We start from the raw sequence: 57,671 nt of genomic DNA on the forward strand, positions 1-57,671 counted from the left end.
GTCCTTTAATCCGGTGTATAAATCCCGGCTGATTAGTTCATATTCATCGGAAAACACCGGAGATAGTTCAGCCGCTGCCCTTGCTTCCAATTGCCCGATGCTGTACCATTTCATTTCAATGTTGCCGCTGCCTTTATGCCTGAACGTGTAACGAATCTTGATAATGTTCATTCTCCTACCTCCCATCATCCTTAATCCATTGCTGAATCTGTTTTTCTCTGTATCCGGCCAGCAATAAGATCTCAAATACAGCTTTTATTAGCTCAAACACCGAATATCCCACCTTCTCTTTCCCTGATATGCCCCAATTCCGCACGATCATAGAGTAAGAGAAAAACTTCTTTCACTGGCCGTTTAACGATCTTTGCGATTTTTTCAATGGGTAAACCGCCCTGCCAGTAAGATTCAACTTCTTTCACTTCCTCGGGCTTCCAATCAAAATTGCAGTGATCAAGCATGATATACACACCCATTAGGCGCTCTCCTTTATCGCTTTTTCCATTTCTCGCATTTTCTCTTCTAGCATTTTAATAACTGGTGTCAGGTCTTTACCTTTCCCTAGCTTCCTTGGCGACAATTCGTATACTCCTGGCATCAATGGAATGATGTGATAGTTTTTCATTTTCAATCTCCTAATCTATGATTTAATTTCATCCGGTCACCCTTGATGATCACTGTATAATCTCGGCACATTTGATGGATTCGTGAGCCGAGAGCCTCGTCAATATCAAGCAGCTCGTCCGTTGTAAGTTCTGAAGAGATCAATAAGGGTAGATGGTTTAAGTACCGATAATTCACGACGGATTGAATTTGTTCAATTTGCCATTCGGTTGCTCTTGGCTGTCCCTTAGCCGGCTTGAATAAATCATCGATAAAGAGCACAGCGACTTTTCGCATGGTGTCAAGTTTTGTTTCAAGCTGGTCAAAATCAGTTTTTAGGGCTCCCATACCTTCAACGTATGGGAAGTACAGGCAGTGAATGGATTTCTTCTTGATGAGGTTGTTCATGATGGCTGTTAAAAGGTGTGTCTTACCGCTGCCAGGTTGACCAAGTAAGGCAATACTGTTTGAACGTTTTCCGCGGATGTTTTCAAAGTCCTTGAAATACTCTATTGCGCAATCATAGGCCTCCTTGATCATGTCGGGTTTACCCTCCGTTTTAAAATTTCCAAAGACTAGTTTTTCAAATTCTTCTGTGATGCCGCTTGCTGCCATGAGACGGGCTGTTTTCTTTTGTCTCACACACTCACATTGTTTGGAATAGGTGTCTTTCCATTCCCTCGCTTTGTCAGGCGTACAAACCTTACCGGTCAGGAAATCATCTTCTGGAACCATTTCCTCTGGAACTAAAAGATTTAGCTTTTCGTCTAAATTCCATTCGGTGTCTTTATGCACTCGATAAACGATAATGCCACGGTCTTTACAGGTTGCACATTCATAATCAGCCTCTTCTTCGGAGACGACCTGTGCCGAATATTGAGCTGACTTTTTGCGGAGGTTTTGCATCATGTTTTGAAATGCCTTGTTTATACTGACCGTTTTTTTCGTCTGCTTTATATGCTGGATAGCCATTTCCCCACTCCTTACTTTTCATTTCATTTGATTGTAGGATTCGCTGAACATAAGCCAGATTTCGGGCATTTCGTATGACAGCCTCTTTCATTGCATCTAGCACCTTTTCTTCACCATAATCGTCTATTAAACTATTAAGCTTTTCAGACATGAAAGATGATAGGTAGCCAAACCCTTCTTCCTCGAAAAACATAAATGGATTACTCAATTTCGTTTCTCCCTTCTGTCTGCTGTTTTCGGACTGATTACTTGGATCAGGATCTTTTTTCTTGTTGTAATTTCCTAGTTGTATGTATTCCGAATAATTTACTATCGTTACGACAAAGCCACGTTTTTGTGGCAGCCTATCCAGCTGCAAATATTTCTGTTTAACCATACGATCTAGTGAGTATTTGATCTGATCAGGCGACCAATTAAAGCGTCTTGCCAGCTCTACAACTTTAATGACCGTCTGACCAGGATCTAATTTGCCATCAAGCCTATACTCCGCTTTTTTAAATAAATAATCGTATATAGTCTCATCACGCCCATTATTAAAGGGTAGACGAGGAAGGATGACATACCCCAACCCTTCCATATCCAAGCTGCTCACCTACTTCCTATCACTGAGCTTTTAACTGACTAACTCCGAAAAGTGAATGATGCTATCCAGTTGATTTGTCGCGCGGCAATACTTGCATTTTCCGCAACGTCTTGGCTTTTCTCCACCGTATTTCACCTGAATAATCCGCTCCATATGCTTTTCAACGTCCTCAAGTTCAATTTCCATTCGAGCTTCATCTATATTGGTTACAGCTTTATCAGGCGGATCTTCTTTTGAAACTCCAACGATCAACGGTTCAAGCCATTCTGAACGGCCTGTCATCCGTTTTTCCAATTCTGCGTATAGTGCCATTTGAGTTAAATAACCGTTCGCCTCTACAAAAGAGCAATAACCTATTTCTGAGTCCCATACTTTTTCACGTAAGGATCGGGCCGTTTTTAAGTCCGCGAAACGTCCGCCAGCAGAATTATAAACGTCAATCTTGCCTTTCCAAGGAACACCGAACAACTCTGCTGTAATCATCACTTCTTTTTCTCCTGAAAGAACGAACATACAAAGGTCGTCATTGTGAATAGATTCAATCATCAAATCCGCCAATTGATACTGCTTGTATAGTTGGCCTTTTTGAGTGAATAAAGAAGGCGTGTTTTTCTTGAATTCATCGAAAGCCTGTTCTCCTTCCAACCAAGCATGAACGTACTGGCCGAAGAGAAGGGCCTCCGAAGTTGGAGGGTTCCATTCTCCGTTAATCTCAGCCATAGTTGCAGCCTCGCACTTTAGAAAGCTTTTATATTGCGAATTGGACATGTAATATTGATCAATCTCGTTAGAGTAATAATTCTCCTTGGTCAGCATCGGAATCGTCCGCATTAGCAGGATCACCCGCCTTTTGATCTCCTGTTTTCTCTTTCTGCTTTTTGAATTCTTCCTCTACCTTAGATTTGGTTGCACCTGTTGCTTTTGTGTTAAAGTAATCTTCTTTTTTAGCCATACCATCACGTAGGGCAGTGTAGATGCGACCTATTTTCAAAAAGTCTTGTTCTGTAAATGCATCTAAGTTGCTACCGATGTACTCTTGAATCATTTCTTTTGTCACACCAAACTCTTTTTTAAAGAGCGTCATAGCATTTCGCAGCCGGTCTTCCAAAGGTTCTTTATGTCCACTAATTAAGGTTTTTTGACACATATCGACCGCAGCGTCCACTATATCCCCTGGGATAACACCAAGGATGCAGGCACGAACACGGCGCGCTCCTTGGTTTGCTACCATTTCATAAATATCCCGTGGATCATCAAGTTTTGTAATTTTCCCCCGTGCTTTCCGTTCGTGTTTAACAGTGAAAATCTTTGTTTGTCGAGTGTTTGTTTCAAGGTCCCAAGCGTAAGCCATTACAGAGGATTCCCCGGCCTTTTGTTCTAATTCCATGATGCCATAATCAATGTTTCCCCAGTTCTGTGCCAAAGCCTCAGCCAGTCGAATAGAAGGACCAGATACTTTTGAACCCCCTCGCGGATATTCATAGACTGCATTTTCTGCTAACAATCTTCTTTCACAGGCTTTCTTAATGCGTTCAAAAGCTGCATAAACATCACGAGGAAACTTTTTTGCAATAACCATAGCTGCCTGTACTTCTTGCGCCTGACGGCTTACTATTGCTTCTGTAGTGACGCTTGTGGTCTGCTCGCTTTCCGGAACATAGTCTGAATAATCAACCATAGATAATCCATTCATTTTGCTGCTTCCACCTTTCTTTTATAGGCTTCTGTGCCTAGCTTTTGCCATTCTCGATAAGCATCCATAGAGGGAAAACGAAATAGAACCTTTCCTCTCTTATCGATAAAGATAGAACCACCAACCTGTGAAAGCCGATCTTGATCACCAGATCTTTCGCTAAATGGTGCTGTGATTGCTTTTGCCATATTAAAAACCTCCTTGATTATTTAAAAATTATTTGATAGACTACTATCATCGTTATTTTTATTTTTTTGATTTTTGGCCCACCATCCCTTGTGGGCTCTTTTTTTATTGCCCCGCAAAAAATTCAAACCCAAGTTGCTCCTTTAAGTATCTTTCCAAGTTCTCTATCAAAATCACTTCTCCACAATCAATGACATAATCATCCGTTGGCATCACTTCATCACCAAAGAAATCCTTTTTTGATTCCGACTCTGTGAGTTTGTCATGCCAGTTGTTTAAAACCATTGGATTTTCAATCATCATTTGAAAGCTCCTTTCTGTAATTGGCTGCTCGTTCGTCCCATAAAATATGTAGTTCTGGATAGTTTCGTATTCTTGCACACCATGCTCGAACTTCTAACGCTTTGACTGGTTTATGAATAAAGTGAACCATCAATTGACATACCTCCGGATGACTGCAAGGTTGACTCCTCTTTGTTGCATCTTCATAGCTGTTTGATATAATTTCCCTTTGTTTGCTAGACGGCTGATATCCTCAGTTAACACTTTGATGCTTCCGGCTAAACTTATCGCCTCTTCATAGTCACTATCTCTTAATGCTTCTGAAAGCATGGTTGATAACTCCTCAGCTGATTCTATTTTCCGTTTCGCCCGTGGGATATCTTCTTTAAAAAAATCGTTTGTATTCATGCCAACACTGCCTCCTTTTTTCTCATCGCCACTTGATCCACCAATGCTTTCTTAGTCCATTTATCAGCTAACTTTTGCATGTTGAGACCATGGCTTCTAGATAACGAGTAGATCAATGTTTTATTGGCTGGGATCAAGTCAAAAATCTGTTTGATCTCATTCATCGGCAACTCCTCAGTACGTCCCGGTCGATCCTTTGCCACCCATTGGGCTAAATGCTTGGTTGCTTGCAAGGCTTCTTCTAACTGATGAACCATATTGATGACTGCGGTACTTACGCTCTCATTTAAAGCCGGATCTATTGGAGCCGCTGCCACAGGATGAAGCTTGAAAAGATAATGTACAAGATCAATATGTTCATAGGCTTCACATGCTTTAAACCACTTAATACAAAGATCAGGCGTTAATGTAATCAGACCATTTTCAACGTTTGAGACATACGATTGATCCTTGTTTCCAAGCAACCTCCCCATTTGAAATTGGGTTAAACAAGCTTTCTTTCTCTCCATATGGAGAATCTTGTATAAATTCGCTAGATTATATGGATTGTTCGACATTTGTTCGCCTCCTGAATTATTGGATTTTCATTGGTAATATTTATTAATAGGGGGACTCACAAAGGTTTTAAGAAACCTTACGAGGAACCCAACTTTCAATATATTTGATCGCGGTGAACAGCTCCATACGCTTCAAATCTTTATAGCTAGCAACCCCAAACCGGTCTTTGATTTCACGATACAATTCCTTAAAAAGCCTGGCCGCTTGTGTTTTGTCATCCGTGAAAGAATAGACTCGGCGTGCAACGCCTTTTTGAAGCCTACGCTGTTCTCCGTGGTCAAGTGTGATTTGTTCATCCACTTTTGTGTTCAGCTCAATCAGCTTATTTTCATGATTGTCCAAGGCTTTTTGCATCTCGTCTTGACGCTGTGATGTTTCAAGTAAGAGTTTAAGAGATTCGATTCGCTGTTCTCTTTCAGATAAAATTCTCGGGCCGCCATATTGGCCTGTTTTTCTTATGGTTGGGATGACTTCAATCGCTAGCCAATCTTGAAATTGTTCTGCCACTTCATTTTTTGCTTTGAATGCTAGCTTATAGACTAGTGGTTCGGGGATGAAATCGCCTTTCCCCACTTGTGGGGAATTTTCGGCACAAGTGCCGAAAGGTTTAATGTACTGATTAACCCTTCTCCACATCACGTATGTCTTGCCGTTTTTCATCTCTGTAATCCCTAACGATTTTGCGACTTGTTCAACATCGAATAAAATCTGATCGGTTTCAATTTTGGCAGCAACTTCAAATATTTCATTTTTGAATGTTTGGATTTGATTCATGCTATAACCTCCTGAGGGCTTGTCCCATAAAAAAAGGGAAAGCAAAAAAATGATTTAAACTTTGAGTTTTAATTCTTTATCTGTCGTGAAGTAAGGCTCAAATGCTTTTCTGAAACACTCCTCTCGATCCATCGTGCCGTATACTTCTTTTCCAACTTTGAGGTTTGTTTTCTTTTTCTTTTTTTCTTTTGCCATTAAGATCACCTCACTTCAATGTATTCACGTTGGACAGTTGGACTGACCATAGGAGTATGGTATAATCACACATCAACACTAAACGTGAAGTTGATCTTCAAAAAAAAGTTCTTGTACAGTCGTTTTATAATAATTAGCTATACGAATTTTTATTTCGTCACGGGGTGTGCGGTGACCAGATTCATACATAGCCAAAGTACTTTCACTTATTTCAAGGTCATTTGCAACGAATGAACGCGGTTTATCTCCTCTGAGCTTTAACAACTTTGCACCATTAATTCTTTTATCCATTCTCAATCCCCCTTTACATTTCGTGTTGTTCCTCAGTTACAATATTAAACCGCACGAAATGTAAAGTCAATACATTTTGTGAAGTTTTTTTATAAAATTCACGTTTCGTGATACTATTTATAAAGGTGATGAATATGAAATTTGGAGATCGTCTTAAAGAACTGAGAAAAAAGAGGACAGACCTTTCTCAAAAAAAATTTGGTGAGTATTTAGGGCTTGCTGAAAGCACTATTAGCATGTACGAACAAAATAGAAGAGAACCGGATTATGAGACTCTTATAAAAATTGCCGATTTTTTCGGCGTTACTGTCGACTTCCTGCTTAGAGGTGAAAGTAAAGAAACTCAAGAAAAAGTATATACCGAAGAAGCAAAGAAGATTTTGAATGACCCAAAATTCTTCATCGCTGCCCGTGATGGTAAAGTCACTGATGAAATTGTTGATGCTGCTCTTGAAATTATTGTTGAACAATTAAAGGAAGGCCGCAAAAAAAAAATCTGATTAAGCAAAGGTATTGCAATTGCATATATATCTTTGTTTATTCTGTTTAAATTCTGTTTACTAATAAGATTTGGATTCTCATCCGGATTGGATCAGTATCATCTTCGGGAAAGTTAAATTTTACAAGCCGATAAATCCTTTAATATCAATGGTTTGAGCCTTTACTTTCATCTGGATTCTCATTGGGATTGGATCTGGATTCTCTTTCGGAAAAAATGAGGTTTGAAACCGTTTATCACTGTTCACTAAATACTGGTGGTTCTGAGTCCAAAAACAAGACAGAAGAGTATTACCTATTGAGAACCTTTATCATCTGACATATTAAAGTTCAAATATTAACAATTTTGTAATATCCTGTTGAAACATAGTGATTTTTGTCCTATTATTAAAGACGAAATCATTATGAACAGGGGGCGCTTTAATTGAAGAAGTTTTTTGTTTTATTCTTATCTCTTGGTCTTGCTCTGGTCTTAGCTGCCTGCGGATCAACAGATGATGTATCAACAGGGGCAGATAATTCCAAAGACAAGAAGACAGAAGAAAAGAACGATGACAACTCTAAGAAAATTGATGCGAGCAGCCAGAAGACTGAAGCGTTAGGCATGAAGGTAAACCTAGGCGATATTAAAATTATGAAGGATAAAGTGAATGTCGGTATCAACCTCGAAAATACGACTAAAAAAGTATTAAACTTTTATCCTGATCAAGGTAAAGCCGTTGTAGGAGATATGCAATTAGAAGCCAACATGTTTTTGACTGATGGCGAAGTCGGTGGAGAAGTTCAAGGCGGCGTGAAACAGGATGGTGTACTTGAATTTGCCGTACCAGAAGGAAAAGAAATTGATATTGATAAAGTCAAAAAAATTAAGTTGAACTTTGGTGATGTAACAACAGAAGACTTTATGAAAAATAAAACTGTTACATTTACTGTTAATGTGAAGTAATGATTTACAAATAAATCCCTCTAAAAAAGGGATTTTTCTTTTGCGCTAAAATAGAACATACGCGTTCATCAACTAGGAAATTTTTCTCTTTTCTCACTGTTAAATAAGGGTATTTTTACTTATAATTAAATAGAGGGAAATATTTTCCGAATTTTAGTTATTGTTATTTGAGGGGGTAGTCAGTTTGGTGTATACTAATAGTCACTTAGAAGATTGGATTGAAAACCTGTACAAAAAAATTAACATCACTCAACCCGAGCAAATCAGCTTAGATCGTATTGCTGAGGCATTGAATATTAAAGTTGTACTCAAGTCTGCTCCTAGCTTTTCTTTTAAATACAATGAAATGTATACGATTTCATTAGATGACAGAAAAAATAATCATGAACAATGGGATGATTTTTCTCATGAATTGTGCCATCTCTTCAGACATGAAGGTGATGAAAAAACAATGCCTAGATTTTGGACAGACTATCTTGAATACCAAGCAAATTATTTCTCATATCACTTTTGTATTCCCACTTTCATGCTCCGAAAAATGAAAATTCCCCATAATCTATATAACGCTGCTCATGTCATTGCCAAGACATTTAAAGTATCTGAACCATTTGCCAAAATCCGTTTAGATATGTACTTCAACAAAGTTCGCCTCATCATCTAACAAAAAAGAGCCTATAAAGGCTCTGATCCGGTTTGCCACAGTCATGCATAGCATTGGAAATGTGATTACGAACAGTTTTTTCACTTATAAAGAGTTCGCTTGCGATTTCCTTTGTTGTTTTGTCTTGAACGAGCAATTCGAACACTTCTCTTTCTCTCTTTGTTAGCAGCGGCTTTGATTGAAACTCTTTCTCCTTCAAGTATTGTAACCCTCCTTGCTAAGGTGAGAGCTGATCTGAAACGAATGGGTTTCGATATAGTCGTGATATCATATGAAATATTCATAAGGTCGGTGACGCTTCTGAAGGAGAAAAGCAAAAACGCAGACACCTATTTTTCTCTTTTACTGCCTTAACTTAAGGAAGGCATTTTAAAATCCAAGCGATTAGCCGCCATCTTTTCGTAACATATACATGTGCTTTCTTTTTTTGAACAGCCCTAATGATTTGCTCTGCCGCCTTCTCAGGAGAAGCGGACCAAAACAGCTTATCTCCTTTTGCCATTGCTGTATCGACAAAACCAGGCTGGATTTCAGTAATCACGATATCTCTTTTAAACCTCCTCACTTTTTGTCTCAGACCTTGTAAATAGTTTGAGACAAAAGCTTTTGAAGCGTTATAGGTGGCGGCGTGGCCGTTTCCTCTTAGGGCGGCAATCGACGATATGCCAATGAGATGACCATGCCCATTTTGAATAAAGTGATTTAAAAACAGGTTTGAACATGCTACAAATCCAGTCACATTTACATCAATCGTTTCTTTTTCTTTTTTCCAATTCAGTTCATGTTCTAAATATCCGACACCAGAACAAATAAAAACTGCATCCACTTTTCCTATTTTATTCATCAAATCTGTTAGTTGTTTATTGACCTGTTCACTGTCAGCCACATCTACTTTCTTTATAGATGAAGAATTGGGTAGTTCTTGTTGTAATTTTATTAACAATTCTTCTCGTCTTGCCACAAGCCCTAATTGAACTCCTTTTGCTGACAGGTTTCGAGCGAGAGCTTTACCAATTCCGGAACTGGCGCCTACCACCACCGCTGTCTTCATTCTTCCCCTCCTCAATTATTTCTCAGGAAATGTCTAAACTAGATAATTTTTGTTTTTCTTCATCTGTCCAGCTTGCAGGGGTTCCTTTATCTTTTGCGATTTTTACAATGACAGTATTACCTGTAAAACAAGGGATTCCCTCTTCATTTTTTGCTAAGTAATGAAGCATAACTGAAGTTGTACCGACAGATGCTGTTTTAACACCAATTTTTAATGTCTCATGAAGCATGATTTGTCTGAAATAATCACATTGCTGGCTGGCAACCACTACGATTGCACCGGTGTGTCTCCCATCCATTTCGATCCCTAATTGTTTAAGGTAAGCAATTCTTGCTTCCTCAAAATAGATAAATGGAGTCACATTGTTCATATGTCCAAACATATCTGTTTCCGAAAAACGAACATTTACTTCATCAAAAAAGCGAAATGATTCACACCATTCTTCAAGTGGCTCCTCTATATAGCCTGGTAGTCTCAATGTTTTCCACCCCCTTTTTAAAAATGAAAACACCTCTTCAAAACAGAAGAGGTGCGTTCTTTACTCTGTGTGGTCGCTTCCAAAGAAGTTTTTAAATGCTTGAACGGTCGTATCTCTGTTTAATGCTGCGATTGATGTTGTGAGAGGAATTCCTTTCGGACATGCCTGAACACAATTTTGTGAGTTTCCACAATTGGCCAAGCCGCCGTCTCCCATAATGGCCTCCAACCGTTCAGACTTATTCATCGCCCCTGTTGGATGGGTGTTGAACAAACGAACTTGTGAAAGTGGGGCAGGCCCAATAAAGTTTGATTTATCATTAACATTTGGACACGCTTCAAGACAAACCCCGCAAGTCATACATTTTGATAGTTCATAAGCCCATTGCCGTTTTTTTTCAGGCATTCTTGGTCCAGGCCCTAAATCATATGTGCCATCAATCGGAACCCATGCTTTTACTTTTTTTAACGAATCAAACATCCGGCTCCGGTCTACTTGAAGATCGCGGACAACTGGGAAGGTTTTCATCGGCTCTAGGCGAATCGGCTGTTCAAGTTTGTCAATCAATGCTGTACAAGACTGCCTTGGTTTTCCATTAATGACCATTGAACAAGCTCCACACACTTCTTCCAGACAGTTCATGTCCCAAGCTATTGGTGTGGTTTTTTCTCCTTTTGCATTTACAGGTTTTCTTCTAATTTCCATTAGAGCAGAAATGACGTTCATATTCGGCCGATAATCAATTTCAAACTCTTCCTGATAAGGAGTGGAGTCTGCAGTTTCCTGACGAGTGATCATAAATTTGATGGTCTTTTTTTCACTCATGATTTCGCCACCTTCTTCTTCGAATAATCCCGTTTACGTGGTGCGATTAATGAAACATCAACATCTTCATAATAAAAATTCGGTGCTTCAAACTCCCCTTTATGTTGAGCCATTGTTGTTTTTAACCATTCCTCATCATTACGTTCAGGAAAATCTGGTTTATAATGGGCACCACGACTTTCATTTCGATTGTATGCACCAATCGTGACTACCCTTGCTAGTTGCAACATATTGCGAAGCTGACGTGTAAATACAGCACCTTGGTTACTCCATTTTGCTGTATCATTAATATTGATATTTTCGTAACGTTCTATGATTTCTTGAATTTTTTCATCTGTTTTTAATAGTTTGTCATTATGTCGAACAACCGTCACATTATCAGTCATCCATTCGCCAAGCTCTTTATGAAGTACATAGGCATTTTCATCGCCATCCATCTTCATAATGTCTGTCCATTTTTCTTCTTCTTGTTTAATATAACGATCATAAAGTGAAGAAGAAAAATCTTCAGCAGATGTTTCTAATCCCTGAACATATTTTACAGCGTTTGGTCCCGCTACCATTCCTCCATAAATTGCAGATAAGAGCGAGTTTGCCCCCAAACGATTTCCACCGTGCATGGAATAGTCACATTCTCCTGCGGCAAATAGTCCCGGGATATTTGTCATTTGGTCATAATCGACCCACAATCCACCCATAGAGTAATGGACAGCCGGAAAGATTTTCATTGGCAGCTTACGTGGATCGTCTCCCATAAATTTTTCATAGATTTCAATAATACCACCCAGTTTGATATCAAGCTCTTTCGGATCTTTATGGGAAAGGTCGAGATATACCATGTTCTCGCCATTAATTCCTAGTTTTTGTCTAACACAAACATCAAAGATTTCACGGGTCGCAATATCACGCGGTACCAGATTTCCATAAGCTGGATATTTATCCTCAAGAAAATACCAAGGTTTTCCGTCTTTATAAGTCCAGACCCGTCCACCTTCTCCACGGGCTGATTCACTCATCAGTCTCAGTTTGTCATCCCCCGGAATTGCAGTTGGATGAATTTGAATAAATTCACCATTTGCATAATATGCACCTTGCTGATAGACGATTGAAGCTGCAGAACCTGTATTGATCATTGAGTTTGTTGATTTTCCAAAGATAATTCCCGGTCCACCAGTTGCCATAATAACAGCATCCGAACGGAAAGAGTCAATCTGCATTGTTGTTAAATTTTGTGCGACGATACCGCGACATGTTCTGTCATCGTCAAGCACAGCACCGAGGAATTCCCAGCCTTCATATTTTGTCACAAGTCCCTCAACTTCAAAGCGACGGACCTGTTCATCAAGTGCATAAAGAAGCTGCTGTCCTGTTGTTGCTCCAGCAAATGCCGTCCGATGGTGCTGAGTTCCTCCAAATCGTCGAAAATCGAGGAGACCTTCAGGTGTTCTATTAAACATTACGCCCATGCGGTCAAGCAAGTGAATAATCGATGGAGCGGCTTCACACATCGCCTTAACTGGCGGCTGATTAGCCAAAAAGTCGCCTCCATAAACCGTATCATCAAAATGCTCCCAAGGAGAGTCACCTTCCCCTTTTGTATTAACCGCACCATTAATTCCACCTTGCGCACATACTGAATGTGAGCGTTTTACTGGAACAATGGAAAATAGTTTTACACTTGTTCCTTTTTCCGCTGCTTTAATAGTCGCCATCAGACCTGCAAGTCCTCCGCCGACAACGATGATGCTTGAATTACTCATGCCAAGCCCACTCCCTCTAGTAATCTAGTTCTTTTACACAAATGCCAAAATCGCTCTCAGTCCTACATAGGACAGCACAACAAAGACTCCCATTGTCACAAACGTGGATATTCGCTGTGATCGCGGAGAAACGGTAATTCCCCAAGTGACAGCAAACGACCATAAACCGTTTGAGAAGTGGAAGATTGTTGAAAGGACACCTACAATGTAAAAGCCGAGCATCATTGGGGAGCTTAAAATATGAGCCATCATGTCAAAATTTACTTCCGCCCCCATTTGGGCAGCAATCCGTGTTTCCCAGACATGCCAGCTGACAAATATTAAAGTTATAATTCCTGTAAACCGCTGTAGAACGAACATCCAGTTTCTCATATAACCAAACTTATTCGTGTTCACTTTTGCTGTAAATGCTATATATATGCCATAAACAGCATGATAGACAAGCGGAAGAAAAATAACAAATATTTCTAAAGCATACCTAAAAGGCAGACTTTCCATAAAATGAGCGGCACGATTAAATGCTTCCTCTCCCCTTGCCGCAAAATGGTTGACAACTAAATGTTGAATCAAAAAAATGCCAACCGGTATGACCCCAAGCAAAGAATGTAGTCTCCGATACGCAAACTCTCTGTTCCCGGCCATTGCTTTACCCCCTAGTTGATAAGTGCATCCGTATTGAAAGGCCTCCTATCCCCATTTGTCTTCAATAGCACTTTGTTAAGTTTTTATGACAATTTCATTTTACTCCTATGAGAAAAACGCGTCAAGAAAACGCGTTCATAAATTGTAATTTTCTAAAACTTAAAGATATTTTGGAAAATTTTATTTTATTAGAAAACAAATATATCAAATTTTTCTTTTCAAAAGTTCATCTTTTCTGTAATCTTTTACCCCATTTAAGCTATAATAAACGAAGGAAAGAGGGGAGTCATTAGATATGAAGAAATATGAAGAAAACTTAGGAAAATTAAAAGAACTGGAAGTCTCCGCATATGCTTACGAACTAATCAGAGAAATCGTGCTACCAGACATGCTGGGACAAGACCATACTGATATGATGTATTGGGCAGGCAAACACCTAGCCCGAAAATTCCCACTCGACTCATGGAATGATATCCCTGCGTTTTTTCATGATGCAGGCTGGGGCACTCTCACAATGGTCTATTCAAAAAAACAGGAGCTGGAATTTGAACTTGAAGGCCCGCTAGTCTCAAATCGGCTTAAGTTTCAAAAAGAACCTTGCTTTCAGCTCGAAGCCGGATTTATCGCCGAACAAATTCAGCTGATGAATGAACACATTACAGAATCATATGAACAAGTTAAAAAAAGAGCGGAAAAAGTTGTTTTAACAGTGAAATGGGATTTACAAGATCCAAGCTAAGGTCATGATAAAGAGGCTTCTCCAGCCTCTTTATCTGTTTTGCTGTAGTTGACAAAGCGATCGACAGTTGATTTCATGCAAATCCACCATAATCTCCAAACGTGTCCCAGTATCTCTTCTTGGACGATTTACTTACTTTCTACAGTGATTTTTGATAACTCAAATGCATCATGCAAAGCTTCAACAGCTTTTACCATATCGTTCTCAGGAATGACAGTCGATACTTTAATCTCTGAGGTGCTCACCATTTTAACCTGAATATTGTTGTCTGCAAGAACCGCAAACATCTTCGCAGCTACACCAGGGTTAGAAATCATGCCGGAGCCAACAATCGATACTTTAGCAAGACTCTTTTCAGTTTCAATCTGCTTATAATTCAATACATCTTTGTATTTTTCAAGGACTTGAACTGTTCTGGAACAACATTCTGTTTTGACGGAAAATGAGATTGATGTTTCACTTGTATTTGTGACAGATTGAATAATAATGTCCACATTGATATTTTCGTTAGCAAGCGTTGTAAAAATAGTAGACAATGTCGTTAATCCGCTCGAAAGCCCACATACCGTGACACGTGTCATTTGATCTTCAAACGCAATTCCTCTTACGATTAAGTTCTGCTCCATTGGTGATTCCTCCTCAATTAGTGTGCCTGCTGTTAATTCTGTACTTGACCGAACTTCCAGAGTGACCTCATAGTTCTTTGCAAATTCAACAGCTCTTGGATGTAGGACACCAGCTCCAAGATTAGCAAGTTCAAGCATTTCGTCGTAGGAAATTCCGTCAAGCTTCCTAGCTGTCTTCACATAACGTGGATCTGTTGTAAAAACTCCTGGCACATCTGTATAAATATCACATTTGTTCGCTTTTAGGGCAGCAGCTAGTGCAACAGCTGTAGTATCAGAACCACCTCTGCCAAGCGTTGTGATTTCTCCTTCGGCAGTGATCCCTTGAAATCCTGCGACAACAACGATTTTTCCCTCTTTTAAATGGTTTTTCAGCTTCGTTGTTTCAATATGGGTAATTCTCGCATTTCCATAAATACTTTCTGTTTGGATACCGGCCTGCCACCCTGTAAATGAAACAGCATGGTACCCCTTTTCTTGTAATGCCATTGTCAATAAAGAAATGGTTACTTGTTCTCCGGTTGTCAAAAGCATGTCCATTTCTCGTTGGCTTGGCTGCTTAGCCATTTCTCTAGCAAGTGCGACGAGTGAATCTGTTGATTTTCCCATAGCTGAAACAACGACGACAACATCATTGCCCCTTTGTTTTTCTTCAATGACACGGTTGGACACATTTAAAATTTTTTCCACCGATCCTACTGAAGTTCCACCAAATTTTTGAACGATAAGCCCCATCTCATACCACCCTTTTTAATTTCGTTCGTGCATATTTGTATGGAGAAAGCTTTTACAGTTTTTGCAAACAAAAAAACAATGAGAGAAGTCCCCCATTGCTTTAATCAACAAAAATGCCGATGTTATACACAACGAGATAGCCCTCCAAGAAAGAGACTTTCTTGACAGCCTTTCATTTATTCAATAAAAAGCCAGCAAATACAACAGATGGATGTTTATTCGCTTCGGCGACGCTCCCCTTTCAACTTTCTTCCTCGAAATCCACCTTTCTCAGAAAGCCTACTCTTGAAGTTCGCACCTCTATCTTCACCATATTACACGATCTTCATTATGAAATTATTAAAGATTTTACCAGATCCCTTTTAAAAATTCAATACTATTTTTTTAAAGCTTCAATAATCAGGTGTGCTGTCTTTTGCGGAATTCCGGCTTTTTGTATATCCTCAACACTTGCTTCCTTCATTTTTTTTACAGATCCGAAGTGTTTTAACAATAATTTTTTCCGTTGTTCACCAACACCGGGAATGCCATCTAACACAGATTGAAAGGCGCTTTTTCCCCGCAGCTGTCTATGAAAGCTGATTGCAAATCGGTGTACTTCATCTTGAATGCGCTGAAGTAAATAAAACTCCTGACTATTCCGTTCAAGCTGTACGATCTCAAGTGGATCACCAATGACAAGATTTGCTGTTCGGTGTTTATCATCCTTGACCAAACCTGCTACAGGAACATTAAGGTTGAGTTCGTTTTCAAGGACATCAATGGCGGCTGAAACTTGCCCTTTTCCCCCATCAATTAAAATCAAGTCTGGGAGTGGCAAATTTTCTTTTAAAACCCGTGTATATCTTCTTCTAACTACTTCACGCATTGAACCGTAATCATCAGGTCCTTCAACCGTTTTAATTTTATATTTTCGATATTCTTTTTTATGCGGCTTACCATCAAGAAAAACAATCATCGCTGACACGGGATCAGTTCCTTGGATATTTGAATTATCGAATGCTTCAATTCTGAATGGTGTGTAAATGTTAAGCGCTTTGCCCAGTTTTTCGATTGCGCCGATTGTCCGTTCTTCATCTCGTTCGATAAGTGAAAATTTTTCTTTCAAAGCAAGTTTTGCATTTTTATGGGCTAGTAGAAGCAGATCTTTTTTCGCTCCTCTTTTTGGTTGACGGACATTTGCTTCCAAAAGTGCTTCAATCATTTCTTTATCAACGCTGTCAGGTACCAAAATCTCTTTCGGGATAAAATGGTTATTTTTCGAATAGAACTGTCCAATAAATGTTAGAAACTCTTCTTCTGCCTCTCTGTATAAGGGAAACATACTGACATCTCTTTCAATCAACTTTCCCTGTCTGACAAAAAAAACTTGAACACACATCCATCCTTTATCATATGAATATGCAAAGACATCGCGGTCTACTAAATCATTCATTGTCATCTTTTGCTTTTCCATGATTGACTCAATATGAGCGATCTGATCGCGGTATTCTTTTGCTCGTTCAAACTGAAGCTGTTCAGCTGCCTCCATCATTTTTGTTTCGAGTTCTTTTTTGACTTCACTATAACCACCTTTCAAAAAGCGGCTAATGTCCTCGGTCAATTGTCTGTTAGTATCTTCTGATACATCATAAACACATGGAGCCAGGCACTGCCCTAGGTGATAATACAAACAGACACGGTCTGGCAGCTTTGCACATTTTCTGAGCGGATAGAGACGATCGAGTAGTTTTTTCGCTTCCCTTGCGGCCTGTACATTTGGATATGGACCAAAGTAGCGCCCTTTATCTTTTTTAACATTTCGGGTCACAATGAGTTTTGGATGCCGTTCATTGGTGATTTTGATGAAAGGATAGCTTTTATCATCCTTTAGCATCACATTATATTTAGGATCATATTTTTTAATTAAATTCATTTCGAGGATCAGTGCTTCGATATTCGATGAGGTGACAATATATTCAAAATCTTCTATTTCACTGACGAGCCGCTGTGTCTTCGCATCATGAGAACCGCTAAAGTAGGAACGAACTCTATTTTTCAATATTTTCGCTTTCCCAACATAGATGACGGTCTGCTGCCTATCTTTCATCAAGTAACAGCCCGGCTGATCAGGAAGAATCGCAAGTTTTTCTTTAATTATTTTATTCATCAAAACCCATCCTTGTTTCGATTTACTTGCTTATAGTTTACCATGACAAATCATATGTTCTCCACAACTGGGGGTTTTATATCGTATAAAAAAAGCGATCCCAACGGAATCGCCCTTACTCCCTTATATTATAAATGTTTGTTGACCAGTTCTTCCAATGCTTCTTTTGGCTTAAATCCGACAGATGTTTCAACTACTTCACCGTCTTTTAGTACAAGTAAAGTCGGAATACTCATCACACCGTATTTGCCTGCTGTTTCCTGGTTTTCATCAACATCAATTTTTACAATTTTGAATTTGTCTCCCATTTCCTGATCCAGTTCCTCAAGTACAGGGGCAATCATTTTGCAAGGTCCACACCAAGGCGCCCAAAAGTCTACAAGAACGACACCTTCATTTGTTTCATTTGAAAATGTTTGATCTGTTGCTTTTACGATAGCCATTCTTTCATTCCTCCAATTGTGAAATTATGCTTTTTAGTATAGCATCTCCCTTTATTTCACGCTAACATATTGCTTCTTGAATATACGTTTCCCCATTTGTAACGTTTTACACCTATCATTTTTAGGCTGATAAAAAAAAGCCGACCAGCTGGCCGGGCTTTTTTTAAGTGTTGACACTCAGCTTTTTAAACTCTTCTGTCAAAAGCGGCACGATTTCAAATAAATCTCCAACAATGCCATAATCTGCAATGTTGAAAATATCTGCTTCAGGATCTTTATTGATGGCTACAATAATTTTACTGTTAGACATCCCGGCCAGATGCTGAATCGCTCCTGAAATACCGCAAGCGATATATAGATCAGGTGTCACAACCTTGCCAGTTTGACCAATCTGCAACGAATAGTCACAATAATCTGCGTCACATGCACCGCGTGAAGCACCTACTGCACCTCCAAGCACCTCTGCCAGCTCTTGTAAAGGTATAAAGCCGTCTGCACTTTTGACACCACGTCCACCGGCAACAATAATTTTCGCCTCAGATAAGTCGACACCTTCGGATGTCTTTTTAACCACTTCTTTAATCACAGTTCTAATGTCTTTCAAGTTTACGGAAATGCTATCAACCGTTCCTGTTCGATTCTCATCTTTTTCAAACGGTTCAATGTTATTCGGTCTAATTGTTGCCAAAATCGGTTGATCTGTCGAAACTATTTTTTCAAATGCTTTACCAGAGTAAATTGGTCTAGTAAAAATAATATTCCCACCAGTTACGCTCACATTAATCGCATCTGAGACTAGCCCAGCATCCATGCGGGCTGCAAGTTTCGGAGATAAGTCTTTGCCCATTGCTGTATGTCCAAAAACCACTGCATCTGGTTTTTCTTGTTCAAACACAGCCAGAAATGCTTGAGAAAAACCATCTGCCGTGTAAGTTTTTAAAGCTGGATCTTCAGCAATTAGAACTTTATCAGCACCATAATGAATCATTTCATTTGTATAATCTGAAACAGATTCGCCAATTAAAACCCCGATGACCTCTCCGTCTTCTGCAATCGTTTTTCCAGCAGCTAACGCTTCAAAGGTAACATTTCTTAATGAGCCGTCACGGCATTCTCCCAACACAATCACTTTTTTGCTCATGTCTATTTCCCCCTGTTTTTTAAATAACCGTTCATATCCCGTTAACTTTAAATGACCTTTGCTTCGCTTCTCAGTAATGAAACAAGATCTGTTGCCTGTTGTTCTGGATCACCTTCAAGAATTTTACCTGCTTCTTTTTCTGGCGGCAAAAATCTTTCAATCGTCTTCGTTTTCGGAGCAACATCTTCTTCATCTAGATCAAGATCATCCAATTCCAGTTCTTCAAGAGGTTTTTTCTTTGCCTTCATAATTCCCGGTAGTGAAGGATAACGAGGTTCATTTAATCCCTGCTGAGCAGTGACAATTAGGGGCAGGGACGTTGCGATGATTTCAAGATCACCCTCTGCATCACGTTCTGCTTCAACTTCATTGCCATTTACGGTCAGTTTTGTAATCGTTGTAATACATGGTATCCCAAGCAATTCAGCCAAACGTGGTGCAACTTGTCCCGAACCACCATCAATAGCCACATTTCCACCAAGAATGATGTCAAATTCACGGTCTTTTAAATAGTGATAGAGGATCGATGAAACCGTATATTGATCAGATTCCTCTAAGTCATCCTCAACATTGATCAGAACAGCTTTATCACACCCCATTGCTAAAGCTGTTCTAAGCTCTTTTTCAGATTCTTCTTCACCAACAGTGACGACTGTAATCTCACCACCATGTTCCTCTTTTAGTTGAAGTGCCTCTTCAATTGCGTATTCATCATAAGGATTGATAATAAATTCCGCACCATCTTCGTTGATTTGTCCTTGATCAATCTGAATTTTCTCCTCTGTGTCAAACGTGCGTTTCATTAAGACATAAATGTTCATCTTTTCATCCCCCATGTTTTCTTGTTATTCTCCCTTAAAATGCGGTTTCCGTTTCTCTAGGAAAGCTTGTATCCCTTCTTGTGCATCTTTAGATCCAAATAATTCGCTAAAACGCTTTCCTTCGAGCTTTAGGCCTTCTTCATAAGAATGACTTTTCCCTGCATAAAGCAATTCGATCACATATGCCAGTGTCTGTGGACTTTTTTCTGCGAATTTAGTTGCGAGTTCTTTGCCCTTTAGAAGAACTTCAGCTTCATTTTTTGCTAAAATGGTCACCAGTCCATATGAAAATGCTTCTTTTCCAGAGATCGGTTCAGATGTTCCGATCATTTCAAGCGCTCTTGCGGTTCCAACATATTTCGGGAGACGCTGTGTTCCTCCATAACCTGGAATAATTCCGAGGTTTAATTCTGGAAGTCCAAGCTTCGCGTTTTCCTCTGCTATTCTAATATGGCAAGCCATTGCAAGCTCAAGTCCGCCCCCAAGAGCAGCTCCATGAATAGCTGCAATAATCGGTTTTGGAAAGGATTCAATTTTTTCAAAAACTTGATGGCCATTATTGGCGAGATTTGTATCAGCTTGTTCCATTAATGAAGTAAATTCTTTAATATCAGCACCTGCTGAGAAAAATCTTCCCTCCCCATGAATGACGATACTTCTTACATTTCGATCCTCTTTAAGCTGATCGAGACAGTCAGAAAGATCTGTTAACACCTTTGTAGACAGCGCATTTGCAGGCGGATGCTGAATGGTGATCACCGCAATATGGCCTTCTGTTGACAGCGATAAAGTCTTCATCTAGATTCCCCCTTTTTCACCACTGCTGAAACCATGAATTAACAGTTCATGAATACTGTCTGCCAGTTGTGGCAGATCGTATTTTTGATCATTCATCACCCAAGTTGTCACCGTTTCATCAATTGTTCCGAAAATCATCTGTTTTGCTAAACGAACATCAAGTGTACGTCTAAATTCTTCAGTTTCTTTTCCTTCGGTGATGATATCCTCTAAAATCATTAAGTAACTCTTCAGAATTTCATTAATTTTTAAACGCAGATCCAAATTGGACTGTCGAAGTTCTAATTGGGTCACAATCGCCAAATGTCGGTCTCCACTCAGCAGTTGAAAATGCTTTTTGATAAACAAGGAAAGCTTCTCTGTTGCTGAATTTTTCACTTTCATTTCTTCATTCATTTGTTCGATAAACTGACCCATCTTTTCTTTAAATAAAGAAATAAGAATATCTTCTTTATTTTTAAAATAAAGATAAATGGTACCGTCAGCCACCCCAGCCTGCTTAGCAATTTTCGAAACTTGAGCCTGGTGATAGCCTTTTTCTGCAATCACAATTACAGCTGCGTCAATAATCTGCATATACTTCGGTCTCTTTTGTTTCAATTGGCTTCGTTCCTTTCTATCTAATGAATGAACACTCATTCATGACTCAATCGTAAATAAAATTACCGATTTTGTCAAGGATGAAAAGAATATTTCCCTTCATTCATCTTTTAAAAGCCTGCCGTTTTGTATGCAGCAGGCTTCACTTTATACCTTAGCCTTTTCTTCATCTACTAGCGCTCTTCTTAATATCTTACCGACTGCTGTTTTTGGTAGTTCATCTCTAAATTCATATATTTTCGGGACTTTGTAAGGCGCTAAACGTGATCCAGCATATTCATCTAATTCCTTCTCAGTTATTGTAACATGATCTTTTAAAACAACAAACGCTTTCACAGTTTCTCCCCTGTATTCATCAGGTACTCCAATCACAACAGCCTCCTGAATAGCTTCATGCTCATATAATATTTCTTCAATTTCACGCGGATAAATATTATATCCCCCTGCAATGATCATGTCTTTCTTTCGATCGACAATATAGAAAAAACCATCTTTATCCATGTAACCGATATCACCGGTAAACAGCCAGCCATCCCTAAGTACAGCAGCCGTCTCCTCAGGATTATTCCAATAACCTTTCATCACTTGAGGACCTTTCACAACAATTTCTCCACGTTCATATGGTTCGAGAAAACCACCGGTTTCTTCAGAATAGATCGCCGCTTCTGTACCAGGCCATGGACAGCCAATACTTCCCGGCTTGTTCAAACCCCAAATCAAGTTGGAATGGGTGACTGGTGAAGCCTCAGATAATCCAAATCCTTCAACAAGCTTTCCTCCTGTAACCTTTTCAAACTGTTGTTTCACTTCAACTGGAAGCGGGGCAGAACCGCACAAACAGCTTTTAATAGATGATAGATCGTACTGCTTGATATCGGGATGATTCAATAAAGCGATATAGATGGTAGGGACACCGGGAAAAATGGTTGGTTTTTCTTTATCAATCGTCTTTAATACTGTTTGCGTATCAAATCTAGGCAGGAGAATCATTTCGTAACCTTGGCTAATCGTCAAATTGATAATTGCCATCATCCCATAGACATGAAAAAATGGAATTAGACCGAGCACTTTTTCTTTTCCTTTCTTCAATTTGTATGACCATGTGACACATTGTTTAATATTGGCTAAAATGTTACAGTGTGAAAGCATAACAGCTTTCGGAGTTCCCGTTGTCCCCCCAGTATACTGCAAAACTGCAATATCATGAAAAGGGTCAACCTCAATATGTGGAGGACCATTTGGAATAGGACGTTTCATTATTGTTCGAAAAAAGTGTGTCGACTCATTTTCAGTGATTTCAATTGAAAATTGCTCCTGTTTTTTTTGAACAAACGGATAAAACATATTTTTTGGAAATGGGAGATAGTCTTTTATACTGGTGACGATGGTATGCTTTAAATTTGTCAACGCTTTCATTTTTGATGCAACTGGGTAGAGGTTATCAAGCGTAATTAAAATATCCGCTCCGCTGTCTTTTAACAAATGTTCAAGCTCTCTTTCCTTATAAAGAGGATTTGTTTGAACAACGATGCCTCCAGCGAAAAGCACGCCATAATATGCAATGACAGCCTGAGGACAGTTCGGTAACATAATGGACACCCTATCTCCTTTCTTAAGGCCAAGAGACAAGAGATAGTCTGCGATTTTTAAAGCTTCCTCGTAAACTTGTTGATAGGTTCTTTTTTTTCCAAGAAAATGAATGGCTGTTTTTTCAGAAAATTGTTGTGCGGATTGTTGTAGGACGGAATGGAGTGTTTGATCTTCAAACTGTAGTTCATGAGGAATTTGTTCAGGATAATGAAGCAACCATGGTTTTTCAACTGACATAAAACTCCTCCTTATCAAATGACTGTTAATTCAAGTATATCAAATCATATTCAGAAAGTAATGATTTTTTAAAAAAGGCGCCTGAAAACTTAAACTTCAGGCGCCTTTTTTTCAGGCATAAAACAGCATATAAATCATACCAATCAGAACAAATATCCCTGCGATGCACAATAAGACTTTCGCTAATTTCTCCATCTATACTCCCCTTAAATACCTGCGGCCACGACAAATGACAAGCCGACAGAGATGACAAAAGAAATGAAGCCGACAGCACGGTTGTCATTTTCAATCTCCTTGTCAATTTTGAATCGCGGTGTCAAGAATTCAAAGATAAAATAGCCAATCAACAGCAAAGTGAAGCCAAATATTCCCCAGCCAATCATTTGCAGCAAGGAATTGTGCTGACTGATCGATTTTTGTAATATGTTTGCGATCCCTAAAATTTTTCCCCCTGTTGCTAATGCCACCGCAAAGTTTCCTTTTTGAATCTCTTCCCAATTTTTATATGAAGTCACAAGCTCAAAAATCGTCAAAAATATAACGAGGCAGAGAATGGATACACTGTAATAGGCAGCAATTTCAACCAGATCGTTTTCCCAAAATTCTTTCATACCGATTTTAACTCCCTTTTATTTTAATTCGACAATCGTAACTCCTGATCCTCCTTCTCCCGCTTCACCGAATCGGGTGTTTTTTACATTTCTGTGGGATTTCAAGAGATCTTGAACACCTTTTCTAAGTGCACCGGTTCCTTTTCCGTGAATGATTGATACCCTTGGATAGCCGGCGAGAATCGCATCATCCAAATATTTTTCAACACGATGAAGCGCACTTTCATAGCGCTCTCCTCTAAGATCAAGTTCAAGTGATACATGATAATCTTTTCCTTTAACCGCAGCAATCGATCTTTGTTTCTCTTGCTCAGGTGCTGATTTCATAAATTCAAGATCTTTTTCTTTTACTTTCATTTTCAAAATCCCGATTTGGACATTCCATTCATTTGCACCTGTTTTTTCAAGCAATGTTCCTTTTTGGCCAAAGCTCAAAACTGTGACTTCATCACCCTGTTTTAATTCTCGCTTGTTGCTTTTTTTCTGAACCGGTTTCTTTGCCTTCTCAAATGAAGGTACCGCACTTTCCAAACGTTTTTTTGCCTCAATCAATTCATGGTCTTTAAAAGTTTTTTGCTCTGCTTTTATCATTCGCAGGGAGCGGATAATGTCATCAGCTTCTTTCATCGCTTCCTTGACTTTTTCAGCTGCCTTTTGTTCAGCTTGCTCATACAGCCGGTCTTTTTTCTCCTGCCATTCGTTGATTTGCTTTTGTAGATCGCGATGAAGCTTTTCAGCCTCAGTACGGATCGCTTCCGTTTCAGTCAGTTCTACTTCCGCTCGTTTTTTACTGTCTTCCAATGATGCGATCATCGTGTCGACTTCATTGTGTTCAGTCGTCATTTCTGACTGCGCACGACCGATCACATGCTCAGGAAGGCCTAGCCGTTTTGAAATTTCAAATGCATTGCTTCGACCGGGTACGCCGATTAACAACCTATAAGTTGGAGATAGGGTTTCGATATTAAATTCAACACTTGCATTGATTACATTTTCGCGATTATAGCCGTATGCTTTTAGTTCCGGATAATGAGTTGTAGCGATGACACGCGCTCCTGTTTGGTACACTTCGTCAAGAATACTGATCGCAAGTGCGGCCCCTTCCTGAGGATCTGTTCCTGCTCCAAGTTCATCAAATAGTATCAAGCTATTTTCTGTCATATCTTTCAAAATATCAACAATATTGACCATATGCGAAGAAAACGTACTTAAGCTTTGTTCAATCGATTGTTCATCACCGATATCGGCAAAGACTTGATCAAACACGGCAATTTCTGACCCCTCTTCTGCCGGAATATGAAGTCCGGATTGTGCCATCAATGTTAATAAACCGAGCGTTTTCAGGGTAACCGTTTTCCCACCTGTATTTGGTCCAGTGATCACAATTGTTGTGTAATCTCCCCCAAGCACTATATCATTTGGAACAACCTCTTTGATTGGCAATAGTGGATGACGTGCTTGAATCAATCTGACATAGCCGCGGTCATTTACACTTGGTTTGACTGCTTTTGTCGCCTTTGCATATTTTGCTTTTGCAAAAATATAGTCTAGAATTTGCAAAATGTGTACATCATGAAAAAGCTCAGCTGTGTGTTCAGCTGTTTTTTCAGTCAGCATCCGTAGTATCCGTTCGATTTCTTGTGTTTCATTTACTTTTGCTTGACGAAGCGAATTGTTCATATCAACGATCGCTTGAGGCTCAATAAACAATGTTGCACCTGAAGAGGACTGATCATGAACGATTCCTCCATAGCTTGACCTATATTCCTGTTTAACCGGAATTACGAAACGGTCATTGCGGATCGTGACGATCGTATCTGAAAGCATCTTTTGTGCTGAAGATGATCGCAACATCGCCTCAAGTCTATCTCTAATCCTTGATTCAAGCGTCCGTAACTGTGTTCTGATTCCTCTTAATTTTTCTGAGGCGCTGTCAAGTACTTCCCCATAGTCATCGATACATGATTGAATCGCTTTTTCTAACTCTGACAGTGGGATCAGTTTTTCCGCATACTGGTGAAGAAAAGGAATCTCAAGTCCATCCGCAAACAGACTTTCTAGAAAATGCTTCATTTGTTTTGTCGCATATAAAAGACCCGATATTTCTGTAAACTCGCCCGGACTTAAAACACTGCCAATCTCTACTCTTTTTATCGCTTTTCTAATATCAGTCAAACCGCCGAATGGGGCATTTCCTTTTAACCGGATAACGGTAGCAGCCTCATCGACTTCTTCTTGTAGCTTTTTCACCTCATCCAATGAACATGACGGTATAAGATCAAAAATGATTTCTTTGCCTAAAGATGAAGCTGTATATTCCGCAAGCTGTTCTTTTACTTTATGAAATTCAAGTGCTGATAGCGCTTTTTGTTGCAAAATCAATTAAACCTCCTTAAGAACGATGGCGCGACAAAAACGTATAGACTTCTTCCAAAGAACGAGTATTCAATACGTTCGCTTTTTGAGTCCATCCTTTTCTCGCTGCCATAACACCTGTTTTCATGTCATATAGCATGTCCTTGCTATGGGCATCTGTATTAATGACGAGCGTCACCCCGGCAGCATTCGCTTTGAGCAGATGCTCCATTCTAAGATCGAGCCGCGCAGGGTTAGCATTTAATTCTAATGCTGTATTTGTTTTTTTGGCGAGCTCAATCAGTTGGTCGATATCGACTTCATAGCCCGCTCGTCTTCCAATGAGGCGACCTGTTGGGTGTGCAATGATATCGACATGCTGATTCATTAGTGCTTGTTCCAGTCGTTTCATGATAACATGCTGTGGCTGAGAAAAGTTTGAATGAATCGAAGCGATAACAAGATCCATTTCTGCTAGCAGTTCATCATCATAATCGAGCGTCCCATCAGGTAGAATATCCATCTCAACACCCTTAAAAATATGGAAATTAGTAAATTCTTTGTTTAATTTGTCAATTTCCTTCGCTTGCTTTCGCAGTCTTTCGGGTGTTAAACCATTGGCAACTTTTAAATATTGCGAATGATCGGTAATGGCCATATATTGATAGCCTTTGGCTATACAGGCCTCAGCCATTTCCTTAATTGAGTAAGCACCATCACTCCACGCTGAGTGCATATGGAGATCACCTTTTATATCTTCTATCGAAACCAGACCTAGATGATCTTGATATATTTCGACTTCTTTCCCGGACTCTCTCAGTTCAGGAGGGATAAAGGGTAGTCCAAAGTGTGCAAAAAATTCTTTTTCGCTAGAAAACGTTTGAATGTCTCCTGTTTCAATGTTTTCGACCCCATATTCACTAATTCTTTCGCCTTTTTCTTTAGCAAGTTGGCGCATTTTAATATTGTGATCTTTAGAACCCGTAAAGTGGTGGAGTGCTGTCGGAAACTGGTCTTCAGTCACCAAGCGGAAGTCAGCGCTGATTTCTGATTCAAATTGAAATAAAAGCGACACTTTCGTATCTCCTGCTGCAATGACTTCTTTCACATTTGAAAGTTTTAATAGACCTTCGCGAACAAGGCTGTGATCAGTGACTGCAATCATATAGTCAAGATCTTTCACCGTTTCTTTAGCTCGTCGCAGGCTTCCGGCTCGCGAAAATTTCATCAGACCTGGCAGCCCTTTGAGCTGTTCCTCAATTTCTTCTGCAACTGCTAAAGCCATTCCAATCGGGTATCGTTCTGGTCGTTTCCCTGCTTCACCTAAAGCTTGAAGAATCTTTTCTTCCGTTTTTTTTCCGAACCCAGCCAGTCCTTGAACTTTGTGCTCTTCACAAGCTTCCTTTAATGAAGACATATCACTGACGCCCAACTCTTGATATAGTTTAGCAATTTTTTTACCGCCAAGCCCTGGCAATTTCAACAGTGGAATCAGTCCCTCTGGAACTTCCTTTTTTAAACGTTCGAGTGTTCCAGATACACCTTGATCCATGTATTCCTTGATGACGGCATATGTACCTTTTCCAATGCCAGAAAGAGACATCATATCATCGATTTCAGAAAGGCTGCGGTCATCTTGTTCAAGTGCTGCAGCTGCTTTTCTGAAAGCTGATATTTTGAAAGGGTTGTCTCCTTTTAGTTCCATATACATTGCAATCGTTTCAAGCAATCGAATAACATCTTTTTTATGCATGTTTTTCACCTCTTCGTATCCCGTGTCCTAGTTCTAATCATACAAATTTTTAGATATTCCGACAACAAACCAGCAGATTGGCTTTAAAAAAACTCCCCCGAAAAACAGAGAAGTTTTACAAAGATCCATACTGATGCATCATTTGTTCTAGCAAGTCTGACAAAAATGGTGTTTTATGAACAACCAAATCAGCCAGCATCGAGCTCGCCATCATACTGTGCAACTCATCAATTGGCAAGAGCGCACCGACAAATAAAATGATAAAAACAAATAAATAAATTTCTACAAAGCCAAGCAGAGCTCCAAGTATCTGATTGACCTGCTTAATAACAGGGATCCGTGCAACAGCATCTAAAAATGATGCAGCAATTCGCAAAAGAATGATTGTCAGGATAAAAAGAATGAGAAAGGCAATCATGTTGTAATAAGCGTCTTTAAGACTGCCATTGAAAAATGAAAACGCTGCCTGACCACCTGAAAAGTCCGGTGCTGGAATCCAGCCAAGTTTTGGGGCAAGATCACGATAATAGACTCCTGCTACAGCGATTGCAACAATGAATGTCACTAGGCGGATACATTGGCGAATAAAGCCTCTTTTAAGACCGATCAACAGGCCCGATAAAAGTAATATGATAATGATGATATCTAACATCGTGATGTTCAATCCTTTTCTTTTAGTTGTCCTTTTAATCTTTCAAGTTCTTCTTTCAATTTCAAATAATCATGTACTACATTCACAGCGGTTAATACAGCAAGTTTATTTATATCAAGATACGGATTTTTTTCATTGATTTCTCTCATTTTATCATCCACAATTGAAGCAACGTGCCTCATATGGCTTTTCGTTTCTTCGCCGACAATTGTGAATTGCTGACCGTATATGTCAACTGTTGTTTTTATTTTGCGACCATCAGACAACGTTTCTCCTCCATTCTGCTTGCGAGAATCCTAGTTTCTATCATAACATGTTTAGAGATTGAATGAAACGATCAGCCCTGCTGTGATGATACATCTGTTAATATATTGTACGATCTATTCGTTCGTTTTAAAAAGGAGATGAAGTTCATGTCACATTCAGTTTTAAAAGTAAGCCAATCAGTTATAGAAAAAATGAAAACATATTATCAAGCTGATATCACTTCCCTTTCTATCCAAGGAGCCGTTTTTCAAGCAAAACCTCAAAGTTGCACCATTACAGCATATCGATCTGGAAAAGTTTTGTTCCAAGGAAAAAATGCTGAGAAGGAGGCAGAGCGCTGGAATGAATCTGCCGAGAGACCAATGGATAAAAAAACAGTCTCCAAAAAAAGTGTATCTTCCATCTATCAACCGCCTAAAGGTATTAGCTCAATGTCTGTCATCGGCTCTGATGAGGTTGGAACAGGTGACTATTTCGGCCCAATGACTGTTGCCTGTGTATATGCCGAAAAAACAAAACTTCCGCTTTTACAAGAACTTGGTGTCAAGGATTCGAAACATTTGAAAGACCCGCAAATCATCCAAATCGCACGTGACTTAATTAAAACAGTCCCATACAGCCTCTTAGTCTTGAGGAATGAAAAGTATAATGAAATGCAAGAAAAAGGAATGAGTCAAGGAAAAATGAAAGCCCTCCTGCACAACCAAGCGATTACAAACCTCCTTAAAAAACTGGATGGAACACGCCCAGAGGCGATTTTAATTGACCAATTTGCTGAACCGACCGTTTATTTTAAACACCTCGCAGGCAAAACTGCCATCAAAGAGCAGACATATTTTAGTACAAAAGCAGAAGGCATCCACCTCTCTGTCGCTGCTGCATCGATTATCGCCCGCTATTCATTTTTAATGGAGATGGACAAGCTTTCGAAAGTAGCGGGGCTCACGCTACCTAAAGGGGCGGGAGCATTAGTAGATCAAGCAGCGGCAAAGCTGATTAGAAAAAAAGGTGTGACTGCGCTTCGTCAGTTTACAAAACTGCATTTTGCGAATACGGAGAAGGCTAAGCGGATGGTATAAAGCTGAGAACTTCTGTTACGCGGGGGATTCTTTACTTTGGAAGCCTCCAATTGGAGTATGGACTTTACTTGACCCGAGCCTCAAGGTCTACATTTTACCGCGTTTTAAGGTTATGTCTGTAAGAGCCTTGCTGGCTTAGCTCCAGTGGGTTGCATTTCAATATTGGTGCAGCCCTTTTCAGCCGTTTATATGACGAATAATCGAGTGAAATATTAACATTAAATCGGACGAGCCAGTCCTAAAAAAATAGCCAGCCCCGATTTGATCGAGAACTGGCTTCACATCGCTTTCTTTTATCCTCTCAACACCGCTTGATACGCATCCTCGAGCGCTTTCAGCACTTGATTGTGAATGTCTGTGACTTCTTCCTCTGTCAACGTTTGTTCCGGATTTAAGTATTGCAGGCTAAAAGCGACCGATTTTTTGCTTTCTTCCATATGTTCGCCTTCATAAACATCAAAAACATGCACTTCATTCAATAATTTGCCACCAGCTTTTTTAATGACATCCTCAAGTTGACCACTTGTGATCTCTTTGCTGACGACTAGTGCAATATCGCGTGTAACAGAAGGATACCTCGGTATAGCCGTATATGTGATATCCGCTACATCCAGTGCAAACAATTCATGCAGATCAAGCTCAAATACATATGTCTCAGGGAGATCCAGTTCTTTTTCAAGGAATGGATGAAGCTGGCCGATGAAGCCGACTAAAGCCCCGTTGTACAATATATTAGCTGTCCGTCCTGGGTGGAGCTCTTTTCTTTCAGATTGAACAAACTCGATTCCTTCATGAATACCAAGCTTTTCTAACAGACCTTCGACAAGTCCTTTCATCACAAAGAAGTCAACCAACTTCTTCTCACCTTGCCAAAGGTTTTTATGCCATAGTCCAGTGACAGCTCCAGCAACATGTTCTTTTTCAACCGGTTTTGTCTGTTCTTCAACTTTAAAGAAAACAGAACCGATTTCGTAAAAAGCTACTGAATCGCTTTGTCTTGCCAAGTTGTAAGCAACTGAATCAAGCAAATTCGGGAGCAGACTTTGTCTTAAGACACTTCTTTCTTCACTCATTGGCAGTGAAAGGAACGTTTTAAATGACTTTTCAAGAGAAAAGGCAGTTGCTTTTTTGTCATTTGTTAATGAGTATGTGATCGCTTGAGAAAGACCCGCTCCCTCTAAGAAACGTCTAACTTTTCGCCGTTTTGCTTGATAAGAGGTCAGTCCACCAGAAAACCCTGTTAACTCAGGAAGTGTAGACGGTATATTATCATACCCATATAGTCTAGCAACCTCTTCAATTAAATCTTCTTCAATTGCAATATCGCCTCTTCTCGACGGAACAGTGACGATCACATCAGCTTCTGATGTTTTGACAGAAAAACCCAACTTCTCAAAAATATGAACCATTTCCTCTTGACTGATCGACATGCCAAGAACCTTTGTTACTTTTTCAGTAGACAGACTGATGATATTTTCTTTGATATCCAGGTGATCTTCTACAACTGTCCCTTCTAAAACGACACCGCCCGCGTATTGACTAATCAAATCTGCTGCACGTTCTGCAGCAAGTAGCACACGCGCTGGATCAATTCCTTTTTCAAACCTGATACTTGATTCACTGCGAAGACCAAAATCTTTGGAAGCCTTACGGACTGTCTGACCATTAAAGTATGCCGCTTCAAGCAAAATCATTGTTGTATCTTCGCGAACTTCAGATTCTGCTCCACCCATCACACCAGCGACAGCCTGCGGAATTGAACCATTTGTAATGACAAGGTGCTCAGGTGTTAACGTTCTTTCCTGTTCATCAAGTGTGACAATCGTTTCATTTTTGAAAGCCTTTCGGACAACAACTTCTTTTGAACCGAAGCGATGATAATCAAAAGCATGGAGTGGTTGACCGTATTCGAGAAGAACAAAGTTGGTAATGTCAACAACATTATTGTGCGGTCTAATTCCAGCGTTGATCAGCTTTGTTTGCATCCATAGTGGGGATGGACCAATTTTGACATCCTTGATCATTTTTGCTGCATATAAAGGATTAGCTCCCTTGTCATCGATCTTGACCGAGATGTAATCTACCGCTTTTTCACTTCCTGCTTGATAAGAAGTTTCTGGAAACTTGACTTTACGACCAAGGATTGCCGCTACTTCATAAGCAACACCAAGCATATTCATCGCATCAGCACGGTTTGGTGTAAGCCCTAGTTCCAGTACCGCATCATCAAGAGCCAAGTTTTCAAGTGCATTAGTGCCTGTTTCAGTCTCACTTGGGAATACGAAAATCCCTTCCGCATATTCTTTTGGTACAAGTTTCCCTTGGATACCAAGCTCTTGTAAAGAACAGATCATCCCATGTGAGGCTTCACCCCGAAGCTTCGCTTTTTTAATTTTAAAATTTCCCGGCAACACTGCACCGACAGTGGCAACGGCTACCTTTTGGCCTTTCTCAACATTTGGAGCCCCACAGATGATTTGCACAGGCTCATCAACACCAATATCGACAAGACACTTGTTTAATTTATCAGCATTTGGATGCTGTTCACGTTCAAGAACATGCCCGATTACAACACCTTTTATCCCTTCTCCTTTATATTCAATTCCTTCAACTTCGATTCCGCTTCTCGTCATTTTTTCAGCAAGTATTTCAGGATTCATTCCGTTTAAATCTACGTATTCTTCCAACCATTTATAAGAAACAAACATTGTGCGTCCTCCTTTTAAGCCTGTTTAAACTGGGATAAAAATCTAACATCGTTTGTATAAAAATGACGAATATCATCAATACCATATTTCAACATCGCGATCCGTTCCACACCCATTCCAAATGCAAAGCCTTGATATTCTTTAGAATTGAATCCAGCCATTTCAAGCACATTCGGATGCACCATTCCCGCGCCAAGTATTTCAATCCAACCGGTTTGCTTACAAACAGAACACCCATTTCCACCACATTTGAAACAGGAGACATCAACTTCAACAGATGGTTCTGTAAATGGGAAGAAACTTGGGCGTAATCTGATTTCACGTTCTTCACCGAACATCTTTTTCGCAACCGTTTCAAGTGTTCCTTTCAGGTCACTCATACTGATATGGTGATCAACACAAAGCCCTTCAATTTGCATAAACTGGTGGGAGTGTGTTGCATCATCATGATCACGACGGTACACTTTTCCCGGACAAATGATTTTTACAGGACCTTTTCCTTGGTGTTTTTCAAGTGTACGTGTTTGAACTGGTGAAGTTTGCGTTCTCATCAACGTATCTTCGGTAATGTAAAAACTATCCTGCATATCACGTGCCGGATGTTCTTTTGGAAGGTTGAGCGCCTCAAAATTGTAATAATCTGTTTCTACTTGAGGACCTTCTTCAACGGAATAACCCATACTAATAAACAGATCTTCAATATCTTCGACAACAACTGTCAATGGATGCGTAGAGCCCGTTTTGACAGGACTTCCTGGAAGTGTCACATCAACCGTTTGCTCTTGTAGCTTTCTTTTGACTTCTTCCTCTTCAAGTTTGGCATTTTTTTCAGCAATAGCAGCGGCAATTGTTTCCCTGACTTCGTTTGCCAATGCACCCATTTTTGGTCTTTCTTCTGCTGAAAGCTTTCCCATCCCCCTAAGCACTTCTGTAATCGGACCTTTTTTCCCAAGATATGCAACTCTAACATCATTGACTGCTTTTAAGGAATCTGCAGCTACTACTTTAGCAATTGCTTCTTTTTCAAGCCGTTTTAACTCTTCTTGCATTTTTTAATTCCTCCTTTTATGTAAAAAACCTAATTTTCGGCAATAAAAAAGCCCCTTTCCAAATGAAAGGGACGAATCGTGGCCCGTGGTACCACCCTTTTTAAGAAACAAAAAACTTTGCTTCCTCACTTCATAAACATAACGGACAATTGAATCCGGTTCACCTTTACACATCTATTGGTGTGGTCCAAGTGACAACTCAAGAGGTGAAACGTTTTTTAACCTGCCCTAAAAATGCTTTCAGTCTAGGCACTTTTTCCCTAAAAAGGCATCACGGTCAAAAACAGCCTCTATCACTGTTTTTACATATAATAAGTTTAATTATAGTGAATTCCATCGTCTGATGCAATGGTTATCCGCGAAGATGATAAAGTAATATTGCTGTGGCAGCTGCCACATTGAGAGACTCAGCTTTTCCATAGATCGGGACGTAAAGATTGCGGTCAGTTCGTGTTAGCATTTCTGGATCAACACCTGAACCTTCATTTCCGATTAAAAGTGCGAATGACTGTGATGGTTTCACCTCTTGATATGGAATTGCATTTTGCAGCGCAGTCCCATATACAGGGATGTTTTTTTGTTTTAGTTGTTCCATTAATTCAGAAAGCTCAAATTTTATGATCGGAAGATGAAAATGTGATCCTTGGGCAGATCTCAGTGTTTTACCATTGTATGGATCGACCGTCCCAGGACTGACAACGATGGCATCGATCCCAGCGGCATCAGCTGTCCGAATGATCGTTCCTAAATTGCCAGGATCTTGAACACGATCGGCAAGCAACAATTTTTTATATTGGAAAGGATTGCTCTCCGTTTCCGACAGTCGACAAACAGCTGCAACAGTCTGAGGTGTCTCTGTTTCGGTGATTTCTGTAAAAGCATCCTCACTTAGTATGTAACAAGAAACAGATAAATCCAGATCATCTGGGAAATTCGCTTCCTCTGTAACCATCACTTCCAAGACAATCCCGGGTGTTTTCAGTGCTTCCTCGACAAGGTGTTCCCCTTCAATGATATAAGTATTGGTTTTGGTTCGCTCTTTCTTGCTATGAAGTTTTTTCCAATCTTTTACTTTTTGGTTTTTAGCAGATTCAATTCGTTTCAAAGCGTTTGACTCCTTTGTCTGACAATAGTTTCATTATATCTCATCATTGATACATATTAAACCTGTCAATCGTACAGAATAGTAAAAACAAGTGAGGAATGGAGTGAAAGTGAAAATGGATTTAAATTTAAGAAACGCAGTTATTTCTAATGTCACAGGAAATACACAAGATCAACTAAAGTCTACAATTGTCGATGCGATTCAAAGCGGTGAAGAGAAGATGCTACCGGGTTTAGGCGTTTTGTTTGAAGTGATCTGGAAGCACGCTTCAGATTCGGATAAAATCGAAATGCTCGAAACCTTAGAGCAAGGATTAAAAACACCATAAACCGGAGGCCTTTTGTGCCCCCGGTTTCATCATTAACGAGGAATAGATGGTTCCATTCTTAAGGTAGGATCACGCCACATTTCGACCCACCTTTTAAGTGCACTAACCATAATTATCAATCCCAAAAGAAGCATGATGATCGATAATATACCGTTTATCATACTGTAGCCAGCAGCTTCCGCATTAAAATAAACGTGGCTGATCATCCAGTATCCTGCATAATTGACAGTGATATATAAATAGCTAAGCGGGATAAGACATGTTAACATATAGCGCCGTTTATCCGCAATTTTTAGGATAACAGTCGCCCCGATAATGAGACCGACAGATGCCATCAGTTGATTGGAGACACCGAACAGAGCCCAAATCGAACTAATGTCACCGGAATATAGTAAATAGCCCCACATGAAACAGGCAAGTGCACTTGCAATGACTGAGCCCGGGAGCCAGTCCGTTCTTTTAAGCGGTTTGTATAGATCTCCAAAAAAATCCTGAATTAAATAGCGGGCCACTCTCGTTCCGGCATCAATGGCCGTTAAAATAAAGACCGCCTCAAACATAATCACAAACTGGAAAAAATACGATGATAAATGACTGAAAAATGGAACATCAGTAAAAATGTAAGTCATACCAACAGCAAGTGTTACGGCTCCGCCTGTCCGCCCCTCTAAATTTAGACCAATTTCCTTACTGAGCTCAGGTAAATGCACAACATCGATGCCAAGTGTCCGAAACATCTCTGGAGAACTGTTAATGGCAAAATAATCACCTGGTTGTAAAGCTGTCGCCGCAATCAAAGCCATAATGCCCACTAAACACTCGACAAGCATCGCTCCAAAAGCGACAAACTTCATATCACTCCATTTGTTTAACATTTTCGGTGTCGTACCTGAGCCAACAAATGCATGAAACCCGGAGATTGCCCCACAAGCAATCGTAATCGAAATAAACGGCCAAACAGGTCCTGGTGAGACAGGTCCACCGCCTCCTGTAAACTCTGTAAAGGCTGGAAATGGGATTGCCGGATTGACGATAAACACCCCAGCAATCAAAGCGATGAACACACCGATTTTCATAAAACTGCTTAAATAATCACGAGGTGCAAGCAGAAGCCAAACAGGCAGGGCTGCTGCAAAAAATGCATAAATCGGCAGTACGATCGCAAGTGTCTTTGTGTCAAGTGTCAACACTTCACCTAGCGGCGTATTGGCAACAGACGGTCCGACAAATACACCAATCATAAGCAAAATGAACCCTACTGTTGATGCCAGTTTTAAGTTGCCTGTTTTTTTATAAAACAAACCAACGCCCATGGCAATCGGGATCGTGATGGCAACAGAAAACGTCCCCCATGGGTTATGTTCGAGCGCGTGGAGGACAACCATTGATAAGCCTGCCATCGTAATCGTAATAATGAATAGCATGGCAAGCCCTGTGCAGAACCCGGCAACAGGTCCTAGCTCCTCTTTCGCCACTTCTGACAGCGACTTCCCATTTCTTCGCATTGAAGCAAATAATACGACAAGATCATGAACCGCTCCCCCAATCACTGCTCCGATCAACAACCACAATAACCCAGGTAAATAGCCGAATTGTGCAGCTAAAATCGGTCCGACAAGCGGGCCTGCTGCTGCAATAGCTGCAAAATGATGTCCAAAGGACACCCATTTGTTTGTCGGGACATAATCTTTGCCATCTTCCTGAAGATGAGCCGGAGTCGGTTTGTCATCGTTCACCTTCAACACTTTCACCATCATAAATGTTCCGTATAAACGGTAGGCGATCGCCAATAGACAAATAGACGCGATCACAATCGTAATAGCATTCATCCAATATCTCCCCCCTCGTGTCCTTTTTAACATATCCCATATTTTTTGTAAGCGCAATCATTTGTTTGATCCGTTTGTTAAAAACCTGAACTCGCTATTAAATGCCGAAAGGAAAAAGCTTTACATCTGATAAATGAAACAACTCGTTCACGGCATTGGACATGTAGTCTACCTAAAAGGGATGTCCACCTTTTTTCAATTTAGTTTATATGTTCATTATTTTTGTTGATTAAATGTATAAGAGAACATTTGATTGGAGTTGTCCTAAAAGTAGTGTGGATGAATGAAAAACGGGGAATTCGCTCACTTTCCACGGGCGATCAGCGAGACCCCGCAGGAGGCTCGCAATTCCCCCTATCCATGCTGATCTAAGGCTTAAGGTAAGATATACAAAAAAATAAACACCTTCAATTATAAGCAATTGAAGGTGCACTTCTATGTTATGCTGTTGTTTTATGATTTCTTCAATCTCATCACATTCCAGGAAAGCTTCGGCAGACGAGATTTGAGTATACCATCACACACTTGAGCATCTCCACAGCTGTGGGGAACTACATTATTTCTGTTTTCTTGGTTGGTCCCTTTCACATCATCGTGTTCAAGAACGATATGTTCTTTCACAGTATAGCCAGCAAAGCTTCTCATATCTGCTTCCAAGTCTAAGCTGCTGTCAGTCGCTCGGTTAACCGCAAAAACGGTTAACTCTTCGGCTTCTTCATTGAAAACAGAGACAGACTCTAAGTACGGTACATCTGTAAAGTCTTTACTGTCATACTTTGGAGATGAAACCACTGATTGCAATACAGTTCCCCGTCCATAAATAGAAGCATGCATAAATGGATAGAAAATCGTCTGACACCAAGCCTCACCACCTTTGTCTGTCATAATTGGCGCAATCACATTGACAAGCTGAGCCAGGCAAGCAATTTTGACACGATCTGCATGCTTTAGCATTGTGATGAGCATACAACCGACTAGCAAGGCATCTTCAAAGTTGTATATGTCTTCAAGAAGGTGTGGTGCTTTCGACCAGCGCTCAATTTCTTTGTCTTGCTCGTTTGAATGATACCAGACATTCCATTCATCATAAGAAAGATGGATCGTTTTCTTACTGCGTTTTTTCGCTTTCATATAGTCACAGACAGCCACAACCGTTTTGATGAAATGGTCCATATCAAGCGATTTCGCCAAATAGTTGGGCAGATCATTTTCTTGATTTCCGTAATAGGAATGAAGAGAAATATACTCAACATGTTCATACGTATGATCAAGCACAGTCGTTTCCCAGTCAATAAATGTCGGGATTGCACTGCCAGAGCTTCCACAGGCAACTAGTTCAATCGATGGATCTGTCCACTTCATCACTTTTGCAGTTTCAGCAGCTAGTCTACCATATTCAGCCGCTGTTTTATGACCGATCTGCCAAGGTCCATCCATCTCATTACCGAGACACCATGTTTTAATGTTGTGTGGCTCTTTATATCCGTGAGACTTTCTAAGATCACTATAGTATGATCCTGAAGGATGGTTGCAATATTCTACAAGATTGCGAGCAGCGTCAATTCCTCTTGTCCCAAGGTTAACGGCCATGTTCACCTCGGCTCCGACCAACTTAGCCCAATCCATAAATTCATTTGTACCGATTAAGTTTGGTTCTGTCGTTCCCCATGCCAGATCAAGTCTTGTCGGCCGTTTTTCGACAGGGCCAACACCGTCTTCCCAGTTATAACCTGATACAAAGTTTCCACCTGGATAGCGAATAAACGGTACTTTCAACTCTTTTACTAATTTAATAACATCTTTTCGGAAACCAACTTTATCAGCTTCAGGATGACCGGGCTCATAAATTCCTTCATAGACAGCTCTGCCAAGGTGTTCAACAAACGAGCCATAAATCCGCGGATCAACTTCAGCAACTTTATATTGTTTATCAATCGTCATTTTCGCTTTCTTTTCAGTCAAATTAACCATTCCTTTCAGATTTGATTACCCTTTAATTCCACCAGCAGTAAGGCCTGAAATAAAATATTTTTGGAAGAACAAGAAAATTAAGATAACAGGCAAAATGGCCAGTACAGATCCTGAAATGAGCATGTCATAATTGTTTCCATACGGACTAAGTAAAGTAGATAATCCGATTGGAAGCGTAAACATTTCTTTTGACCGTAAAACAATTAATGGCCATAAAAAATTGTTCCAACTGTTTAATGATTGAAGAATGATCATTGCACCAAAAGCCGGCTTCATGAGCGGCGCCATAATCCGGAAGAAAATCCCGAATTCTGTGCAACCATCCATCCTTGCCGAATCAAGCAAATCTTTCGGTAAACCGAGCGCATACTGCCTAAAGAAAAATACAGCAACAGGAGACACAATAAACGGGAGAATGACACCGGTATATGTGTCAGAAATATGCAATGAAACTGTCATTTTAAATAAAGGCAGCATTAAGATTTCAATTGGCACCATCATGATCAAGAGCACAAGAACAAACAGCAGATTTTTCCCTTTAAACTGATATACAGCAAGCCCGTATCCAACTAATGAAGAAAACAAAAGTGTTAATACGGTGGAAATGACCGTAAGGAACAAGCTGTTTGTGAACCATTTAAAATAAATGCTTCCACCGTTAAACAAATATGCATAGTTGTCAAGGCTTAAAATATCAGGGTCAAGCTTTAAATTAAGCCCGAACCGAAGCAATTCTGAAGATGGTTTTAGCGAACCGAGCAATAAGCAGAGAAGCGGAAATACAAACAAAAAACTCAATAGGGCAAACAGAAAAATAGAAGCTACTTTTGCAATGTTTAAACCTCTGGCAGGACCCATTAATAGCCCTCCTTTTTAAATGAACCAGACAGTTTTAATGAAATGAGACTTGCGATTAGAATGATGATCAAAAGCACAATGCCAATCGCTGAGCCATAGCCCATATTGTTGTAAGCAAGTCCTTGTTGATAAATATATCCGACCATCGTCAATCCGATATTTCCTGGAGAGTTGTTTTGCCATAGCACATAACTTTCTTCAAACATCCGAAAACCGCCAATAATGCTAATGGTTAAAACATAAACGGTGACAGGTTTTAAAAATGGCAGTGTTATATGGTAAAACTTCTTCAAAGTGCCGGCCCCATCCATTTCTGCGGCTTCATACAAATCTTTCGGAACATTTTGTAAGCCAGCCAAAAAATATAGTACATTGATACCCATCCATCTCCAAGATGCCAGCAAAACCATTAAAAACATTCCGGTATGTTCATTATTCAGCCAGTTTTGTGGTAAAGCGCCAAGTTTAACTAAAATCGAATTAGCAAGTGATGTTTCCAACTCTCCAAAAATCAGCCGAAAAATAATTCCCGCTACAATCGTTGAAGTCAAAGCCGGGATGAATAAAGCGGATTTAAAGACACTTTTAAACTTCACCAGTTTTGAATTCAAAAAAACTGCAAGTATAAGCGGTACAGGTATTAGAATCAATAATGTCCAAAAGGTGTATGTGATCGTGTTGAAAAGTGCGGTAAAAAAAGTAGGATTATTTAATGCTTTGTAGTTATCCAGCCCAACAAAATGAATATCTCCGGGAAGAATGCTCTGAAAACTCATAATCAAAACGCTGATAAGCGGATAAAGAAAAAATATGCAAAAGGAGATGACAAAAGGTGCTATGAAAATGTAAGGTGCTGCTTTTGCTGAATATAGAAAACTGCTGAGTTTTCTTTTTCTGCTCACCGGCGGAATCGAATGCACTGTGTCAGTTTTAACAGTCTTCAAGTTATCGCCTCGCTTTACCGTAATGAAAGACTACTATTGGCCCTTTACTTCAGCGGCTGCATCATCCAATGCTTCTTTTGGCGATTTGCTACCATTTTTGATCGCTTCAAATAAGACATTTTTATTGACCAAATCGGAAGTTTTCGCAAAATCCTCATGGAGATAAAGCGGATTTATCTCATCTTTTATCTCGAGAAGCATAGAAAAAATCTTTGTGCCGTTTTGAAAATAATCTGTATATTTATTACGTTGTTTTAATTCTTTTGAACTCCATACATCCCATCGTATCGGATCAAATCCAAGGACAGTCCAAAGTTTGGTATTTCCTTTTTTCGATGCTTTAGCAAATTTCAAAAATTCTTTGGCTAATTTAACTTGTTTCCCTTGTTTTGGAATGACAGTTGCAGTTCCACCCATTCCTGCTGAGCGATCTCCACCTTTTTTCCATGCCGGAAGCGGCCTGATCGCGATCTTTCCTTTTAAATCCGGCATATAATCTATGAACCTACCCATATACCAGATTGGCATTAAAACAGATGCCGCTCCGCCTTGATTCATGAATCCATAGTATTCTTCACTGTGATGAAAGCCTCCTGGTGCGGTAACTGCGATTTTATCTTTTTCTTTTAAATTTTTAACAAATTCAAGTGTTTTGACATTTGTTTCATTATTTAAAATGAATTGACCGTTCTTATCAAAGTAACCTGATCCCTGCTGAGAAATCAGTGGTAAAAATGAGTTGGAATCAGTCGTTTCAATGGTTGTCATCGGCTTACCGGTTTTTTTGACAACCTTTTTGCCAGCTTTGCGATAATCATCCCAAGTTTTGATGTCATCTGGGTTGACCCCTGCTTTATTTAAAATGTCCATGTTATAGTACATCACAGTCGTACCGACATGGGTTGCAAGCCCATACACTTTTCCATTTTTACTGTAGAGAGTCAGCCTTGCTTCTACAAACTTGTCACGTTCGTCTTTAACCAAAGAAGTTAGATCTTCTAAAGGAATGTCTGAACCTTTCAAAAAATTAGAGAAACGTGCAAGCTCAACATCAGCAATATCAGGAAGTCCTTTTCCTGCCAAAAGGGAAATGGATAGGTTATCATGCATTTGTCCATATGGATAGACAACGGTATTTAATTTAATCTTTCGATCAGGATATGTTTTGTTCCATTCTTTCACCATTTCTGCATAAAACTGTTCATGCAGTCCATTAAACGTCCAAAATGTCAGTTCAGTCTCATCTGCTGTTTTGCCTGTGGTGGGGCTTGCTCTGCATCCTGTTAATAAAACATTTATCGTCAACAATATCATGAAAAATGAAAGGAACTTTCTCACGTTTTAACCCCTTCCATGCTTGATCTTAGGTAAAAGATCGTATTGGTCAATCATTTTCAAACCTGTATAACGGTCTCTAAGCTGATGAGCACACGCAAGTGCCTCTGAGAGAAGAGACTCTTCAACATCTAGTTCTTTAAACTTTGTTGGACCACCAACATGTTTCATCCATTCTGCCATCTTCTGACCGCTCGGTAGTCCTTTATAAACAGAATGAATCGTTTTTTTCATTTGGTCATCATCAATATCTTCATGAATGAGTGAGTGATAAATATCTGCTAGCAAGATGGTCGCACAGCCAACCTTAGCCCCATGAAGCACCTGCCGTTTTTGATTTTCCAAAGCCTTCATCTCCAAGAAGTGTGAAAGGTGATGCTCTCCTCCTGAAGCAGATCTAGAATGATCGAGCATGAGCATGACAAGGCCGGAGATCACCAGTGACTCCATTAATATACGGATGCCTTCATGTGTCTTCTCAGCAATCTCATCGATTCGAGCGAGACATTGATCAAGCGCTGTTTTTGTGATCCTCGCAGCTGTCGGACAATAAGGCTCAGCGTTAAGTAAACGAGAGACTTCCCAATCAGCAAGTGATGTGATTTTACCAAGCATATCTCCAAATCCAGCGGCAACCATCTGTTGTGGCGCCTCCCGAAGAATGTTAATATCTGCGAACAGAGCCAGCGGTGCTATCGTTTGTATCGTCTGTTTTTTACCATTTAAAATGAGCGGTGCTCCAGCTGAGGTAAAACCGTCCACAGATGGAGCTGTCGGTACCGAAAGAAATGGAATCCCACGCTGATAAGCACAAAACCGAACAATATCATGAATTGTACCAGCTCCTGCAGCTATCAATATGTCCGTATCAAGCGGTATACCGATTAATGCACTGACCAATGTTCTTTCATCTGCCGTCACATCGCCAGCCTTATTTGCTTCAAGTTGAAGTGAAGTCACCTCAGCTATTCCGTTAAGAAGAGACATCAGCCGTTTTCCTGCAATCTGGTCCGTTATGTTATCACAAACAATGACAATTTTTTTAAATGAAGCAGTTTCCACAAAGGAAAGCAATTCTTGATCTATGGCGTGTTGACCTATGACGATTTTTTCAATCGTAAGCGGAAAGTGATCGGCTTTACAATGACATGCACCTAACGTGTTTTCCATATAAGTGATTAGGTCATTCATAAAAAGCTCCTTCCTTATTGTCCGTAATATGCCTTGGTTCCATGTTTGCGGAGATCATGCTTATCTTGCAAAACATCTTTAATTGGACGAAGAGCTGGATTCAACACCGGTGAATGGTAAGCCATCTTTGCTACCTCCTCCAACCCAACAGCATGTTGTACGGTAGTCAGGGCGTCTTTTCCCCAGCAAAACGGTCCATGGTTATAAACTAGGACACTGGAATGTCTTGAGGATTGCTGAAACGTTTCCGCAATGACTTTCCCAGTATTTCGGTTCCATAATTTCTTCGACGTCCATTTCCATCGTGCAAGGAATATTTCCGTGAAAATGATCGGCATGAGTCGTTCCCAATGAAGAAATATCTCTGCCGGATTGTGCCCAACTGGTTGCCCATGAAGAGTGAGTGTGAACAATCCCACCAATCATTTGAAATTGTTTATACAGATTAGATGTGTCGGTATATCTGAAGATGGTTTAAGATCCCCTTCAACAACCCCCCATTCAGATTTAAAACGACTAAGTTTGCAGCGGTTAATTTGCTGTAAGGTACACCACTTGGCTTTATGACGACTAACTCTTGTCGTGATCAATTCCGCTGACATTTCCCCATGTAAACGTAACAAGCCGATAGTCCTGAAGCTGCAAATTAGCTTTTTAAAACCTGTCCTTTTAAAGCCTCTAGCACAGGTTTTCACCCTCTTTTTGGTGGTTTACTTCACAATGGACCTGATAGACTGGATGTTTTTAAGTTTTTTAAGGCGCTTCATCACATGATTTTGTTTTCCAAAATATTGATAAAGCGCCTTATACTCGGCATAAAGCTGATCATATAATGTCACATGTTCTGGATTCGGTTTGTACGTATAGCTTTTGACTTTCCCCATATGTCGGACAGCATCTTCAATTTGATCATAACCGCCATTTTCACTTCCGGCTGCAAGTGCTCCGAAAATCGCTGATCCTAAAGCAGGTGCTTGTGGTGAACCAGATATGTTGATTTCCATGTTGGTCACATCTGCATAAATCTGCATAATGAATGGATTTTTTTCAGCAATCCCTCCTGCTGCATACAACTCTTCAATTGGCACACCGCTTTGTCGGAATGTTTCAATAATCATTCGCGTACCAAAAGCAGTGGCTTCAACTAGTGCACGAAAAATCTCTTCCGGTTTTGTTGAAAGTGTCAACCCGAGCATCATCCCCGTTAGATCGGCATCAACAAGTGTCGAACGATTTCCGTTCCACCAATCTAAGGCAAGTAAACCACTTTCACCAATACGTAAGCGTTTAGCTTTTTGACTGAGCAGATCAAAGATCGTCACTTCTGCCTGTTCCGCTTCTCTCACATATGCTTCAGGGACAAACTGATTGATCAACCAATGAAAATGATCACCGACACAAGACTGGCCTGCTTCATATCCAACATAACCCGGTAAAATACCGTCTTGAACAACACCGCACATTCCTGGCACGATGCGAACATTTTCACCAAGTAACATATGACAGGTCGATGTCCCCATGATCATTAACATTTTCCCAGGATCTGTGATTCCGACAGCCGGAACTGAGGCGTGAGCATCAACATTACCTACTGCGACAGCTGTTCCTGGCAATAATCCTGTTTTAGCTGCCATTTCTTCAGTCAATTCACCTGCTCTTTCTCCAATTGAATAAATGTCTTCTGTTAATTTTTCTTGAACAAGGTTTGTCAGTTTCGGGTCTAAAGCTGAAAAAAACGTTGTGGATGGATAACCTTTCTGGTCGTTCCAAATCGCTTTATAACCAGCTGCACAGTTACTGCGTTTTCTTTTGCCACACAATTGAAAAACGATCCAGTCACAGGCCTCGATGATTTCAGCGGCGGCATCATAAATATGGGGTGCTTCTTCTACGATCTGCATCACTTTTGGAACAAGCCATTCAGAAGAAATTTTCCCTCCATATGTTTTGAGAAACGCTTCATTTCTCTTTTCAGCCAGTTGATTTAAGCGATTTGCCTGCTCCTGAGCGGCATGATGCTTCCAGAGTTTCACATAGCTATGCGGTTCACCAGCAAATTCATCTCTCATACAAAGCGGTGTCCCAGCTTCGTCAATTGGCAAAATGGTACATGATGTAAAATCAATCCCAATTCCAATAATCTCGCTCGGATCTGCCTTTGATTGTTTTAATAGACTTGGAATTGTCTCTCCCAGCACTTCTATGTAATCGGCAGGATGTTGGAGAGCCCAGTCTCTCGGTAGTGTTTGTTTTGTCTGAGGTAGTTGATCGTCAATCACAGCGTGAGTGTACTCTTTAACAGCTGTCACTATTTCTTCTCCTGTTTTCACATCAACCAAGACAGCTCTTCCCGACAATGTTCCGAAATCAACCCCAATCGTCAACGCCATAAGTTATCCCCCTTAAAGCTTTTGAAACCGAAATACCGCTTCAATTCATTTCATTACTCTGTTGGACCACGGTTGATGATTCCTGTCATTTCTAGAAATACACATTTTTTCCTCTTCACAAAGCTTTTTGACTCCACCCTAGTGAAGTTGCTTACATTGAATCTCTTTATCTGAGCGCCTCCTCTCCAAATACATGTTGTCTTCCTGTTTTTTGACTTGATCAACAACCTTCTCCTTGCAGTTTTGAATGAGACGAAGTAAATAAAGCGCTTACAAATAACATTAAAAATAAAATATTGGCATCAATGGAACCAATACACAATACGTTCGTATAATTATATAATTAATTATATATTTGTACGAACAACTTTATTATATTCATATGATCGCAAACTGTCAATTTAATTTTCAGTATAAAATATCTTTTTTAAAAAAAATTTGAAAGTAGTCAAACAATTGTAGCCCACAACAAACGAAAAGTAGCCAGCATCCACCAGCTATTTTTAGAGAAAATGCTAATAAAAAAAGCGAGTGGAAAAACCCAACTTCAGTTTCTCACTCGCATACTTATTTGACCGTCTCATTCAAACAAAGCTAAAACCAAGGCCAGCCTTTTGAATCCCAATACAGATCATTGATGAGCAAAGTTGGTTGACCATTGTTAAGAGCGTCATAGCCATGTCTAACAATCATTGAATTATTCAAAACATCTTGATGACCCGGGCCTTTCCAGCGTTCATTTCCCGAGTCTAATATCGTTCCCCCTCCATCCAACATTTTTTTGCCGCTCTTATCATAGTAAGGACCTACGATATTTTTCGAACGACCATAGGCAATTTTATATGTGCTGTTGACTCCTTGGCAACATTTATCAAACGAGACGAATAAGTAATAATAACCGTCTCTATACGTGATATTAGGCGCTTCTATTGCTCCGCTGTGGTTTGGTCTTGCTGCGATAGAATACAAGTTTCCAATCGGTTTCATTGTTTTTTTATCAAGCCTTGTCAGCTTAATCCCGCTCCAAAAGGAACCGAAAGATAGCCATGGATTTCCGTCTTTATCAATGACTAAATCTCCGTCAATCGCATTATAGTGATTGGCAGATGTTGTTCTGATCACCAATCCATCATCACGCCAATTTCCCGAAGATATTCTGTCAGTAGAGGCCAGACCAATCATTGATTGATTTGAACCAAATGAAGAAACCGAGTAATACATCCAATATCTACCGTTGTAATAACTGACATCTGGCGCCCATTGATTTTCTTCATGATTTGGTACATACATTTTCCACCATGCTAACGGGGTTGAAAAAATACGTGGAGCCTCTTTCCAAGTCATTCCGTCATTAGACTTAATGACACGCAGTCCCTTCCCATGTCCTGTACCAAACGTATACCATGTATGACCTTCTTTAATTATCGAAGGATCATGAATAAAGTTGTCCCCTTTTGTTTCCCAAAACGCAGCTGAAGCAGATTCAGCCCCTGAAAAAAACATGATCAACCCGATGATCCAAATCATTTTGCGTTTCATAAATCACCCTCCAATTCATTTTTCAAAATTTTCACTTATGTAAGCGCTTACTAAAGATACCAGAAAAATAAGCTGACAACAAGAGAAAAAAGTCGTTGTCAGCTTTAATTTTTTAGTCATATGTAATGTTCGCAACCGTTTCTTGATCTAAACGCTTAATGACTTCAGTAATTAATTTAACGGTATTTTCGTAATCGTCACGATGGAGCATGGCCGCATGTGTATGAATATAACGCGTTGCAATGGTGATTGATAGAGCAGGTACTCCGTTTGCCGTTAGATGAATCGAACCTGAATCTGTTCCTCCACCTGAAAGAGCATCAAATTGATAAGGGATATTTGCTTCATCAGCGACCTTTGTTACAAAATCGCGAAGTCCCTTATGAGAAACCATTGATGCATCATATAGAATAATTTGGGGCCCTTTTCCCATTTTGCTTGTTGATTCTTTTTCTGTAATTCCCGGTGTATCTCCTGCAATTCCGACATCTACACCAAAAGCAATATCTGGTTTTATTGTTTGTGCAGCGGTTTTTGCTCCACGCAATCCAACCTCTTCCTGAACGGTGCCAACACCATAAACAACATTCGGATGATGAGTTTCCTTTAAATTTCTTAAAACGTCAATTGCGATTGCACAGCCGATCCGATTGTCCCAGGCTTTTGCAAGAAGCATCTTTTCATTATTCATCACCGTAAATTCAAAATAAGGTACAATTTGATCTCCGGGAAGAACCCCCCATTCCATTGCTTCTTCTCTGCTTGAGGCTCCAATATCTACGAACATATCTTTAATATCCGCTGGTTTTTTGCGTGCTTCCGGTGAGAGAACATGTGGCGGTTTTGAACCGATAACACCAGTGATATCCCCTTTTTTGGTCACAATTGTGACACGCTGTGCCAACATAACCTGAGACCACCAGCCTCCAACCGTTTGAAAATATAGATAGCCTCGATCATCAATCCGCGTTACCATAAAACCGACTTCATCAAGATGACCAGAAATCATGATTTTCGGCCCATCAGTAGGTCCAGTTTTTTTGGCAATTAAACTGCCAAGTCTGTCAGTCGTAACCTCATCAGCATAAGGTTCAATGTATGACCTCATCACTTGCCTAACTTCCTTTTCATTGCCTGGAATACCTTTTGCGTCTGTTAGTTTTTTTAGCATTGTCAGTGTTTCGTCGAGCTTTGCCATCAATATAAATCCTCCTTTAATGAACCTTCCTTCTTATTATACAAAAATAAATCTTTTCAATACGGAATTCATGCTTCTCAGTCATTTTATCAAATCATGAAACCTTTTGTTTTGTTATTCGTATATATAGTTTAATATTCTTCATTTCATTTTAGGGGAGGTTCTTTAAAAATGCTTGTCATGATATTGCGACTTGCTTTATTGGTCCTTTTCATTTACGTCATCTATAGGACCGTACTATTTTTAAGAAATCCGGACCGAAGATTGAAATCTGCACAAGCTAAAGAATATTTTTATTTTTTGGATGACCAAAAAAACACACGTAAAAATTTAAAAATCACATATAAAGGTGTGCTGTTTGAAGGGACAAAACATATTCCAGCAAAAGACCATCCTCTGTTTATCCATACGATTTTTATCTGGACACAAGCACCTGAAGAAAAACTTCAGTCCTTTTCAACAGCAGATTTTACCGAATTGGAGACCAAAATCAAACAGCGCTATCCAGACTGTAAGATTGATTGGGACGCTTCTATTCAAAAATGGAAAAACAAACATGTAGAAGGACCATGATAACTGTTTAAGCAGTCCGTTTTCATGGTACTAAACTTCAATAATAGGTGGCATTGTAAATGTCGTGGGATTTAGATAACATTTATGAAAAAAATGTACAATTCCCTTATACTTTCTATATTCCCATTGGCGACATCGTTAAATTAAGGTTTGTGAACGAGACTACAGAAGATGGTCTTGCAGGTGAAAGAATGTGGGTGGAGATCACTGAAAAGAATGTGAAAACTTTAGAGGATGATTCATAAATGAGCCTTATGACTTGAAAGATTTGAAACTCGGTCAGGAAGTTTTATTCAAGACGAAACATATTTGTGATACGGAATACAAAGATCCTAGATCTTCTGATTGGGATTACTACTTTGATACAAAGGTGATTGTAAGTAAAAATGTTCTTGATAAACCCCTAATGGTGAAGGGGACTCTCGATGGACGATATTAAGCGGCTACGAAAAGGATGAATTCGTCAATCAACCTGATCAATTTCAGTATTCAATCGGTGTCATATTAAATATAGATGATTTAATCTTAAAATTCATTGATGAAAAACCAATGTGTGCTTTTGAAAGAAATCATAAAGGCGAGTTCTATCATATACAGAATGATGATTGGGACAGTTAATAACAATCTGAAAACTGATGAGGACTTTTCCAAATTTCCAAATGAATAGTAGCAAAAATAAGCATCGTCTGCATGGGTTGTCCAACGCAGGCCATGCTTATTTTTGTTTAATCGTTTCTTTTTCTACTTCAGACGAGAGATTACTCAGTAAAATCTATGACCATTCGGCCAGTAATTTTACCTTCCTCCATTTCTTTAAAAATATCATGAACATCTTGAACTGGACGCTTTGTAACTTTAGGTACAACCTTACCTTCTGCAGCAAATTGGAATGCTTCCTTCAAGTCTTCTCTAGTGCCTACTAATGAACCAATGACTTGAATTCCATCTAGTACAAGACGAGGGATATCTAAATCCATCTTGTCTACCGGTAAACCTACAGCAACTACACGAGCACCCGCTTTTACAACATCAACGGCTTGATTGAAAGGGGTTTTAGCAACAGCAGTAATAACTGTAGCATCAAGACCTAGATCGTTTGTCAATTCTTTAGCTTTAGCAACAGGGTCTTCATTTAAGCAGTTTACAATTATATCAGCACCTAAGCTTTTTGCAAATTCCAATTTTTCATCGTTAATATCGAATGCCATCACTTTAGCATTAAAAACATTTTTTGCATATTGCACAGCTAAGTTACCTAATCCACCGATACCAAAAACACCGATCCATTGACCAGGTTTGATTTCACTGACTTTTACTGCTTTATAAGTTGTTACACCCGCACAAGTAATACTACTTGCTGCTGCCGGATCTAAATTTTCAGGAACTTTCACTGCATAATCAGCTGATACGATTGCTTCTTCAGCCATTGCACCATCAACAGTATACCCAGCATTTTTTACATCACGGCATAATGTTTCACGACCTGTTAGGCAATACTCACAGTGACCACAACTTTCAAACATCCAAGCAATAGAGACGCGGTCTCCCACTTTTAGGCTTTTGACACCTTCACCAATCTCGGTTACAATGCCTATTCCTTCATGACCTAGAGTGATACCTGTGACATCGCCAAAATCAGCATTCTTCACATGTAAGTCTGTATGGCATACACCGCAGTATTCCATCTTAACTTTGGCTTCACCATGTTGTAAAGGACGTAATTCTTTATTTACGATCTCTATACTTTTGTCTTTTGTTGCTACTACTGCTTTCATTCCAAACTACACCCCTTCAATTTTTTTGGGAAATTCATCCTACACTTATAATTTAGCACAATACCCTTTTTATGAAAACCCTTACATAAATTCATAGAAAAGTATTTTGTAAATATGGATTTTTTAGAACAACCACGTACTCAGCTTGCTAATAAAAAACGGTTATGCACGTTTTCTATCCTCTAGAACTGAAAGATACGCGAGTAGGTGGGTGCATATAAAATGGATGTGCAAATTCTCTTTGTTTTTATGAAATGCCGGATGAATTGTAGTTGTTAGTGACTATGGATGGATTGAGATTTGAAGGTCGAACATATGATGTAAATAAAGCGGGCTTCGTCGTTCTGGAGCCTTTTTCTTTCGGCATCTTCTTTGGTTTTTCTATAAGTACTCTTGAAGGGAATTTTACTTGTCATGCAGACATAGCTTGTCTGCTTATCGGATAGCCGATAACATTAAATTTTTCACAGGTGTTTTATGGAAAGTGATTTGACCATAATAAAACCGCATCCCGAATTGTTATTCGTGTCTCACAATTGGGGTGCAGTTCATAATAGTTATTTATTTAATTGAGTTTTAGCAGCATCTGCAAGTTGATTGAATGCAGTAAGATCGTTTACAGCAAGGTCAGCAAGCATTTTACGGTTTACTTCAATACCTGAAAGCTTAAGACCATGCATTAAACGGCTGTATGAAAGACCATTCATACGTGCTGCTGCATTGATACGAGTGATCCAAAGTTTACGAAAATCGCGCTTTTTCTGACGACGGTCACGGAAAGCGTAGTTTCCTGATTTCATAACTTGTTGGTTAGCTACTTTATATAATCTATGTTTTGAACCAAAAAAACCTTTTGCTAATTTAAGAACTTTTTTACGACGTTTGCGTGTTACAGTTCCGCCTTTTACTCTTGGCATTATATTTCCCTCCTAAGTATACCTTTTTCGAATTACTTGATGTTTGCAAGCTGTTGCTTGATACGTCTGAAATCACCTGCGCTAACAATCGCTCCTTTGCGAAGTTTGCGCTTTTGTTTTTGAGATTTATTCGCGAACAAGTGACTTGTATATGCATGAGAACGTTTTAGTTTCCCTGAACCTGTCTTTTTAAAACGTTTCGCAGATCCGCGGTGAGTTTTCATTTTTGGCATAGGTATTTCCTCCTTAAATTACTTTTCAGTTTTAGGTGCGAGCACTAGGAACATGCTGCGGCCGTCCATTTTTGGCTTTGTTTCAACAGTTGCCACTTCCGCACAGGCTTCAGAAAAACGATCAAGCACGCGCTGGCCGATTTCCTTATGCGTAATTGCACGACCTTTAAAACGGATAGACGCTTTCACTTTGTCCCCTTTTTCCAAAAACTTGATAGCGTTGCGAAGCTTTGTATTGAAATCGTGTTCTTCAATACCTGGGCTCAGACGGACTTCTTTCAAGTTAATGATCTTTTGATTTTTGCGTGCTTCTTTATCCTTTTTCTGTTGCTCGAATCGATATTTTCCATAGTCCATAATCCGACAAACAGGCGGTTTTGCATTAGCTGCAACTAACACAAGGTCAAGATTTGCACGACCGGCAATTTCAAGTGCTTCCTGGCGGGATTTAATTCCCAGCTGGTCGCCATTTTGTCCGATCAAGCGTACTTCACGCGCACGAATCCCCTCATTAACCAATTGATCTTTGCTAATAATGAGCCACCTCCATAGAATCTTTGAATTGATTTCACAACTCATTTTGACCGTTTCATCACATTTTCACAGGCAAACAAAAAGTGTGGGTATAAAACACCCACACTGCGAACATCTGCATAAAGAAGAAATGTACGTTTAACCTGCCAACTACAAAACTGTGTCAATCAGGTGAGAAGCGGGTGCCTCTACTTGTTGATATATATTCAATTCATTATTAATCTTACAGAAACATCTCCTGTAAGTCAAGATCAAAAGTTTTGTACAATGTTTGTAATTATAACAGATCATATTCGAAATAGCAATACTCCTTTTAACAAGCAGCTAAATCTTCTTGACATGTGCTAAATACAATGTGTTCATCGTATAGTTAATCAAGATCGAAAAGTTGAGGAGGCTTAGAAATATGCATACAAACATTAGAGGTCATACCCATTCTAATGAACTTTCTTCATTTATTGAGCGCGGACTCATGGCGGAAGACAAAACGATTACTGGTAAAGCACACAAATTTTCTGATTATCCGTTTAAACTTGGAATCGCATCTGGAGATCCGTATCCGGATGGGTTTGTATTATGGACGAGACTTGCACCTGATCCGCTGGCTGAAGATGGGCTTGGAGGGATGCCAAATCAACGAGTTCCAGTGCAATGGGAGGTAGCAGAAGATGAGCATTTTATCAAAACTGTCAAACATGGAACCGTCTCGGCTCTTCCGGAACTTGCCCATTCCGTCCATATTGAAGTCTATGGGCTTAAACCAGCAAGGTATTATTGGTACAGATTTAAATCTGGGCGTGAAATCAGTCCAGTAGGTAGAACAAAAACAGCCTCTTTCACACACACTAACCTTGACCAAATGTCGTTTGCTCTTGCATCATGCCAAGCATGGTACCATGGTTATTTCACCGCTTATCAGCATATGGCCAAAGACGATCTCGATGTTGTTTTTTTTCTTGGCGACTATATTTATGAATACCCTATTAACGAAAAAAACCTCTATCGAAATGTTAAACTTTCCAGCGTACACAATGCAAAAACAACCTCTCTTAGCCAGTACAGACTTCGATATTCACTTTTTAAGACTGACCCCGATCTCCAAGCTATTCACGCTTTAACGCCATGGATTGTAACAATGGATGATCATGAAGTTGAAAATAACTATGCGGGTTCACATTCACAATATAACACTTCACCTGCTGACTTTCTCCGCCAACGTGCCGCTGCTTATCAAGCCTTTTATGAGCATATTCCCATCCGCAGTACTGCAATTCCTAACGGTCCTGATATGGTGTTATACAGGCGTTTCTGCTATGGAAACCTTGCGGAATTTCATGTCCTTGACACCCGTCAATACCGCAATAACTATCCTGCTAATGAAACTGAACGATTAAACCCTTTCCGCACGATTCTTGGGAGTGCACAAGAGCGCTGGCTTTATCGCGGACTAAGTAAATCCTCCACAGTTTGGAATATGTTAGCGCAACAAGTTGTCCTGGCCCAAATTGATCGGGATCCAGGACCGAAAGTTGAATACAGTTTTGATCAATGGGATGGGTTTCCTGCTTGTCGTGACAGGCTATTTTCGGCTTACAAAGCATATGGAATTATCAACCCAGTCGTACTGACTGGTGACATTCATAGGCATGCAGCTTCAGATTTAAAAGCAGATTTCAATGATATCCACTCAAAAACAATTGGCACTGAATTGATCACAACTTCAATTGCTTCAGATGGAGATGGTGCAAAAACCGATTCCCTTGCCCATATTTGGCTAGCAAATCCCCATGTCAAACTGTATAACGCACAACGAGGATATGTTCGCTGCACAATAACACCAAAACAACTACAAGCCGACTTTCAAGTTCTTCCTTTTATTACTCGACCAAATGCCCCAGTCTCAACATTTGCGAGTTTTGTCATTGAAGCAGGCTGCCCAGGATTACAAAAAAACAACTGATGTAGCACACTTTTACACTTCATCACATCACATTCCTAAAAAACATTTCTTTATCATCATGATTTTCTATTGTAAAATGAATATTAAATAAATTAAAAACTAGAGGGGTAGATCATGAAAGCCGTATTTTTTGATTTAGATGATACATTGCTCTGGGACGAAAAAAGCGTAAATACAGCATTTGCCGAAACATGTCATAAAGCCGAAAAAAAATACGGGGTCAATGCACAAGAATTCGAAATAGCCGTACGCCGATCCGCACGAGATCTATACATGTCTTATGAAACATATCCTTATACTGTGATGATCGGGATTAATCCATTTGAAGGACTATGGTCGAATTTTAGCGAACCGATCAGTGAAGAATTCGAGAAATTGAACAAAATCGTTCCAGAATATAGAAAAAACACATGGGCAAATGGCCTGAAAACTTTTGGAATCGATGATCCCACATTCGCAGAAGAATTAGGCAATTTTTTTGCAACTGTTCGCCGTAAACATCCGTTTGTTTATGATGAAACATTTACTGTTTTAGATCAGTTAAAAGGTAAATTCGATCTTCTATTACTGACAAATGGGGACCCAAGTCTACAAAAAGAAAAATTGGCTGGCGTTCCTAAACTCGCCTCATATTTCAATGAAATTGTCATCTCCGGGGATTTTGGAAAAGGGAAACCAGACCCAGCTATTTTTGAACATTGTCTCAATCTCCTTAATATTACAAAAAATGAGTCGATAATGGTTGGCGATAATTTGAACACAGATATTCTCGGAGCGTCAAGAACTGGAATAAAAAATGTTTGGCTCAACCGTAAAGGTAGAAAAAATGAAGCCCCTGTTCAACCTGATTACGAAATTCAACATTTGAGCGGACTGTTTGAGATACTGACTGAACAGAAAGTTAAAAAAGCATGACTCCAATTGGAATCATGCTTTTCTCTTCGTTATTTTCTTGCTTCTGCAACAGCTTTTTTCACAAAATCTTCAAGTGAAACGGTTTCTGATTTTTGCTCACCATATTTACGGACATTGACTGCCCCATTCTCAACTTCTTGATCACCGACAACAAGCATATATGGAATTTTTTGCATTTGTGCTTCGCGAATTTTATACCCGATTTTTTCATCACGAATATCGACTTCAACACGGAGACCTTCACGCTGCAGGCGTTCCTGTACCTGTTTTGCATAATCAAGATGCACGGCTGGTGATACAGGAATGACTTGGAATTGGATAGGTGAAAGCCATGTCGGTAATGCACCTTTATGCTCTTCAATTAAGAAAGCAACAAATCGTTCCATTGTTGATACAATACCTCTATGAATCACGACAGGACGGTGTGGTTTTCCGTCTTCTCCAACATATGTTAAATCAAATTTTTCCGGAAGCAAGAAGTCGAGCTGTACAGTTGACAGTGTTTCTTCTTTGCCAATCGCTGTTTTGACTTGAACATCAAGCTTCGGTCCGTAAAATGCTGCTTCACCTTCTGCTTCGTAATAATCATGTCCAATTTCATCCATTGCTTCTTTTAGCATCGATTGTGCTTTGTTCCACATGTCGTCGTCATCATAGTATTTCTCTGTATCTTCCGGATCACGGTAAGATAAGCGGAATGAATATTGTTCCAATCCGAAGTCTTGATAAACTTCCTGAATCAAGCGAACAGTACGGATAAACTCGTCTTTAATTTGATCAGGACGAACGAAAATGTGTGCATCATTCAACGTCATCCCGCGGACGCGCTGAAGACCTGAAAGAGCGCCTGACATTTCATAGCGATGCATCGTTCCGAGTTCTGCAATTCGGATCGGAAGTTCACGATAGCTGTGAATGTCGTTTTTATAAATCATCATATGATGCGGACAGTTCATCGGACGAAGTACAAGGGTTTCATTGTCCATTTCCATCGGTGGGAACATCCCCTCTTGATAATGATCCCAATGCCCTGATGTTTCATAAAGCTCTTTGCTGCCAAGCACAGGTGTATAAACATGCTCATAGCCGAGAGCGAGCTCTTTGTCCACGATATAGCGCTCGATGACACGTCTGATGGTCGCGCCCTTCGGCAACCAAAGAGGCAGCCCTTGTCCAACCTTTTGAGAAATTGCAAACAACTTTAATTCTTTTCCAAGTTTTCGATGATCGCGTTCTTTTGCCTCTTCAAGCATGCGTAAATGTTCATCTAACTCAGCTTTTTTGAAGAAAGCTGTTCCATAAATACGCTGAAGCATTTTATTATTGCTGTCACCACGCCAATAAGCACCAGCCAAGCTTAGTAGCTTAAATTCTTTAATTTTTCCTGTTGAAGGGACATGGACACCACGGCACAGATCAAAAAATTCGCCTTGTTCATAGATCGTTACCGTCTCATCTTCAGGTATTGCATCAAGTAACTCTAGCTTCAAGTGATCACCGATTTCGGCAAACCGCTCTTTCGCTTCTTGACGACTGACTTCTTTTCTGACAATTGTCAAGTTTTCTCCAATAATTTTTTTCATTTCTTTTTCAATCTTTGGCAAGTCTTCTGGAGTCAGTGCATCCTCCATGTCAATATCATAATAGAAGCCGTTTTCAATCACTGGACCAACGCCAAGCTTTACATTTTTATAAAGGCGTTTAATTGCCTGAGCCATTAAGTGCGCAGTACTGTGACGCATAATATCTAGCGCTTCGTTACTGCCTTCTGTAATAATTTCAATCGCTCCATCATCAACGATCGGTGCTCGCAAATCAATTTCTGTACTATTGAATTTTCCGGCAATTGCTTTTTTCTTTAAACCGGGACTAATTGATGCCGCGATATCCTCTGTTGTCGTCGCTTTTGCAAACTCCTTAACCGCTCCATCAGGAAATTTGATTTTAACCATGTCTGACATCCTAGTCACTCCTTTTTAAAAAATAAAAAATCCCCGTCCCCCTATGAAAGGGACGAGGATTAATATACGGAATTCGTGGTTCCACCCTTTTTCCCGAAAAACGCAAAAAACCCTTGGTGCGTTTTCGGCTTTCGGTTCTGTAACGGGAAGTCCCGTCAGTTATTACTTGACAAAACGTCGTTTACAACTGATGTTCAAAGGTGGTAAAAACATAATCCTAGACTTAGGAGACTTGCAGCCTTGGTCTCCCTCTCTGTTCAGCCGGTGTTCATGCTTTCATGTCCTTATCAATACATAGGATTTTGAGTTAACCGTATTATAAACCGTTTAACATGCAAAATCAAGAATACTCTTCAAAA

General features: G+C 39.8%; 60 protein-coding genes, 2 pseudogenes, 1 riboswitch and 1 other annotated feature (1 of these 64 running past the window's edge). Of the genes and pseudogenes, 10 read left to right on the forward strand and 52 right to left on the reverse strand.

Annotated elements, in window-relative coordinates:
• Window positions 1-263: 263 nt before the first annotated feature.
• From PDT38_RS14260 to PDT38_RS14325, 14 genes are all read right to left on the reverse strand, one after another.
• Window positions 264-473 (reverse strand): hypothetical protein, encoded by a 210-nt coding sequence (locus PDT38_RS14260; RefSeq protein WP_270802551.1) that lies wholly within the window; start codon window positions 471-473, stop codon window positions 264-266.
• Window positions 473-622, reverse strand: a complete 150-nt coding sequence (locus tag PDT38_RS14265) for a hypothetical protein (protein WP_270802552.1) — start codon at window positions 620-622, stop codon at window positions 473-475. Before PDT38_RS14265 ends, PDT38_RS14260 begins: the two co-directional genes overlap by 1 nt.
• 2 nt (window positions 623-624) lie before the next feature.
• Complete coding sequence (locus PDT38_RS14270; RefSeq protein ID WP_270802857.1) at window positions 625-1,509, reverse strand: ATP-binding protein; 885 nt, start codon at window positions 1,507-1,509, stop codon at window positions 625-627.
• A complete protein-coding gene (locus tag PDT38_RS14275; RefSeq protein ID WP_270802553.1) occupies window positions 1,442-2,155 on the reverse strand; it encodes a DnaD domain-containing protein in 714 nt (237 codons plus the stop codon). Before PDT38_RS14275 ends, PDT38_RS14270 begins: the two co-directional genes overlap by 68 nt.
• Window positions 2,156-2,185: 30 nt before the next feature.
• Complete coding sequence (locus tag PDT38_RS14280; RefSeq protein WP_317134958.1) at window positions 2,186-2,986, reverse strand: PD-(D/E)XK nuclease-like domain-containing protein; 801 nt, start codon at window positions 2,984-2,986, stop codon at window positions 2,186-2,188.
• On the reverse strand, window positions 2,943-3,848 hold the full coding sequence (locus tag PDT38_RS14285) for a hypothetical protein (RefSeq protein WP_270802555.1): 906 nt from the start codon (window positions 3,846-3,848) through the stop codon (window positions 2,943-2,945). The genes PDT38_RS14280 and PDT38_RS14285 overlap by 44 nt, the downstream gene beginning before the upstream one ends.
• Entirely contained in the window at window positions 3,845-4,036 is a 192-nt protein-coding gene (locus PDT38_RS14290; RefSeq protein ID WP_270802557.1) for a hypothetical protein, read from the reverse strand. The genes PDT38_RS14285 and PDT38_RS14290 overlap by 4 nt, the downstream gene beginning before the upstream one ends.
• A gap of 103 nt (window positions 4,037-4,139) precedes the next feature.
• Window positions 4,140-4,334 (reverse strand): YqaI family protein, encoded by a 195-nt coding sequence (locus PDT38_RS14295; protein ID WP_394356290.1) that lies wholly within the window; start codon window positions 4,332-4,334, stop codon window positions 4,140-4,142.
• Window positions 4,327-4,470 (reverse strand): hypothetical protein, encoded by a 144-nt coding sequence (locus PDT38_RS14300; RefSeq protein ID WP_394356283.1) that lies wholly within the window; start codon window positions 4,468-4,470, stop codon window positions 4,327-4,329. The genes PDT38_RS14295 and PDT38_RS14300 overlap by 8 nt, the downstream gene beginning before the upstream one ends.
• Complete coding sequence (locus PDT38_RS14305; RefSeq protein ID WP_270802561.1) at window positions 4,467-4,724, reverse strand: YqaH family protein; 258 nt, start codon at window positions 4,722-4,724, stop codon at window positions 4,467-4,469. Before PDT38_RS14305 ends, PDT38_RS14300 begins: the two co-directional genes overlap by 4 nt.
• Complete coding sequence (locus PDT38_RS14310; RefSeq protein WP_270802563.1) at window positions 4,721-5,281, reverse strand: helix-turn-helix domain-containing protein; 561 nt, start codon at window positions 5,279-5,281, stop codon at window positions 4,721-4,723. The genes PDT38_RS14305 and PDT38_RS14310 overlap by 4 nt, the downstream gene beginning before the upstream one ends.
• Window positions 5,282-5,348: 67 nt before the next feature.
• Complete coding sequence (locus PDT38_RS14315) at window positions 5,349-6,056, reverse strand: ORF6C domain-containing protein (RefSeq protein ID WP_270802565.1); 708 nt, start codon at window positions 6,054-6,056, stop codon at window positions 5,349-5,351.
• A 54-nt stretch (window positions 6,057-6,110) separates the two neighbouring features.
• Window positions 6,111-6,251, reverse strand: coding sequence for a hypothetical protein (locus PDT38_RS14320; protein ID WP_172296879.1), 141 nt, complete (start codon window positions 6,249-6,251; stop codon window positions 6,111-6,113).
• A 78-nt stretch (window positions 6,252-6,329) separates the two neighbouring features.
• Window positions 6,330-6,542 carry a helix-turn-helix transcriptional regulator gene (locus PDT38_RS14325; protein ID WP_270802566.1) on the reverse strand — a complete coding sequence of 71 codons (213 nt, stop codon included), beginning with the start codon at window positions 6,540-6,542 and terminating at the stop codon, window positions 6,330-6,332.
• Window positions 6,543-6,676: 134 nt separating this feature from the next.
• On the opposite strand from PDT38_RS14325, the gene PDT38_RS14330 reads away from it, so the two are divergent.
• From PDT38_RS14330 to PDT38_RS14340, 3 genes are all read left to right on the forward strand, one after another.
• Window positions 6,677-7,042 (forward strand): helix-turn-helix domain-containing protein, encoded by a 366-nt coding sequence (locus PDT38_RS14330; protein ID WP_270802568.1) that lies wholly within the window; start codon window positions 6,677-6,679, stop codon window positions 7,040-7,042.
• Between the two features lie 422 nt (window positions 7,043-7,464).
• On the forward strand, window positions 7,465-7,986 hold the full coding sequence (locus tag PDT38_RS14335) for a hypothetical protein (protein ID WP_270802569.1): 522 nt from the start codon (window positions 7,465-7,467) through the stop codon (window positions 7,984-7,986).
• Window positions 7,987-8,170: 184 nt separating this feature from the next.
• On the forward strand, window positions 8,171-8,647 hold the full coding sequence (locus PDT38_RS14340) for an ImmA/IrrE family metallo-endopeptidase (RefSeq protein WP_270802570.1): 477 nt from the start codon (window positions 8,171-8,173) through the stop codon (window positions 8,645-8,647).
• Here the strand turns inward: PDT38_RS14340 and PDT38_RS14345 are convergent.
• The 6 genes from PDT38_RS14345 to PDT38_RS14370 all read right to left on the reverse strand — a co-directional run bounded on the left by PDT38_RS14345 (window position 8,640) and on the right by PDT38_RS14370 (window position 13,403).
• Window positions 8,640-8,846 (reverse strand): helix-turn-helix domain-containing protein, encoded by a 207-nt coding sequence (locus PDT38_RS14345; protein ID WP_270802571.1) that lies wholly within the window; start codon window positions 8,844-8,846, stop codon window positions 8,640-8,642. The genes PDT38_RS14340 and PDT38_RS14345 overlap by 8 nt on opposite strands.
• 156 nt (window positions 8,847-9,002) lie before the next feature.
• Window positions 9,003-9,698, reverse strand: coding sequence for an SDR family NAD(P)-dependent oxidoreductase (locus tag PDT38_RS14350; protein ID WP_270802572.1), 696 nt, complete (start codon window positions 9,696-9,698; stop codon window positions 9,003-9,005).
• A 22-nt stretch (window positions 9,699-9,720) separates the two neighbouring features.
• Window positions 9,721-10,176 (reverse strand): acyl-CoA thioesterase, encoded by a 456-nt coding sequence (locus tag PDT38_RS14355; protein WP_270802573.1) that lies wholly within the window; start codon window positions 10,174-10,176, stop codon window positions 9,721-9,723.
• A gap of 60 nt (window positions 10,177-10,236) precedes the next feature.
• Window positions 10,237-11,001 (reverse strand): succinate dehydrogenase iron-sulfur subunit, encoded by a 765-nt coding sequence (gene sdhB / locus PDT38_RS14360; protein ID WP_270802574.1) that lies wholly within the window; start codon window positions 10,999-11,001, stop codon window positions 10,237-10,239.
• On the reverse strand, window positions 10,998-12,761 hold the full coding sequence (gene sdhA / locus PDT38_RS14365) for a succinate dehydrogenase flavoprotein subunit (protein WP_270802575.1): 1,764 nt from the start codon (window positions 12,759-12,761) through the stop codon (window positions 10,998-11,000). Before sdhA ends, sdhB begins: the two co-directional genes overlap by 4 nt.
• Before the next feature lie 33 nt (window positions 12,762-12,794).
• Window positions 12,795-13,403, reverse strand: a complete 609-nt coding sequence (locus PDT38_RS14370) for a succinate dehydrogenase cytochrome b558 subunit (RefSeq protein WP_270802576.1) — start codon at window positions 13,401-13,403, stop codon at window positions 12,795-12,797.
• Window positions 13,404-13,698: 295 nt separating this feature from the next.
• On the opposite strand from PDT38_RS14370, the gene PDT38_RS14375 reads away from it, so the two are divergent.
• Window positions 13,699-14,142, forward strand: coding sequence for a YslB family protein (locus PDT38_RS14375; RefSeq protein ID WP_270802577.1), 444 nt, complete (start codon window positions 13,699-13,701; stop codon window positions 14,140-14,142).
• A 128-nt stretch (window positions 14,143-14,270) separates the two neighbouring features.
• Here PDT38_RS14375 and PDT38_RS14380 read toward each other — a convergent pair whose 3' ends face one another.
• The 13 genes from PDT38_RS14380 to zapA all read right to left on the reverse strand — a co-directional run bounded on the left by PDT38_RS14380 (window position 14,271) and on the right by zapA (window position 28,919).
• Complete coding sequence (locus tag PDT38_RS14380; RefSeq protein ID WP_270802578.1) at window positions 14,271-15,503, reverse strand: aspartate kinase; 1,233 nt, start codon at window positions 15,501-15,503, stop codon at window positions 14,271-14,273.
• A 129-nt stretch (window positions 15,504-15,632) separates the two neighbouring features.
• A riboswitch (Lysine riboswitch) is annotated at window positions 15,633-15,814 on the reverse strand.
• 65 nt (window positions 15,815-15,879) lie between these two features.
• Window positions 15,880-17,652 (reverse strand): excinuclease ABC subunit UvrC, encoded by a 1,773-nt coding sequence (uvrC, locus tag PDT38_RS14385; RefSeq protein ID WP_270802580.1) that lies wholly within the window; start codon window positions 17,650-17,652, stop codon window positions 15,880-15,882.
• A 128-nt stretch (window positions 17,653-17,780) separates the two neighbouring features.
• Window positions 17,781-18,095 (reverse strand): thioredoxin, encoded by a 315-nt coding sequence (trxA, locus tag PDT38_RS14390; RefSeq protein WP_270802581.1) that lies wholly within the window; start codon window positions 18,093-18,095, stop codon window positions 17,781-17,783.
• Window positions 18,096-18,258: 163 nt separating this feature from the next.
• Complete coding sequence (locus PDT38_RS14395) at window positions 18,259-19,236, reverse strand: electron transfer flavoprotein subunit alpha/FixB family protein (protein WP_270802583.1); 978 nt, start codon at window positions 19,234-19,236, stop codon at window positions 18,259-18,261.
• 47 nt (window positions 19,237-19,283) lie between these two features.
• Window positions 19,284-20,057 (reverse strand): electron transfer flavoprotein subunit beta/FixA family protein, encoded by a 774-nt coding sequence (locus PDT38_RS14400; RefSeq protein ID WP_270802585.1) that lies wholly within the window; start codon window positions 20,055-20,057, stop codon window positions 19,284-19,286.
• A gap of 24 nt (window positions 20,058-20,081) precedes the next feature.
• Window positions 20,082-20,855 carry an enoyl-CoA hydratase gene (locus PDT38_RS14405; RefSeq protein WP_270802586.1) on the reverse strand — a complete coding sequence of 258 codons (774 nt, stop codon included), beginning with the start codon at window positions 20,853-20,855 and terminating at the stop codon, window positions 20,082-20,084.
• Window positions 20,856-21,455, reverse strand: coding sequence for a TetR/AcrR family transcriptional regulator (locus PDT38_RS14410; protein WP_270802587.1), 600 nt, complete (start codon window positions 21,453-21,455; stop codon window positions 20,856-20,858).
• Between the two features lie 147 nt (window positions 21,456-21,602).
• Window positions 21,603-23,282, reverse strand: a complete 1,680-nt coding sequence (locus tag PDT38_RS14415; RefSeq protein ID WP_270802588.1) for an AMP-binding protein — start codon at window positions 23,280-23,282, stop codon at window positions 21,603-21,605.
• 206 nt (window positions 23,283-23,488) lie between these two features.
• Complete coding sequence (locus PDT38_RS14420) at window positions 23,489-23,893, reverse strand: DUF350 domain-containing protein (protein WP_172296911.1); 405 nt, start codon at window positions 23,891-23,893, stop codon at window positions 23,489-23,491.
• A gap of 18 nt (window positions 23,894-23,911) precedes the next feature.
• Window positions 23,912-26,269 (reverse strand): endonuclease MutS2, encoded by a 2,358-nt coding sequence (locus PDT38_RS14425; RefSeq protein WP_270802861.1) that lies wholly within the window; start codon window positions 26,267-26,269, stop codon window positions 23,912-23,914.
• A 16-nt stretch (window positions 26,270-26,285) separates the two neighbouring features.
• Window positions 26,286-28,001 carry a DNA polymerase/3'-5' exonuclease PolX gene (gene polX / locus PDT38_RS14430; RefSeq protein ID WP_270802589.1) on the reverse strand — a complete coding sequence of 572 codons (1,716 nt, stop codon included), beginning with the start codon at window positions 27,999-28,001 and terminating at the stop codon, window positions 26,286-26,288.
• A gap of 115 nt (window positions 28,002-28,116) precedes the next feature.
• Window positions 28,117-28,653, reverse strand: coding sequence for a CvpA family protein (locus tag PDT38_RS14435; RefSeq protein WP_270802590.1), 537 nt, complete (start codon window positions 28,651-28,653; stop codon window positions 28,117-28,119).
• Window positions 28,654-28,661: 8 nt separating this feature from the next.
• On the reverse strand, window positions 28,662-28,919 hold the full coding sequence (gene zapA, locus PDT38_RS14440; RefSeq protein WP_270802591.1) for a cell division protein ZapA: 258 nt from the start codon (window positions 28,917-28,919) through the stop codon (window positions 28,662-28,664).
• A gap of 147 nt (window positions 28,920-29,066) precedes the next feature.
• Between zapA and rnhC the strand changes: the two genes are divergently transcribed.
• Window positions 29,067-29,999: a ribonuclease HIII gene (gene rnhC / locus PDT38_RS14445; RefSeq protein ID WP_270802592.1), complete on the forward strand. Its 933-nt coding sequence runs from the start codon at window positions 29,067-29,069 to the stop codon at window positions 29,997-29,999.
• A 293-nt stretch (window positions 30,000-30,292) separates the two neighbouring features.
• Here the strand turns inward: rnhC and pheT are convergent, their stop codons facing one another.
• The 3 genes from pheT to PDT38_RS14460 all read right to left on the reverse strand — a co-directional run bounded on the left by pheT (window position 30,293) and on the right by PDT38_RS14460 (window position 34,861).
• The gene (gene pheT / locus PDT38_RS14450) at window positions 30,293-32,707 is read right to left on the reverse strand and encodes a phenylalanine--tRNA ligase subunit beta (protein ID WP_270802593.1); all 2,415 of its coding nucleotides are present in this window, start codon (window positions 32,705-32,707) and stop codon (window positions 30,293-30,295) included.
• Window positions 32,708-32,721: 14 nt separating this feature from the next.
• A complete protein-coding gene (gene pheS / locus PDT38_RS14455) occupies window positions 32,722-33,756 on the reverse strand; it encodes a phenylalanine--tRNA ligase subunit alpha (protein ID WP_270802594.1) in 1,035 nt (344 codons plus the stop codon).
• A 352-nt stretch (window positions 33,757-34,108) separates the two neighbouring features.
• Complete coding sequence (locus PDT38_RS14460) at window positions 34,109-34,861, reverse strand: TrmH family RNA methyltransferase (RefSeq protein WP_270802595.1); 753 nt, start codon at window positions 34,859-34,861, stop codon at window positions 34,109-34,111.
• A gap of 115 nt (window positions 34,862-34,976) precedes the next feature.
• Here PDT38_RS14460 and sspI point away from each other — a divergent pair, with 115 nt between their 5' ends.
• Entirely contained in the window at window positions 34,977-35,189 is a 213-nt protein-coding gene (gene sspI, locus PDT38_RS14465; protein ID WP_270802863.1) for a small acid-soluble spore protein SspI, read from the forward strand.
• Window positions 35,190-35,221: 32 nt separating this feature from the next.
• Here the strand turns inward: sspI and cstA are convergent, their stop codons facing one another.
• The 10 genes and pseudogenes from cstA to PDT38_RS14515 form a co-directional block, all read right to left on the reverse strand.
• Window positions 35,222-37,018 carry a carbon starvation protein CstA gene (gene cstA, locus PDT38_RS14470; protein ID WP_270802596.1) on the reverse strand — a complete coding sequence of 599 codons (1,797 nt, stop codon included), beginning with the start codon at window positions 37,016-37,018 and terminating at the stop codon, window positions 35,222-35,224.
• A 453-nt stretch (window positions 37,019-37,471) separates the two neighbouring features.
• Entirely contained in the window at window positions 37,472-38,980 is a 1,509-nt protein-coding gene (gene arfA, locus PDT38_RS14475) for an arabinosylfuranosidase ArfA (protein ID WP_270802597.1), read from the reverse strand.
• Between the two features lie 24 nt (window positions 38,981-39,004).
• Window positions 39,005-39,847, reverse strand: a complete 843-nt coding sequence (locus tag PDT38_RS14480; protein ID WP_270802598.1) for a carbohydrate ABC transporter permease — start codon at window positions 39,845-39,847, stop codon at window positions 39,005-39,007.
• Entirely contained in the window at window positions 39,847-40,791 is a 945-nt protein-coding gene (locus PDT38_RS14485; protein ID WP_270802599.1) for a carbohydrate ABC transporter permease, read from the reverse strand. Before PDT38_RS14485 ends, PDT38_RS14480 begins: the two co-directional genes overlap by 1 nt.
• Before the next feature lie 33 nt (window positions 40,792-40,824).
• Complete coding sequence (locus PDT38_RS14490) at window positions 40,825-42,105, reverse strand: ABC transporter substrate-binding protein (protein WP_394356291.1); 1,281 nt, start codon at window positions 42,103-42,105, stop codon at window positions 40,825-40,827.
• Between the two features lie 27 nt (window positions 42,106-42,132).
• Entirely contained in the window at window positions 42,133-43,296 is a 1,164-nt protein-coding gene (locus PDT38_RS14495; RefSeq protein ID WP_270802866.1) for a sn-glycerol-1-phosphate dehydrogenase, read from the reverse strand.
• Between the two features lie 35 nt (window positions 43,297-43,331).
• Window positions 43,332-44,002, reverse strand: a pseudogene (gene araD, locus PDT38_RS14500) (L-ribulose-5-phosphate 4-epimerase AraD).
• Window positions 44,003-44,027: 25 nt separating this feature from the next.
• Window positions 44,028-45,707, reverse strand: coding sequence for a ribulokinase (gene araB, locus PDT38_RS14505; RefSeq protein WP_270802601.1), 1,680 nt, complete (start codon window positions 45,705-45,707; stop codon window positions 44,028-44,030).
• A 594-nt stretch (window positions 45,708-46,301) separates the two neighbouring features.
• A complete protein-coding gene (locus tag PDT38_RS14510) occupies window positions 46,302-47,246 on the reverse strand; it encodes a glycoside hydrolase family 43 protein (protein ID WP_270802603.1) in 945 nt (314 codons plus the stop codon).
• Between the two features lie 112 nt (window positions 47,247-47,358).
• The gene (locus tag PDT38_RS14515) at window positions 47,359-48,444 is read right to left on the reverse strand and encodes a M42 family metallopeptidase (protein ID WP_270802604.1); all 1,086 of its coding nucleotides are present in this window, start codon (window positions 48,442-48,444) and stop codon (window positions 47,359-47,361) included.
• Window positions 48,445-48,615: 171 nt separating this feature from the next.
• Between PDT38_RS14515 and PDT38_RS14520 the strand changes: the two genes are divergently transcribed.
• Together PDT38_RS14520 and PDT38_RS14525 are read left to right on the forward strand one after the other, a co-directional pair.
• Window positions 48,616-49,017, forward strand: a complete 402-nt coding sequence (locus tag PDT38_RS14520; RefSeq protein ID WP_270802606.1) for a sigma-w pathway protein ysdB — start codon at window positions 48,616-48,618, stop codon at window positions 49,015-49,017.
• 59 nt (window positions 49,018-49,076) lie between these two features.
• Window positions 49,077-49,635 (forward strand): annotated as a pseudogene (locus PDT38_RS14525) (immunity protein Imm33 domain-containing protein).
• A 140-nt stretch (window positions 49,636-49,775) separates the two neighbouring features.
• On the opposite strand, the gene adhP reads toward PDT38_RS14525, so the two are convergent.
• The 4 genes from adhP to infC form a co-directional block, all read right to left on the reverse strand.
• Window positions 49,776-50,792, reverse strand: coding sequence for an alcohol dehydrogenase AdhP (adhP, locus tag PDT38_RS14530; RefSeq protein ID WP_270802607.1), 1,017 nt, complete (start codon window positions 50,790-50,792; stop codon window positions 49,776-49,778).
• Window positions 50,793-51,349: 557 nt separating this feature from the next.
• On the reverse strand, window positions 51,350-51,709 hold the full coding sequence (gene rplT, locus PDT38_RS14535; protein WP_270802608.1) for a 50S ribosomal protein L20: 360 nt from the start codon (window positions 51,707-51,709) through the stop codon (window positions 51,350-51,352).
• A 32-nt stretch (window positions 51,710-51,741) separates the two neighbouring features.
• Window positions 51,742-51,942 (reverse strand): 50S ribosomal protein L35, encoded by a 201-nt coding sequence (gene rpmI, locus PDT38_RS14540; RefSeq protein WP_172296953.1) that lies wholly within the window; start codon window positions 51,940-51,942, stop codon window positions 51,742-51,744.
• Between the two features lie 18 nt (window positions 51,943-51,960).
• A complete protein-coding gene (gene infC / locus PDT38_RS14545) occupies window positions 51,961-52,479 on the reverse strand; it encodes a translation initiation factor IF-3 (protein ID WP_270802868.1) in 519 nt (172 codons plus the stop codon).
• 68 nt (window positions 52,480-52,547) lie between these two features.
• Window positions 52,548-52,676, reverse strand: a sequence feature (ribosomal protein L20 leader region).
• A gap of 206 nt (window positions 52,677-52,882) precedes the next feature.
• Here infC and PDT38_RS14550 point away from each other — a divergent pair.
• The gene (locus tag PDT38_RS14550) at window positions 52,883-54,436 is read left to right on the forward strand and encodes an alkaline phosphatase D family protein (protein ID WP_270802610.1); all 1,554 of its coding nucleotides are present in this window, start codon (window positions 52,883-52,885) and stop codon (window positions 54,434-54,436) included.
• A 114-nt stretch (window positions 54,437-54,550) separates the two neighbouring features.
• Window positions 54,551-55,351, forward strand: a complete 801-nt coding sequence (locus PDT38_RS14555; RefSeq protein WP_270802611.1) for an HAD family hydrolase — start codon at window positions 54,551-54,553, stop codon at window positions 55,349-55,351.
• A 29-nt stretch (window positions 55,352-55,380) separates the two neighbouring features.
• Here the strand turns inward: PDT38_RS14555 and thrS are convergent, their stop codons facing one another.
• Together thrS and ytxC are read right to left on the reverse strand one after the other, a co-directional pair.
• Entirely contained in the window at window positions 55,381-57,312 is a 1,932-nt protein-coding gene (gene thrS / locus PDT38_RS14560) for a threonine--tRNA ligase (RefSeq protein WP_270802613.1), read from the reverse strand.
• A gap of 340 nt (window positions 57,313-57,652) precedes the next feature.
• Window positions 57,653-57,671 carry the 3' end of a putative sporulation protein YtxC gene (gene ytxC, locus PDT38_RS14565; protein ID WP_270802615.1) on the reverse strand. The gene runs 824 nt beyond the window's last position, so only the last 19 of its 843 coding nucleotides appear in the window; its start codon lies beyond the right edge, outside the window; its stop codon occupies window positions 57,653-57,655.

The sequence above is a fragment of the Bacillus changyiensis genome, assembly GCF_027706145.1.
GTDB lineage: Bacteria > Bacillota > Bacilli > Bacillales > Bacillaceae > Bacillus > Bacillus changyiensis.

Excerpts from the sequence above, each read along its gene's own strand:
- PDT38_RS14510 (WP_270802603.1), bottom strand. The coding sequence starts at position 47,246 with ATGAAACGCAAAATGATTTGGATCATCGGGTTGATCATGTTTTTTTCA.
- PDT38_RS14330 (WP_270802568.1), top strand. The coding sequence starts at position 6,677 with ATGAAATTTGGAGATCGTCTTAAAGAACTGAGAAAAAAGAGGACAGAC.
- PDT38_RS14265 (WP_270802552.1), bottom strand. The coding sequence starts at position 622 with ATGAAAAACTATCACATCATTCCATTGATGCCAGGAGTATACGAATTG.
- PDT38_RS14370 (WP_270802576.1), bottom strand. The coding sequence starts at position 13,403 with ATGGCCGGGAACAGAGAGTTTGCGTATCGGAGACTACATTCTTTGCTT.
- trxA (WP_270802581.1), bottom strand. The coding sequence starts at position 18,095 with ATGGCTATCGTAAAAGCAACAGATCAAACATTTTCAAATGAAACAAAT.
- PDT38_RS14480 (WP_270802598.1), bottom strand. The coding sequence starts at position 39,847 with ATGGGTCCTGCCAGAGGTTTAAACATTGCAAAAGTAGCTTCTATTTTT.
- PDT38_RS14520 (WP_270802606.1), top strand. The coding sequence starts at position 48,616 with ATGCTTGTCATGATATTGCGACTTGCTTTATTGGTCCTTTTCATTTAC.
- pheS (WP_270802594.1), bottom strand. The coding sequence starts at position 33,756 with ATGCAAGAAGAGTTAAAACGGCTTGAAAAAGAAGCAATTGCTAAAGTA.
- PDT38_RS14295 (WP_394356290.1), bottom strand. The coding sequence starts at position 4,334 with ATGATTGAAAATCCAATGGTTTTAAACAACTGGCATGACAAACTCACA.
- uvrC (WP_270802580.1), bottom strand. The coding sequence starts at position 17,652 with ATGAATAAAATAATTAAAGAAAAACTTGCGATTCTTCCTGATCAGCCG.
- sspI (WP_270802863.1), top strand. The coding sequence starts at position 34,977 with ATGGATTTAAATTTAAGAAACGCAGTTATTTCTAATGTCACAGGAAAT.
- PDT38_RS14315 (WP_270802565.1), bottom strand. The coding sequence starts at position 6,056 with ATGAATCAAATCCAAACATTCAAAAATGAAATATTTGAAGTTGCTGCC.
- PDT38_RS14350 (WP_270802572.1), bottom strand. The coding sequence starts at position 9,698 with ATGAAGACAGCGGTGGTGGTAGGCGCCAGTTCCGGAATTGGTAAAGCT.
- PDT38_RS14395 (WP_270802583.1), bottom strand. The coding sequence starts at position 19,236 with ATGAGCAAAAAAGTGATTGTGTTGGGAGAATGCCGTGACGGCTCATTA.
- PDT38_RS14320 (WP_172296879.1), bottom strand. The coding sequence starts at position 6,251 with ATGGCAAAAGAAAAAAAGAAAAAGAAAACAAACCTCAAAGTTGGAAAA.
- PDT38_RS14435 (WP_270802590.1), bottom strand. The coding sequence starts at position 28,653 with ATGTTAGATATCATCATTATCATATTACTTTTATCGGGCCTGTTGATC.
- PDT38_RS14490 (WP_394356291.1), bottom strand. The coding sequence starts at position 42,105 with ATGATATTGTTGACGATAAATGTTTTATTAACAGGATGCAGAGCAAGC.
- PDT38_RS14405 (WP_270802586.1), bottom strand. The coding sequence starts at position 20,855 with ATGAAGACTTTATCGCTGTCAACAGAAGGCCATATTGCGGTGATCACC.
- PDT38_RS14310 (WP_270802563.1), bottom strand. The coding sequence starts at position 5,281 with ATGTCGAACAATCCATATAATCTAGCGAATTTATACAAGATTCTCCAT.
- PDT38_RS14415 (WP_270802588.1), bottom strand. The coding sequence starts at position 23,282 with ATGTCAGTTGAAAAACCATGGTTGCTTCATTATCCTGAACAAATTCCT.
- PDT38_RS14270 (WP_270802857.1), bottom strand. The coding sequence starts at position 1,509 with ATGATGCAAAACCTCCGCAAAAAGTCAGCTCAATATTCGGCACAGGTC.
- PDT38_RS14420 (WP_172296911.1), bottom strand. The coding sequence starts at position 23,893 with ATGAAAGAATTTTGGGAAAACGATCTGGTTGAAATTGCTGCCTATTAC.
- PDT38_RS14555 (WP_270802611.1), top strand. The coding sequence starts at position 54,551 with ATGAAAGCCGTATTTTTTGATTTAGATGATACATTGCTCTGGGACGAA.
- PDT38_RS14290 (WP_270802557.1), bottom strand. The coding sequence starts at position 4,036 with ATGGCAAAAGCAATCACAGCACCATTTAGCGAAAGATCTGGTGATCAA.
- PDT38_RS14550 (WP_270802610.1), top strand. The coding sequence starts at position 52,883 with ATGCATACAAACATTAGAGGTCATACCCATTCTAATGAACTTTCTTCA.
- PDT38_RS14305 (WP_270802561.1), bottom strand. The coding sequence starts at position 4,724 with ATGAATACAAACGATTTTTTTAAAGAAGATATCCCACGGGCGAAACGG.
- PDT38_RS14285 (WP_270802555.1), bottom strand. The coding sequence starts at position 3,848 with ATGAATGGATTATCTATGGTTGATTATTCAGACTATGTTCCGGAAAGC.
- rpmI (WP_172296953.1), bottom strand. The coding sequence starts at position 51,942 with ATGCCAAAAATGAAAACTCACCGCGGATCTGCGAAACGTTTTAAAAAG.
- PDT38_RS14325 (WP_270802566.1), bottom strand. The coding sequence starts at position 6,542 with ATGGATAAAAGAATTAATGGTGCAAAGTTGTTAAAGCTCAGAGGAGAT.
- PDT38_RS14400 (WP_270802585.1), bottom strand. The coding sequence starts at position 20,057 with ATGAACATTTATGTCTTAATGAAACGCACGTTTGACACAGAGGAGAAA.
- rnhC (WP_270802592.1), top strand. The coding sequence starts at position 29,067 with ATGTCACATTCAGTTTTAAAAGTAAGCCAATCAGTTATAGAAAAAATG.
- adhP (WP_270802607.1), bottom strand. The coding sequence starts at position 50,792 with ATGAAAGCAGTAGTAGCAACAAAAGACAAAAGTATAGAGATCGTAAAT.
- rplT (WP_270802608.1), bottom strand. The coding sequence starts at position 51,709 with ATGCCAAGAGTAAAAGGCGGAACTGTAACACGCAAACGTCGTAAAAAA.
- thrS (WP_270802613.1), bottom strand. The coding sequence starts at position 57,312 with ATGTCAGACATGGTTAAAATCAAATTTCCTGATGGAGCGGTTAAGGAG.
- cstA (WP_270802596.1), bottom strand. The coding sequence starts at position 37,018 with ATGAATGCTATTACGATTGTGATCGCGTCTATTTGTCTATTGGCGATC.
- sdhA (WP_270802575.1), bottom strand. The coding sequence starts at position 12,761 with ATGAGTAATTCAAGCATCATCGTTGTCGGCGGAGGACTTGCAGGTCTG.
- PDT38_RS14495 (WP_270802866.1), bottom strand. The coding sequence starts at position 43,296 with ATGGAAAACACGTTAGGTGCATGTCATTGTAAAGCCGATCACTTTCCG.
- PDT38_RS14375 (WP_270802577.1), top strand. The coding sequence starts at position 13,699 with ATGAAGAAATATGAAGAAAACTTAGGAAAATTAAAAGAACTGGAAGTC.
- polX (WP_270802589.1), bottom strand. The coding sequence starts at position 28,001 with ATGCATAAAAAAGATGTTATTCGATTGCTTGAAACGATTGCAATGTAT.
- PDT38_RS14380 (WP_270802578.1), bottom strand. The coding sequence starts at position 15,503 with ATGGGGCTTATCGTTCAAAAATTTGGTGGAACTTCAGTAGGATCGGTG.
- pheT (WP_270802593.1), bottom strand. The coding sequence starts at position 32,707 with ATGTTTGTTTCTTATAAATGGTTGGAAGAATACGTAGATTTAAACGGA.
- PDT38_RS14280 (WP_317134958.1), bottom strand. The coding sequence starts at position 2,986 with ATGCGGACGATTCCGATGCTGACCAAGGAGAATTATTACTCTAACGAG.
- PDT38_RS14260 (WP_270802551.1), bottom strand. The coding sequence starts at position 473 with ATGGGTGTGTATATCATGCTTGATCACTGCAATTTTGATTGGAAGCCC.
- sdhB (WP_270802574.1), bottom strand. The coding sequence starts at position 11,001 with ATGAGTGAAAAAAAGACCATCAAATTTATGATCACTCGTCAGGAAACT.
- araB (WP_270802601.1), bottom strand. The coding sequence starts at position 45,707 with ATGGCGTTGACGATTGGGGTTGATTTCGGAACATTGTCGGGAAGAGCT.
- PDT38_RS14515 (WP_270802604.1), bottom strand. The coding sequence starts at position 48,444 with ATGGCAAAGCTCGACGAAACACTGACAATGCTAAAAAAACTAACAGAC.